50 protein-coding genes and 1 pseudogene (1 of these 51 running past the window's edge) are annotated in these 57,141 nt (G+C 64.8%); 23 read left to right on the forward strand and 28 right to left on the reverse strand.

Annotation, left to right across the window (positions count from 1 at the left end):
• Both IVA93_RS01090 and IVA93_RS01095 read right to left on the reverse strand, forming a co-directional pair.
• A protein-coding gene (locus IVA93_RS01090) for an EAL domain-containing response regulator (RefSeq protein WP_026233896.1) crosses the window boundary here: on the reverse strand, positions 1–199 show its start. It extends 1,010 nt beyond the left edge of the window; the window shows 199 of its 1,209 coding nt (coding positions 1–199); it begins with the start codon at positions 197–199; the stop codon falls past the left edge of the window.
• Between the two features lie 545 nt (positions 200–744).
• On the reverse strand, positions 745–1,908 hold the full coding sequence (locus IVA93_RS01095; protein WP_018459873.1) for a hypothetical protein: 1,164 nt from the start codon (positions 1,906–1,908) through the stop codon (positions 745–747).
• A 340-nt stretch (positions 1,909–2,248) separates the two neighbouring features.
• Between IVA93_RS01095 and IVA93_RS01100 the strand changes: the two genes are divergently transcribed.
• Complete coding sequence (locus tag IVA93_RS01100; protein ID WP_247789623.1) at positions 2,249–2,872, forward strand: helix-turn-helix domain-containing protein; 624 nt, start codon at positions 2,249–2,251, stop codon at positions 2,870–2,872.
• Positions 2,873–2,956: 84 nt separating this feature from the next.
• Here IVA93_RS01100 and IVA93_RS01105 read toward each other — a convergent pair whose 3' ends face one another.
• From IVA93_RS01105 to IVA93_RS01115, 3 genes are all read right to left on the reverse strand, one after another.
• Complete coding sequence (locus IVA93_RS01105) at positions 2,957–3,205, reverse strand: hypothetical protein (protein ID WP_018459875.1); 249 nt, start codon at positions 3,203–3,205, stop codon at positions 2,957–2,959.
• 122 nt (positions 3,206–3,327) lie between these two features.
• On the reverse strand, positions 3,328–3,705 hold the full coding sequence (locus IVA93_RS01110) for an Hpt domain-containing protein (RefSeq protein WP_018459876.1): 378 nt from the start codon (positions 3,703–3,705) through the stop codon (positions 3,328–3,330).
• Between the two features lie 153 nt (positions 3,706–3,858).
• Positions 3,859–4,557 (reverse strand): Crp/Fnr family transcriptional regulator, encoded by a 699-nt coding sequence (locus IVA93_RS01115; protein WP_018459877.1) that lies wholly within the window; start codon positions 4,555–4,557, stop codon positions 3,859–3,861.
• Between the two features lie 453 nt (positions 4,558–5,010).
• On the opposite strand from IVA93_RS01115, the pseudogene IVA93_RS01120 reads away from it, so the two are divergent.
• From IVA93_RS01120 to IVA93_RS01150, 7 genes and pseudogenes are all read left to right on the forward strand, one after another.
• Positions 5,011–5,432, forward strand: a pseudogene (locus IVA93_RS01120) (response regulator).
• Positions 5,433–5,855: 423 nt separating this feature from the next.
• Positions 5,856–8,648 carry a hybrid sensor histidine kinase/response regulator gene (locus IVA93_RS01125; protein ID WP_247789625.1) on the forward strand — a complete coding sequence of 931 codons (2,793 nt, stop codon included), beginning with the start codon at positions 5,856–5,858 and terminating at the stop codon, positions 8,646–8,648.
• A gap of 31 nt (positions 8,649–8,679) precedes the next feature.
• Positions 8,680–9,153 carry a chemotaxis protein CheW gene (locus IVA93_RS01130; RefSeq protein WP_007598954.1) on the forward strand — a complete coding sequence of 158 codons (474 nt, stop codon included), beginning with the start codon at positions 8,680–8,682 and terminating at the stop codon, positions 9,151–9,153.
• Positions 9,154–9,184: 31 nt separating this feature from the next.
• Entirely contained in the window at positions 9,185–9,571 is a 387-nt protein-coding gene (locus tag IVA93_RS01135) for a response regulator (protein WP_018456638.1), read from the forward strand.
• A 59-nt stretch (positions 9,572–9,630) separates the two neighbouring features.
• Entirely contained in the window at positions 9,631–10,512 is an 882-nt protein-coding gene (locus tag IVA93_RS01140; protein ID WP_018456637.1) for a CheR family methyltransferase, read from the forward strand.
• 2 nt (positions 10,513–10,514) lie between these two features.
• On the forward strand, positions 10,515–10,829 hold the full coding sequence (locus tag IVA93_RS01145) for a hypothetical protein (RefSeq protein ID WP_018456636.1): 315 nt from the start codon (positions 10,515–10,517) through the stop codon (positions 10,827–10,829).
• Positions 10,830–10,970: 141 nt separating this feature from the next.
• Positions 10,971–11,474, forward strand: a complete 504-nt coding sequence (locus tag IVA93_RS01150) for a response regulator (RefSeq protein WP_018456635.1) — start codon at positions 10,971–10,973, stop codon at positions 11,472–11,474.
• 56 nt (positions 11,475–11,530) lie between these two features.
• On the opposite strand, the gene IVA93_RS01155 is transcribed toward IVA93_RS01150, so the two are convergent.
• Positions 11,531–11,785: a hypothetical protein gene (locus IVA93_RS01155; RefSeq protein ID WP_018456634.1), complete on the reverse strand. Its 255-nt coding sequence runs from the start codon at positions 11,783–11,785 to the stop codon at positions 11,531–11,533.
• A gap of 184 nt (positions 11,786–11,969) precedes the next feature.
• On the opposite strand from IVA93_RS01155, the gene IVA93_RS01160 reads away from it, so the two are divergent.
• Positions 11,970–12,605, forward strand: a complete 636-nt coding sequence (locus IVA93_RS01160; protein ID WP_018456633.1) for a response regulator transcription factor — start codon at positions 11,970–11,972, stop codon at positions 12,603–12,605.
• A gap of 117 nt (positions 12,606–12,722) precedes the next feature.
• Here the strand turns inward: IVA93_RS01160 and IVA93_RS01165 are convergent, their stop codons facing one another.
• From IVA93_RS01165 to IVA93_RS01175, 3 genes are all read right to left on the reverse strand, one after another.
• Positions 12,723–16,319 (reverse strand): PAS domain S-box protein, encoded by a 3,597-nt coding sequence (locus tag IVA93_RS01165; protein WP_247789627.1) that lies wholly within the window; start codon positions 16,317–16,319, stop codon positions 12,723–12,725.
• Entirely contained in the window at positions 16,297–16,725 is a 429-nt protein-coding gene (locus IVA93_RS01170) for a response regulator (protein ID WP_018456631.1), read from the reverse strand. The genes IVA93_RS01165 and IVA93_RS01170 overlap by 23 nt, the downstream gene beginning before the upstream one ends.
• Before the next feature lie 201 nt (positions 16,726–16,926).
• Entirely contained in the window at positions 16,927–17,643 is a 717-nt protein-coding gene (locus tag IVA93_RS01175) for a GntR family transcriptional regulator (RefSeq protein WP_018456630.1), read from the reverse strand.
• A 94-nt stretch (positions 17,644–17,737) separates the two neighbouring features.
• Between IVA93_RS01175 and IVA93_RS01180 the strand changes: the two genes are divergently transcribed.
• The 6 genes from IVA93_RS01180 to IVA93_RS01205 all read left to right on the forward strand — a co-directional run bounded on the left by IVA93_RS01180 (position 17,738) and on the right by IVA93_RS01205 (position 24,027).
• Positions 17,738–18,757, forward strand: coding sequence for an ABC transporter substrate-binding protein (locus IVA93_RS01180; protein ID WP_018456629.1), 1,020 nt, complete (start codon positions 17,738–17,740; stop codon positions 18,755–18,757).
• A complete protein-coding gene (locus tag IVA93_RS01185) occupies positions 18,757–19,518 on the forward strand; it encodes an ABC transporter ATP-binding protein (protein WP_018456628.1) in 762 nt (253 codons plus the stop codon). Before IVA93_RS01180 ends, IVA93_RS01185 begins: the two co-directional genes overlap by 1 nt.
• 11 nt (positions 19,519–19,529) lie before the next feature.
• Positions 19,530–20,387, forward strand: a complete 858-nt coding sequence (locus tag IVA93_RS01190) for an ABC transporter permease (RefSeq protein WP_085348860.1) — start codon at positions 19,530–19,532, stop codon at positions 20,385–20,387.
• A complete protein-coding gene (gene araD, locus IVA93_RS01195; protein ID WP_018456626.1) occupies positions 20,384–22,123 on the forward strand; it encodes an L-arabinonate dehydratase in 1,740 nt (579 codons plus the stop codon). The genes IVA93_RS01190 and araD overlap by 4 nt, the downstream gene beginning before the upstream one ends.
• A gap of 10 nt (positions 22,124–22,133) precedes the next feature.
• Positions 22,134–22,853, forward strand: a complete 720-nt coding sequence (locus IVA93_RS01200) for a ribonuclease activity regulator RraA (protein ID WP_247789629.1) — start codon at positions 22,134–22,136, stop codon at positions 22,851–22,853.
• Between the two features lie 82 nt (positions 22,854–22,935).
• Positions 22,936–24,027 carry an SMP-30/gluconolactonase/LRE family protein gene (locus tag IVA93_RS01205; RefSeq protein ID WP_018456624.1) on the forward strand — a complete coding sequence of 364 codons (1,092 nt, stop codon included), beginning with the start codon at positions 22,936–22,938 and terminating at the stop codon, positions 24,025–24,027.
• 110 nt (positions 24,028–24,137) lie between these two features.
• On the opposite strand, the gene IVA93_RS01210 is transcribed toward IVA93_RS01205, so the two are convergent.
• Positions 24,138–26,237 (reverse strand): S9 family peptidase, encoded by a 2,100-nt coding sequence (locus IVA93_RS01210; RefSeq protein WP_247453400.1) that lies wholly within the window; start codon positions 26,235–26,237, stop codon positions 24,138–24,140.
• Between the two features lie 148 nt (positions 26,238–26,385).
• On the opposite strand from IVA93_RS01210, the gene IVA93_RS01215 reads away from it, so the two are divergent.
• Both IVA93_RS01215 and IVA93_RS01220 read left to right on the forward strand, forming a co-directional pair.
• Positions 26,386–27,822, forward strand: coding sequence for an MBOAT family O-acyltransferase (locus tag IVA93_RS01215; protein WP_018456622.1), 1,437 nt, complete (start codon positions 26,386–26,388; stop codon positions 27,820–27,822).
• Positions 27,822–28,928, forward strand: a complete 1,107-nt coding sequence (locus IVA93_RS01220) for a hypothetical protein (RefSeq protein WP_018456621.1) — start codon at positions 27,822–27,824, stop codon at positions 28,926–28,928. Before IVA93_RS01215 ends, IVA93_RS01220 begins: the two co-directional genes overlap by 1 nt.
• A 160-nt stretch (positions 28,929–29,088) precedes the next feature.
• On the opposite strand, the gene IVA93_RS01225 is transcribed toward IVA93_RS01220, so the two are convergent.
• The 3 genes from IVA93_RS01225 to IVA93_RS01235 form a co-directional block, all read right to left on the reverse strand.
• Positions 29,089–30,276, reverse strand: coding sequence for a pyridoxal-phosphate-dependent aminotransferase family protein (locus IVA93_RS01225; protein WP_018456620.1), 1,188 nt, complete (start codon positions 30,274–30,276; stop codon positions 29,089–29,091).
• 107 nt (positions 30,277–30,383) lie between these two features.
• A complete protein-coding gene (locus IVA93_RS01230; protein WP_026233211.1) occupies positions 30,384–31,124 on the reverse strand; it encodes a thermonuclease family protein in 741 nt (246 codons plus the stop codon).
• 214 nt (positions 31,125–31,338) lie between these two features.
• Positions 31,339–33,066, reverse strand: a complete 1,728-nt coding sequence (locus IVA93_RS01235; RefSeq protein WP_247298153.1) for a hypothetical protein — start codon at positions 33,064–33,066, stop codon at positions 31,339–31,341.
• Between the two features lie 424 nt (positions 33,067–33,490).
• Here IVA93_RS01235 and IVA93_RS01240 point away from each other — a divergent pair, with 424 nt between their 5' ends.
• Positions 33,491–34,339 carry a caspase family protein gene (locus tag IVA93_RS01240; RefSeq protein ID WP_018456617.1) on the forward strand — a complete coding sequence of 283 codons (849 nt, stop codon included), beginning with the start codon at positions 33,491–33,493 and terminating at the stop codon, positions 34,337–34,339.
• Between the two features lie 165 nt (positions 34,340–34,504).
• On the opposite strand, the gene IVA93_RS01245 is transcribed toward IVA93_RS01240, so the two are convergent.
• The 3 genes from IVA93_RS01245 to IVA93_RS01255 all read right to left on the reverse strand — a co-directional run bounded on the left by IVA93_RS01245 (position 34,505) and on the right by IVA93_RS01255 (position 37,072).
• Entirely contained in the window at positions 34,505–35,392 is an 888-nt protein-coding gene (locus IVA93_RS01245; protein WP_026233210.1) for an efflux RND transporter periplasmic adaptor subunit, read from the reverse strand.
• A 282-nt stretch (positions 35,393–35,674) separates the two neighbouring features.
• On the reverse strand, positions 35,675–36,799 hold the full coding sequence (locus tag IVA93_RS01250) for a lactonase family protein (RefSeq protein ID WP_026233209.1): 1,125 nt from the start codon (positions 36,797–36,799) through the stop codon (positions 35,675–35,677).
• 120 nt (positions 36,800–36,919) lie between these two features.
• Positions 36,920–37,072 (reverse strand): hypothetical protein, encoded by a 153-nt coding sequence (locus tag IVA93_RS01255; RefSeq protein WP_018456614.1) that lies wholly within the window; start codon positions 37,070–37,072, stop codon positions 36,920–36,922.
• A 117-nt stretch (positions 37,073–37,189) separates the two neighbouring features.
• On the opposite strand from IVA93_RS01255, the gene IVA93_RS01260 reads away from it, so the two are divergent.
• Positions 37,190–37,366: a hypothetical protein gene (locus IVA93_RS01260; RefSeq protein ID WP_157642977.1), complete on the forward strand. Its 177-nt coding sequence runs from the start codon at positions 37,190–37,192 to the stop codon at positions 37,364–37,366.
• 95 nt (positions 37,367–37,461) lie between these two features.
• Positions 37,462–37,584, forward strand: a complete 123-nt coding sequence (locus IVA93_RS40725; RefSeq protein ID WP_018456612.1) for a hypothetical protein — start codon at positions 37,462–37,464, stop codon at positions 37,582–37,584.
• A 67-nt stretch (positions 37,585–37,651) separates the two neighbouring features.
• Here the strand turns inward: IVA93_RS40725 and IVA93_RS01265 are convergent, their stop codons facing one another.
• The 10 genes from IVA93_RS01265 to IVA93_RS01310 all read right to left on the reverse strand — a co-directional run bounded on the left by IVA93_RS01265 (position 37,652) and on the right by IVA93_RS01310 (position 48,511).
• Entirely contained in the window at positions 37,652–38,011 is a 360-nt protein-coding gene (locus IVA93_RS01265; RefSeq protein WP_018456611.1) for a hypothetical protein, read from the reverse strand.
• A gap of 202 nt (positions 38,012–38,213) precedes the next feature.
• Positions 38,214–39,131 carry an MBL fold metallo-hydrolase gene (locus IVA93_RS01270; RefSeq protein ID WP_018456610.1) on the reverse strand — a complete coding sequence of 306 codons (918 nt, stop codon included), beginning with the start codon at positions 39,129–39,131 and terminating at the stop codon, positions 38,214–38,216.
• A 128-nt stretch (positions 39,132–39,259) separates the two neighbouring features.
• Positions 39,260–40,042, reverse strand: coding sequence for a 3-hydroxybutyrate dehydrogenase (locus IVA93_RS01275; protein ID WP_018456609.1), 783 nt, complete (start codon positions 40,040–40,042; stop codon positions 39,260–39,262).
• A gap of 34 nt (positions 40,043–40,076) precedes the next feature.
• On the reverse strand, positions 40,077–41,249 hold the full coding sequence (locus IVA93_RS01280; RefSeq protein WP_018456608.1) for a patatin-like phospholipase family protein: 1,173 nt from the start codon (positions 41,247–41,249) through the stop codon (positions 40,077–40,079).
• Positions 41,250–41,281: 32 nt separating this feature from the next.
• Positions 41,282–42,079, reverse strand: coding sequence for an acetoacetate decarboxylase (locus IVA93_RS01285; RefSeq protein ID WP_247789631.1), 798 nt, complete (start codon positions 42,077–42,079; stop codon positions 41,282–41,284).
• Between the two features lie 77 nt (positions 42,080–42,156).
• Complete coding sequence (locus tag IVA93_RS01290; protein ID WP_018456606.1) at positions 42,157–43,362, reverse strand: NAD(P)/FAD-dependent oxidoreductase; 1,206 nt, start codon at positions 43,360–43,362, stop codon at positions 42,157–42,159.
• 103 nt (positions 43,363–43,465) lie between these two features.
• Positions 43,466–43,753, reverse strand: coding sequence for a hypothetical protein (locus IVA93_RS01295; RefSeq protein ID WP_018456605.1), 288 nt, complete (start codon positions 43,751–43,753; stop codon positions 43,466–43,468).
• 98 nt (positions 43,754–43,851) lie between these two features.
• On the reverse strand, positions 43,852–44,811 hold the full coding sequence (locus IVA93_RS01300) for a helix-turn-helix domain-containing protein (protein WP_162496292.1): 960 nt from the start codon (positions 44,809–44,811) through the stop codon (positions 43,852–43,854).
• A 212-nt stretch (positions 44,812–45,023) separates the two neighbouring features.
• A complete protein-coding gene (locus IVA93_RS01305; RefSeq protein WP_085384019.1) occupies positions 45,024–47,687 on the reverse strand; it encodes a bifunctional diguanylate cyclase/phosphodiesterase in 2,664 nt (887 codons plus the stop codon).
• A gap of 137 nt (positions 47,688–47,824) precedes the next feature.
• Positions 47,825–48,511 (reverse strand): TolB-like translocation protein, encoded by a 687-nt coding sequence (locus IVA93_RS01310; RefSeq protein WP_026233205.1) that lies wholly within the window; start codon positions 48,509–48,511, stop codon positions 47,825–47,827.
• Positions 48,512–48,697: 186 nt separating this feature from the next.
• On the opposite strand from IVA93_RS01310, the gene IVA93_RS01315 reads away from it, so the two are divergent.
• A complete protein-coding gene (locus tag IVA93_RS01315) occupies positions 48,698–49,726 on the forward strand; it encodes a LysM peptidoglycan-binding domain-containing protein (protein ID WP_018456601.1) in 1,029 nt (342 codons plus the stop codon).
• Between the two features lie 142 nt (positions 49,727–49,868).
• Positions 49,869–51,158, forward strand: a complete 1,290-nt coding sequence (locus IVA93_RS01320; RefSeq protein WP_051113002.1) for a Spy/CpxP family protein refolding chaperone — start codon at positions 49,869–49,871, stop codon at positions 51,156–51,158.
• A 102-nt stretch (positions 51,159–51,260) separates the two neighbouring features.
• On the opposite strand, the gene IVA93_RS01325 is transcribed toward IVA93_RS01320, so the two are convergent.
• Together IVA93_RS01325 and IVA93_RS01330 are read right to left on the reverse strand one after the other, a co-directional pair.
• Positions 51,261–53,708 (reverse strand): adenylate/guanylate cyclase domain-containing protein, encoded by a 2,448-nt coding sequence (locus tag IVA93_RS01325; protein ID WP_018456599.1) that lies wholly within the window; start codon positions 53,706–53,708, stop codon positions 51,261–51,263.
• Between the two features lie 284 nt (positions 53,709–53,992).
• On the reverse strand, positions 53,993–56,062 hold the full coding sequence (locus IVA93_RS01330) for an AsmA family protein (protein ID WP_026233203.1): 2,070 nt from the start codon (positions 56,060–56,062) through the stop codon (positions 53,993–53,995).
• Between the two features lie 235 nt (positions 56,063–56,297).
• Between IVA93_RS01330 and IVA93_RS01335 the strand changes: the two genes are divergently transcribed.
• A complete protein-coding gene (locus IVA93_RS01335) occupies positions 56,298–56,972 on the forward strand; it encodes a Crp/Fnr family transcriptional regulator (RefSeq protein WP_018456597.1) in 675 nt (224 codons plus the stop codon).
• Positions 56,973–57,141 lie beyond the last annotated feature (169 nt).

Below are 57,141 nucleotides of genomic sequence, written 5' to 3' on the forward strand. Positions count from 1 at the left end.
GCAATTCGCTTGTCAGCACGCTCTGCAGCTCCTCGGCACTGGCGCATTCGGTGGTGACGAAGCCGAGATCCTCCAGCACTTCCGCGAGAAACGCGCGAAGATGGCGCTTGCCGTCGGCCACGCAGGCGCGCGGCTTCACCTTTCGCCGTCCGAAGGTTTTCGGCCTTCGTTCGGCGAGTTCTACAATTTCGTCGTTCATCGCAAGCACTCCCGTTCCGTGCCGGTGTGTTAGCGACGTGAGCAGTTTCAAATATGGAAGGCTTCAGTCGATTGTCGAATTATCTGAGTAACGTTAAAGCGCCCATCACGTCTAAAATTATCTGGATCTCGGTCGGGAAGTTTTTACGTCTACCCGCGCGCCGGGCGCAGGGTTGCGACAATCACTGGAGATCTCGCGACGTGCAGTGCGGCTGCATGTACGCGCGCTGTCCTGCAATTGGACCAAGCCACGCGCGCCTCGCCCAATTGAATAATGGAGCGCCTCAATTGCGCGCGACGCGCGCATTTTTCCCGGTTCGCTCGTGACGGTTCTGCGACAATGCGTCGGTGCGCGCTGGCGCCAATGTGAAGCACATCACAAGCGGATTGCTGCACGTGCGCTATTGCTCTGGGCAGCCGGTGGTGGGCTGTCGAGGATCGCAGCAATGACGTCGCGGCGAATAATGTATTGGTGGTTCAGGTTCGTGCTGTCAGGGCGATTTCTCGATCGTTTCCTGTGCCTGCCGCGCGCGCATTAGCGCGGGATCAGGTTTGGCCGATCAGCTTGCGCAACGCGGCCGCGCCGTCCTCAATCGCATCGCGTCCCTTCCAGGCCAGATAGGACAGCTTGCCACCGAGCGTGTCGTGGCTGCGCAGCCGGCGCGAACCGAGAATGTGGCCGACATTGGAGGGGAAGCGGCTCACCTCGGCGGACACCAGCGCCGCGATCGCGTCCATCAATTGCTGGAGCCGAATGCCCCATTCGCAATGCTCGATGCCGTCGATCCGCACCTTGAGCGCATATTCGGTCTCGTAGATCTCGGCGAGCAGGTCGCGCGCAATCAGCACCCGGTTGTGCCGGAGCGCGATGCGCAAGGCGAGGCGCCTGTCGTCGAGCTGGTCGAGCACCATGTGAACGACGCAGGCATAGGGCGCGGCGGCGACATCGGCGGCGCCCTTGCTCGCTGCGGCCTTGGTGGCAAGACGCACCAATTGCCAGAACGTCTTCAGCCGCCTCGCCACCAGCGTCAGCGCGAACGGCAGCGCCTCGGGATGGGCCTTCTTGAAGGCGTCCAATCGGGCGGTGATCTGATCAACCGTGCCGTCGTCGAACTTCGCGATCTTCTCGGGCAGCCTGTCGTTGAACTTCGGCAGCGCGGCGCCGGCGCGCAGCACATGTTGGATCTTCTTCACGTCCTCGAAGGCGGTGTGCGATGCCGTGTATTGCGCGAGCTTGCCGCGCGCGAACTCGGTGCTCTCCGCTGATGCGAGGGTGCTTTCGAGAACCTTGACGACCTTGGTCTGGAAGGTCGATGCGATCTTCAGCACTTCCTTCTGGTTGTTGGCGGCGACCTGGTCGTTGATCGCCTTGATGTAGTCGCGTGCCATGGTCGGCAGCAGGTCGCGGCAGATCCACTCCCAGATCGGGGTGAGGGTGTTGCGCGAGATCCGCCCCATGTTGGCATGCTCGGGCGCGCCGTCGATCAGAAGCAGCTCGAGCGGCGCAAAGAAATGGCGCGAGGGACTGGTGGCGCGCGCCTGGTTCGATCCGTCCTTGCGAAATTCGGCGCGCAACCGGGACTGCAGGTCGGACGAGCCCGGCATGTCGATGCCGCACAGCTCAAGCCGTTCGAGCTCGCTGAGCAGGCAGCTGCGCGACAGCGGCGTCAGCTTCTGCAGGAAGTTCGATAGCTGGTCGATCTCGTTCATGGCACGCAATCTTCCGCAACGTTTCCAGCAGGCCTACCGACCCCATGCATGGAGGCATTTGCGCGCTCTCAATTGCGACATAGAGAAGCAAGCCGCCGTTAATATATCCGTAAAATCCAAGGCCGCAGGTAATCGGCGCGGATCTGATCGTTAAGAAGGCGTCGAGCGACCCGTCTATCAATTGGGCAGGTTCAGCAACCTAAGAATGTTGAGGGACGTTGCCACTCAAGCATAAAGTGTGCCTGTGCCGGGGTTTCAGCACAAAACTGCCAAATTCACCGTAGTCTTACGGAGCAAAAAGTTAACTACAGACCGCGTTGGGTTCCGCTAAACGAGTGACATGGGGTCACAGAATGATACGGCCACTGATTCGCGGCCGTCGGAATGGTACGAAAGCAACGCCGCTCCAACTGAAGAGCTCGATGCCGTCCGTCTGAACGCCGCCCGTGCCAAGGCGGCCGACGAAATGGCAGCCGCCATCGCCCGCGAGCTCAACGGTCCCCTCACGGCGCTCCTGCTCTACATGGGCGAGATCAAGCATCACAGCGATCAGCTCGCGCCGGTGACGGGCGACCGTGCCTATTTGCAGCGGGTCGTGGAGAATGCGCTAGTGCAGACCGAGCGGTTTTGTGGCCTCGTCAAACAGCTTGCCGGTTCTCACACGGGTGGCCTGCCGATCGCGTCCAGGGCCGAGGGCGCCGAATCGAAGTTCGCGCGCGCGCCACAGCTGCAGCGCGTGCCGAGCGCCGAAATCCTCGGCCTGTCAGGCCAGAAGCGGCTGACCAAGCGCGAGCGCGAGGTGCTGAGGCTGATCAGCGAGGGTTATTCGAACAAGCAGGGTGCGCTTCGGATGCAGATCAGCCCGCGCACCTTCGAGAGCCATCGCGCCGAGGCGATGCGGAAGCTCGGTGCGCGCAACACGGCGGACCTCGTCCGTGCGGCGCTGCTGCATTCGATCGACTGAAGGGCCTTGCGTCGGGCCGCCCGGCAGCGGGCGAGGGCCAAGCGTGAGGCATTTCTCGAAAAAGACCCGCGGCTCCGACCGTGCTCAGAAATAATCTTCGGCGAAGGGACGCGCGCGCGACGAGGGCCGCAGCGGCTTGAGCTCGTCCTTCGGCACGTTGGGAATGATCGTGATGGTCCAGCGGGGCGGCATGCTCGATTCCTGCTCCAGCACCGAACGTACGAAGCCGGTCACCGTCGCCTCGCCAGCGGCCACCGTCGCCATCCGGCCGTTGAACTGTGCGATGCGGAAGCGGCGAACTTCTTTCTGGTCCGCGGTCTCGTAGGTGAACATGGAAACCCTCCTGGTTTCCGGCGACTATCGCTGCCTATGATTAGCCATCTGTGAAAATCCCAAGCCGTAGAAGTACGGCGGGCATGCACGCGTGAGTGGTTGGAGCGTTTCGAGCGAGCGCGTCAGCCCTCCGGCTCCTGCGCGCGCGCGGCAGCGTAGGCGGCGTCCATCAGGTCCAGGAGGTCGCAAAATCCGGCGTCGCCGAGCCTCTCCGCGGTCTTCTCCAGCCGCAGCGCCAGCACCGCGAGCCTGACATAGCCGAACGTTCCGGCCGCGCCCTTCAGCGAATGCGCTTCGCGGGCGATCCTGCCGTGGTGCTGCGCGAGCGAGAGCGTGCGGAACGATTGCAGACGCGCGCAGGTTTCGCTCCAGAACACGTCGCGCACTTCGCAAGCACCATCCTCGCCGATCTCGCGCACCAGCGCCTGGTACGCGCCCGGCTCGCGCGCGGGTTCGGCATCAAGCACTGTTTGCGCAGGCGCGACGGTGACTTCGAACATGGTTTGGCCTGCCTTGATCACGGTTTGCCGCCGGCCCGTACAGGCGCGCGCGGCACATCCGTGTCTACGGCATCTGGATTTCAGTTCCGGTAGCAGGACATTCCGTGTTTGCGGGCCGGAATTAGCGGCCGGTTTACCACGCCGCAGCGCCAGTCAGCGCGGGCCGAGCAGCCGGTCATACTGCGCCTTCACGGTGGCGTAGCATTCGCACGCCGTCTGGCGCAGGCCGTCCAGGTTGAGGATCTGGATGTGTCCGCGGCTGTAGTTAATGAAATTCGCCTGCTGCAAGGTGTTGGCGACCAGCGACACGCTGTTGCGCCGAGCGCCGATCATCTGCGCCATCGCCTCCTGGGTCAGCAGCAGCCGGTAGTCGCCGGAGAGGTCATGGGTGTGGAGCAGGCAGCGCGACAGCCGTGACTCCACCGGATGAGCGGCGTTGCAGCCCGCGGTCTGCTGCACCTGCGCGTAGACCGCCAGTCCGTGACGCGTGAGCAGCGTCCGCAGGGTGCAGCTCTGGTCGGCCGCGACGCGCAGCCGGTCGAGGTCCATCATCGAGGCGGAGCCTGGAACCAGCACGATGGCCGTGTTCAGCGCGCAGGCATCGCCCATGATCGAGAGCGTTCCGAGCAGGCTGTCGCGGCCGATCATGGCGACTTGCACGTGCTCGCCCCTGGCGAGCTCCACCACCAGCGAGATGACGCCGCGATGGGGAAAGTAGGCGCGCTTGAGCGTTTCGCCGGTCGCGACCAGCACCGCGTCGTGCGGCAGATCGCCCGTCCGCAGGTGGGGGCGGATCAATTCATAATCGTCCGCCGACAGCGCGGACAGGAAACCGTTGGAGGAACGTACCATTGTTTCCAAAGTAGCCTCCCGTCTCCCGGACCAGCACGGGAAACTGCTTGTCGTTCGGCCACGTTCCATCATGTTCCCGTCGGGATATATTGGCAATTGGGACAAGACGTCCGATCGCAGTCAGTGCCGCTGCACGTCGGCCTCGCCAAGACAGATTCCCTGACCCAATTCCTACCGAGCTGGGAACCAGCAGATCCAGATGGTGCGGCTGGAGAATCGGTTTGGAGCTTGTTCGCGGTCATGGTTGATCCGGCGCGTTTCAAGGTCATCCGCGCCGCGTCGTCGTCATGGAGTTGCCTTGGCGCCGCGTGGCCGCAGATTCCGCGTCAATCGTCTTTCCGGCTCCGCCAAGGACGCTCTCAACAGTCCATTTCTCGAGCAAAGGAGCATGGCGTGCGCCACGGTTCAATTATTGAATCGCCAAATCGGGAAGCTCAAACGGGGACAGAAGATCTGCGCGATATTCTCGTCGTCGATGACGACCCGATGGTCTGCATGGCCATCGAGGTCTATCTCCAGCGCAACAATTTTCGGGTGACGATCGCCGAAGGAGGGGAAGCCGGACTTCGTGCGCTCGAACACGAACAGTTCGATCTGATGATCATCGATATCTTCATGCCGCACATGCGCGGGTTCGAATCGGTCAGAATCTTTCACGAGCGCGCGCCGGCCGTTCCGCTGATAGCGATGTCCGGCTACGCGTTCGCAATCTGAATTCGCCGGCCCCGGATTTCCTCCGGATGGCGCTGGAGCTCGGTGCGGCGCGCTGTCTGCGCAAGCCGTTCACGCCGCACGCGCTGCTCGCCGCCATCAACGATTGCCTGGCGGAGCACCGTCCCCAGGGCGAGCTTGCCCCGGCCGCGCGCCTGGGTTAGCGCGGCACCGGCCGCAGCGGACGCGGGTAACGGTTCGTTTACCGCAAATGCGGGTGATGCATATCCCGGCAAAGCACCAGGCGACGTGGCGAGACCGGCCCGGGCTGCAGGCAGCTCGATACAATTTGCGCGAAGACCGCGCATATCTCCTTCACAAGCAGGGCTTTCCCGCGCGCCGGGTCTCGCTGTTATCGGCACGTTCACCTAACGCGTCTCGCCGCTGCGGCGTGGGGCCGGTCTTGCCGAAAAACGCTGTCCCATGCAGTCGAACGGCAAACTTGTCTTCAATATCCGTATTAGCACGGAGGATGAAATTAACGGGACCGTGAAAGGGGATGTCTAACGATCCAAGGTGGGGGCTTCCGTTCATGCCAGCGCGGCTCGGGCGTCGAGGTCCAGATCCAGGTCTGTAAGGCGTAGCTCATGGATGATCTGTTGCGGGAGTTTTTGACGGAAACCAGCGAGAGCCTGGACACCGTGGACAATCAGTTGGTGAAGTTCGAGCAGGAGCCGAACAACGCCAAGATCCTGGATAACATTTTCCGGCTGGTCCACACCATCAAGGGCACGTGCGGCTTCCTCGGATTGCCGCGACTGGAAGCGCTGGCGCATGCCGGCGAGACGCTGATGGGCAAATTCCGTGACGGCATGCCGGTGACGGGGCAGGCGGTGACGGTGATCCTGTCCTCGATCGACCGCATCAAGGAAATTCTGGCCTGGCTGGAGGCGACCGAAGCCGAGCCCGAGGGCACCGACCGCGATCTCATCGACAAGCTGGAAGCGATGGTCGAGCAGGGCATGGCCGCCATGGCGGCCGGCGCTGCTGCTGCTGCCGTTGCCGAAGCGCCGCCGCTGGTGCCGGACGCGCCTGTCGCCGTCGAAGCCGCGCCGACCTCCGGCGTGCTGGCCGACCAGAGCCTGGAGCGTCCGCTGCGTCCGGGCGAAGTCTCGCTCGACGAGCTCGAGCGTGCCTTCCGCGAGACCGCGATCGAAGTGCCGGTCCCGGTTGCCAGGGCCGAAGTCAAGGCGGAGCCTCCGCCTGCCGCTGAAGCCCCGGTGCCTGTTGCCAAGGAAGCCGCGAAGGAGACCAAGGCGAAGGACAAGGCCGCGCCGAAGAAGTCGATCGCCGACGAGGGCGCCGCCGAGGGAGCCAGCATCGCCAACCAGTCGATCCGCGTCAACGTGGATACGCTGGAGCATCTGATGACCATGGTCTCGGAGCTGGTGCTGACCCGCAACCAGCTGTTGGAGATCTCCCGCCGCAACGAGGACACCGAGTTCAAGGTGCCGTTGCAGCGGCTGTCCAACGTCACCGCCGAGCTGCAGGAAGGCGTCATGAAGACGCGCATGCAGCCGATCGGCAATGCCTGGCAGAAGCTGCCCCGCATCGTTCGCGACCTCTCGAGCGAACTCGGCAAGCAGATCGAGCTGGAGATGCACGGCGCCGACACCGAGCTCGACCGCCAGGTGCTCGACCTGATCAAGGACCCGCTCACCCACATGGTGCGCAACTCCGCCGACCATGGCCTGGAGACCCCGGCCGAGCGTCTCGCCGGCGGCAAGGGCGAGCAGGGCACCATTCGCCTGTCCGCCTATCACGAGGGCGGCCACATCATCATCTGCATCGCCGACAACGGCCGTGGCCTGAACACCGACAGGATCAAGGCCAAGGCGATCTCCTCAGGTCTGGTCACCGAGGCCGAGCTCGAGAAGATGAGCGAAGCCCAGATCCACAAGTTCATCTTCGCGCCGGGCTTCTCGACCGCGGCCGCCATCACCTCGGTGTCGGGACGCGGCGTCGGCATGGACGTGGTGCGCACCAATATCGACCAGATCGGCGGCACCATCGACATCAAGTCGGTCGCCGGTGAAGGCTCCTCCGTTACCATCAAGATCCCGCTGACGCTCGCCATCGTCTCCGCGCTGATCGTGGAAGCCGCCGGCGACCGCTTTGCGATCCCGCAGCTCTCCGTGGTCGAGCTGGTGCGGGCCCGCGCCAACTCGGAGCACCGCATCGAGCGCATCAAGGACACCGCGGTTCTCAGGCTGCGCAACAAGCTGCTGCCGCTGATCCATCTCAAGAAGCTGCTCAAGATCGACGACGGCGCCGTCTCCGATCCCGAGAACGGCTTCATCGTGGTGACGCAGGTCGGCAGCCAGACCTTCGGCATCGTCGTCGACGGCGTGTTCCACACCGAAGAAATCGTGGTCAAGCCGATGTCGACGAAGCTGCGCCACATCGACATGTTCTCGGGCAATACCATCCTGGGCGACGGCGCGGTCATCATGATCATCGACCCCAACGGCATTGCCAAGGCGCTCGGCGCCGCCGGCTCCTCGGCCCATGACATGAACAGCGAGAACGGGACGCACAGCATCGGATCGGGCGAGCAGACCACCTCGCTGCTGGTGTTCCGCGCCGGCTCGTCCCAGCCCAAGGCGGTCCCGCTCGGGCTCGTCACGCGCCTGGAAGAGCTCCCGGCCGACAAGATCGAGTTCTCGAACGGCCGCTACATGGTGCAGTACCGCGAGCAGCTGATGCCGCTCGTTGCCATGGAGAGCGTCACCATCGCGAGCCAGGGCGCCCAGCCGATCCTGGTGTTCTCCGACGCCGGCCGCTCCATGGGCCTCGTCGTCGACGAGATCATCGACATCGTCGAGGAACGGCTCAACATCGAGGTCGGCGGATCCTCCTCCGGCATTCTCGGCTCGGCCGTGATCAAGGGCCAGGCCACCGAAGTGATCGACGTCGGCCACTTCCTGCCGATGGCGTTCTCCGACTGGTTCACCCGCAAGGAGATGAAGCCGTCGCTGCACTCGCAATCGGTGCTGCTGGTCGACGATTCGGCGTTCTTCCGCAACATGCTGGCCCCGGTGCTCAAGGCCGCCGGCTACCGCGTCCGCACCGCGCCGACCGCGCAGGAGGGCCTGGCGGCGCTGCGCGCGCAGAGCTTCGACGTGGTCCTGACCGACATCGAGATGCCCGACATGAACGGGTTCGAGTTTGCCGAGACCATCCGCTCCGACAGCAATCTGGGCGCGATGCCGATCATCGGGCTCTCCGCGCTGGTGTCGCCGGCGGCGATCGAGCGCGGCCGTCAGGCCGGCTTCCACGACTATGTCGCCAAGTTCGACCGTCCCGGTCTGATCGCGGCGCTGAAGGAACAGACCGCGGGCGCCGCCGGTGCCTCCGAGCTGAGCCGCGCAGCCGCCTAAACCCCAGCGGGATGGATCAGGAGATACGCACATGACCAAGAAGACCCAGTCCGGCGAAGGCGCCATGGTCGAATACGTCACCGCGATGATCGGCGGCCAGCTGTTCGGCCTGCCGATCTCCCGCGTCCAGGACGTGTTCATGCCCGAGCGCGTCACCCGCGTGCCGCTGTCCTCGCGCGAGATTGCGGGCGTGCTGAACCTGCGCGGCCGCATCGTCACCGTGGTCGACATGCGCGCCCGGCTCGGCCTGCCCAAGCCCGAGGACGGCAAGATCCCGATGGCGGTCGGCGTCGATCTGCGCGGTGAATCCTACGGCCTCCTGATCGACCAGATCGGCGAAGTGCTGCGGCTCGCCGAGGACGGCATGGAAGAAAACCCCGTCAATCTCGACCCCCGCATGGCCAAGCTCGCCGGCGGTGTCCACCGTCTCGACGGCCAGCTCATGGTCGTCCTCGACGTCGATCGCGTCCTCGAACTCAAAACCGAAGTGCAAATGGCTGCGTGAGCCCCAAAAACATCGAAGCCGGAGAACCCAAATGAAGACGTGCTTGGTGGTCGATGATTCCAGCGTCGTGCGCAAGATCGCACGCCGGATCCTGGAAGGCCTGCAATTCGAAGTCACGGAGGCCGAGGACGGCTCCAAGGCGCTCGAGGTCTGTCAGCGCAAGCTGCCCGACGCGGTGCTGCTGGACTGGAACATGCCGGTGATGGACGGCTTCGAGTTCATGGGCCACATGCGCCGCCTGCCGGGCGGCGACCAGCCCAAGGTTGTATTCTGCACCACCGAAAATAACGTGGCTCATATCGCTCAGGCGCTCAGCGGCGGCGCCAACGAGTACATCATGAAGCCCTTCGATAAAGACATCATCGCCGACAAATTCGCAGAAGTCGGCTTGATTCCGGTCGGACAAGCCATGGTCTGAGTGTCTGGCGGAGTGTTCCAGCCAGAGTGTTCCCAGTACAGCTTCCGAGAGGCCTATCCGTGACCCCGACCGAGTATGATTATCTGCGTAAGTTCCTGAGGGATCATTCCGGGCTCGATCTGTCCGCAGACAAGCAATATCTGATTGAAAGCCGGCTGTTGCCGCTGGCGCGCAAGGCCGGGATCTCCGGCATCGGCGAGCTCGTGCAGAAGCTGCAAGGCGCTGGCTCGGGCGCGCTCGTCACCAGCGTGGTCGAGGCGATGACCACCAACGAGACCTTCTTCTTTCGCGACAAGGTCCCGTTCGATCATTTCCGCGACACCATCATGCCGGAGATCATCAAGGCCCGCGCCGGCCGCCGCAGCGTCCGCATCTGGTGCGCCGCCGGCTCCACGGGGCAGGAGCCCTATTCGCTCGCGATGAGCCTAAAGGAGATGGGTGCGGCCCTAACTGGCTGGCGCGTCGAGATCATCGCGACCGACCTGTCGCAGGAGGTGCTCGAGAAGGCCAAGGCCGGCATCTACAGCCAGTTCGAAGTGCAGCGCGGACTGCCGATCCAGATGCTGATGAAATATTTCAAGCAGATCGGCGAGACCTGGCAGATCAATCCCGAGCTGCGGGCGATGATCCAGCACCGGCAGCTCAATCTGCTGCACGATTTCGCTCAGCTCGGCACCTTCGACGTCATCTTCTGCCGCAACGTGCTGATCTATTTCGATCAGGACACCAAGATCAACATCTTCAACCGGCTGGCTCGCCAGATCGAGGGAGACGGCTTCCTGGTGCTGGGCGCGGCCGAAACGGTGGTCGGACTGACCGACACGTTCAGGCCGATTCCGGAGAAGCGCGGTCTCTACAAGCCGAACGACCCGCGCGCGGCGGCCGCCAAGCCGGTTCTTGCCGGCGCAGCGCCGCGCCTAGCGGTCATGGCGGGACGATAGGCATGGCCGAGGATGGCAAAGGCGCGGAACGCGTGACGTTCAGTCGCGGCTATGATGTCTGCATCATGGCCATCGACGGCACTTGGCGCCGCGACTGCAAGCTCAACGCGATCTCCGACACCGACGCCATCCTGACGGTGGAAGGCTCGATTCAGGGCCTGAACCTCAAAGAGTTCTTCCTGCTGCTGTCGTCCACCGGCCTTGCCTACCGCCGCTGCGAATTGGTGCGCGTCAACGGCGTCGAAATGGACATTCAATTCCTGCGGGGCAAGAACCGGAAGAAGCGGGCCGTCGGTGGCCGTGACGAGGCGGCGTGATCTTCACGTGCGTCGCGTCGCCGTTTTCCGCGACGTTGGTTCGCATTTGCTGAAACATCCGACTGAATTTGCCGTCGCGGCTTTACGTCGCCTAAGCGCGAACGGTGTATCCATTGCCGGTCTCAATCTCAGGATACGGCAATGCCCAGAAGCTCTTTCTCCTCTCTCCCGTCAAACCTGCCCGACGCCGCCGAGCGGCGCGCGCTTCAGCTTCTGGTGGTCGATGACGACGGCACACAGCGCAGCCTGATCACGATCGCGGCCAAGCAGGCCGGCCACGAGGTCACCGTGGCGCCGTCCGTGGCCGAAGCGATCGAGAAACTCCGCACCGCGCGCTTCGACTGCGTGACACTCGATCTCGTGCTAGAGGATGGCGACGGCATGGACGTGCTGGGCGAGATGGCCAAGGCGAAATTTGGCGGCGCCGTGATCGTCGTCAGCGGCATGGACGGCAAGCGCCGCAGCGCCGCCCGCAGCTTCGCCCGTTCCGTCGGGATCGAGCTCCAGAGCCTGCCCAAGCCGCTGGATCTGGCCGCGTTGCGCATCAGCCTCGCCAATCTCGGCAAGACCGCGATGGGCCTGCCGGCGATCCACACCTGGGGCGGTGTCGCCACCGACGCGATCGTGGAGCGGCACCGCGCCTGATCCGCGGCCGGCCATGCGATGAAAGAATGCGGTCGCCGCGTCGCAGCGATCGCGATCTACAGCGTACCGCTGGCCTCTGACAGGCATTCCAGGGCGTGGCCAAGGCCCGCCCGGCAGGCGTCGAGCGCGGCGATCGCCCTGGCATACCGGGGTGTGACATCGTCGAGCACGAAGACGTCGGCGGAACTTTCCGGATCGCTCCCGTGTTCTTGAGCCATGGCTGTGGCGGTCCGGCGCATGCTGCTCTCGATCTGCGAGATCAGCACGCGAAGGTCGGCCGCAATCAGCTCACGGCTCTCGACTTCGGGCATTGCCACGAAAGGCGGTAGCGGCCAAAATTAGCATGGATATTCTCCGTCCTCTGCAATTAGGCGCCTCGCCGCTACTTGTGCGTCAAGTTCATGTCCCGTACAAATACGGTGGGCCGAATCCGCGCCGAACGCCATAACGGTTGGGGCGGACGCGAGTCCTTCATGCCAACCGGATGTGTGGCACATGGCCGAACAAAGCTCTCGCGGTGAAATCTTCGTGGTCGACGACGACGCTGCCGTTCGCGACACCTTGTCGATGGTGTTGAAGGCGGCGGGCTATGAGGTGATCTGTTTTGCGGACGGCGCAGCATTGCTCTCCGTCGCGCGAAGCCGCACACCTGCAGCGGTCCTGCTCGACGTGCACATTCCCGGCAAGTCCGGGCTCGATATTCTCAATGAGCTGCACGGCGAGGACTATCCGGCACCGATCTTCATGATCTCCGGACAGGGCGATATCGCGATGGCGGTCGGGGCCATCAAGAGCGGCGCGCTCGACTTCATCGAGAAGCCGTTCCGCGGCAGTGAGATCGTCGGCCGGCTCGACGAGGCGATCGACGCCTATGCCCGCAGGCAGTCGGAGAACGCAGCGCCGAAGTTCGGCTCGCTGCATTTCCCCGGGCGCGAGCCGTTGACGCGCAGGGAGCGCGAGGTGCTTGAGCAGTTCGCCGCCGGCGCTTCCAACAAGGAGGCCGGCCGCACGCTCGGCATCAGCCCGCGCACCATCGAGGACCATCGCGCCAACATCATGAAGAAGCTCGGTGCGCGCAATGCCGCCGATCTGATCCGGATCGTGATGACCGCGGCGCAGCGCGCGTCGTAAATTCCGTGGGCGACATTTCGTAGCCCGGATGAGCGAAGCGACTTCCGGGACCTGGCTCGTGGTGTTCCCGGGTATCGCTTCGCTCACCCGGGCTGCGGGCTCTCACCCGACGCGCCATCAACTGTTCAACGCCGTGCGGATGGCCCGCGCCAGATCCGATTTGCGATAGGGCTTCGCTAGCAGCAGAACGCCCGAATCCAGCCGGCCGTGATGGATGATCGCGTTCTCGGTATAGCCGGACGTGTAGAGCACCCGGAGATCGGGACGCGTTCTCTGCAGTTCGTCGGCGAGCTGCCTTCCGTTCATCTTGCCGGGCATGATGACGTCGGTGAACAGGAGGTCGAACGGTTTTCCGGCGGCGACGATTGCGAGCGCCTCCGCGGCGTTCGCAGCCTGCAAGGTGACGTAGCCGAGCGAATGCAGCTGTGCCAGCACGTAGTCGCGCACCAGCCGGTCGTCCTCGACCACAAGGATCGTCTCGTGTCCGCCCTCGATGGTCGCCGGCGTCACGCCCTCGCCGACCGCCGTCGGCGTCTTGCCGGGCGGCAGGTACATCTTGATCGTGGTGCCGTGGCCTTCCTCGCTGTAGATCTTGATATGGCCCGCCGACTGCTTGATGAAGCCGTAGACCATCGAAAGCCCGAGTCCGGTGCCCTTGCCCGGTCCCTTCGAGGTGAAGAAGGGGTCGAACACCCTGGCCAGCATGTTGGCGGGAATTCCGCTGCCGGTGTCGCTCACGGCGATCAGCACGTAGTGTCCCGGCGGGACGTCGTTGACGCTGGCATAGACCTCGTCGAGATAGGCCGCGCCCGTCTCCACGATCAGCTTGCCGCCGCCCGGCATGGCATCGCGGGCATTGAGCGCGAGGTTGAGGATCGCGGTGGTGAGCTGGCTGGGATCGACGATCGCGACGCAGTTCTCGTCCTCGAACACCGATTCGATATGGATCTGCTCGCCCAGCGTCGGCCGCAATAATTTCGCCGTGTCGATGATCAGCGCGTTGACGTCGATCTCGCGCGGCTGGAGCGGCTGCTTGCGCGCAAACGCCAGCAGGTGCTGCGTCAGCTCGGCGCCACGCCCGGCGGCCTCGTCGATCATCTTCGTGATCGCCGCGAGCTCCGGCTCGTTGGCCACCGCGTCGGCCAGGATCTCGATCGTTCCGGTGATGACGGTGAGAATGTTGTTGAAGTCGTGCGCCACGCCGCCGGTGAGCTGGCCGACCGCCTCCATTTTCTCGGCCTGGCGGATGCGCTCGTCGGCCGCGATCTTGTCGGTCAGGTCGCGGTAGAACGAATTGAAGAGAACGCCTTCGCGTCGCTGGAGCGCCGTGACGCTGAGCTCGGCCCTGAACTCCTTACCGTCGCGTCGCCGCACCAAAAGTTCGCGCCGTGGATTAGCCAGCGATTGTTGCTCGGATTCGAGAAAGAGCTTCAGTCTGGCCCTGACGCTTTCGCGCTCACTGGGGGCGACGAAAAGCTCAATCGCATTCTTGCCGATCGCCTCCTCACGGGTCCATCCGAAGAGCTTCTCGGCCTGCGAGTTCCAACTCAGGATGGCCCCGGTGTGGTCCGTCTGGGTGAAAGCATCGAGCGAGGTCTCGACGATGTTGCGCGCAAGCTGTTCGCTCTCCCGCAAGGACTCCTGTGCAAGCCTCGCTTCTGTCATGTCGCGCCCGACAAAGAAGTAGCGCTGGGCGTGGTCGGACCAGCTGCCGAGCCAGGACAGCCAGACCTCACGACCGTCCTTGTGGAAGCAGCGGGTGTCCGCGAGCTTCAGCCGCTCGCCGCGCCTGAGCGCGCGCATCTCGTCGCGCGACTGGTCGAGATGGCCGGAATGAATGAAATCGGCGCCGCTGCGGCCGATCATCTCCTCCGGCCGGTAGCCGAGAATGGCCTCGCTGCTCGGACTGATCTGCGCGATGTGGCCGCGCGCGTCCATCACCATGATCAGATCCTGGGAGGTCTCGAAGATCTGTCGCCGTTCCTCGAGCTGCTGCTGCAGCGCCCGCTCGGCCCGTCGCGCCTCGGTCAGGCTGCGCGCGGTGCCGGAGGCGCCCACGATCTCGCCCGATGGGCCCCTGATCGGCGACAGGCTGAGTGAGATTTCGACCGGCGTGCCATCCTTGCGCAGGCGCACCGTCTCGAACCGTTTCATCGGTTCACCTCCGGCGATCCGCCGCAAATAGTCCTTGCCTTGCTCGCGTCGGTCGGGTGGGACGATGATCGAGGTGGATTTCCCGATCGCCTCATTCGCCGAATAGCCGTAGAGGCGCTCGGCGGCGGCATTCCAGCCGGTGATGATGGCGTCGAGCGATTGCATCACGATCGCTTCGTCGGAGGATTCGACGGCGGCGCTGAACAAGCGCTCGCGCGCTTCATGATGGCTTCGCGCGGCCTCGGTGCGGCGATGCTCCTCGATCTCGCGTTCAAGCGCGGTCGTCTTCGCTCTCGTTTCTTCGACCATTTGCGCGAATGCCCGCGCCAGCACGCCTGTCTCTCCGCTCGCATCGACGGGAATCTCGGCGCGCCGTCCGCTGCCGATCGCTTCCACCGCCGCGGTCAGACGCCCGATCGGCCGCGTCAATGAGCGCGCCAGCAGTACCGCAAGCAAAGCTGCGGCAAGGACAGCAAGCAGGCCGACCAGTGAGGAGGCTTTTTGAATGGCCGCCGGAACGCTACTGAACACGGATGGTGGGGCCGTCTCGATGACTGCCAACCACTCCTTGCCGGCCAGCAGTGCCGGTGCGAGCGCCGCTCCACTCGGCCGGCCCGCTTGGTCGCTCGTAAGCTGCGTGGATCCTTGCGGCAGGCCGGCCCGGGCTGCAAAGAAAGGAAAGTCCCGGCGCCAATCGTTGGCGTTGCCAAGCAATGCACCGAATTCCCGCGCACGATCAGGGTGGACAAGATAGTCGCCACGCGAATTCACGACATAGATTTCTCCTCCTGCGCTCGTGGTCGAGCGGACGCGGTCGAGCGCAGGACGCATGTCGATATTGGCGATGACGATGCCGAACGGCTTGCTATCAGGCGTGAACAGCGGAGTCGCGACGCGCAACGTCGGAATGTGAGGGTCCGTGGTTCCTCCCTGCCGCGTGGCGAGATCGACGGGCGAAACATAGATGTCGCCCGGCGCCAATCGAATCGTCTCCTGGAAGTAGGTTCGGTCGCTCTTGCGTTCCAGTTCGCCGTCGGGGACGATCCGTGCTGTTCCGTTCGGGCCGGCGCGATCGACGCGGACCAACTCGCGCTGGTCGTCGTCAAGGCCGATGATTCGAAATTGCCCGTAGCTCGGTTTCGCGTCGATCTCGGCTGCGAGCCGGGCTGCGATGCGCTCGCGCCAGGTTTGCTCGGAAACGCCGTCGACATCGTCGAGGCCTCCACCGATGTGGGCACGGATCAGGCCGTTGATGGCCGCGGCGGAGCGATAACCGAGCAGATCGCCGCGCGCGCCGGCAACGTAGGATTCAAGATGGGTGGCCAGCAGGCTCGACTGGGCTTCAATCCGTTCCAGGACCCGCGGAATGACGGCCTGGGTGATATTGCGATAGCCGAGCCAGCCGACTGCGGCCACGGTGACCGCCACCAGCAGGATCATCGCGATGGCGAGCCGCGTAGCGAGTGTCATGGGGAAATCTGCACCGCTTCCTGAATGGCCGTGCCCGCGCTCGGTTGGAACAGAATGAAGGTTCTTGTCATCGGCGGCCGGTGCTGACATCCGGATTCCTCACCGATGCCGTCCGCGCCGCGTCCAGGCAGCCAGCGACCGCGGCGAGCAGCGCGTCGGCCCGGAACGGCTTCTGCAAGCTCGCCACCGCGCCGAGCTTGGTCGCCATCTTGAGGAAGTCCGGCTCCGCATGGGCGTCCGGCGTGAACGAACGGCCGGAAATGACGACGATCGGAATCGCCGGCTGCAGCGCCCGGATGTGGCGCATCGTCTCCAGGCCGTCCATGCCGGGCATGAAGATGTCGAGAAAGAGAAGGTCGAACTGGCCGGCCTCGAACAGCGCAAGTCCCTTGCGGCCGTCTCCGGCGACGGTGATTTGATGACCGGCCCTCTCCAGGAGCAGCCGAATCGTCATCTGCACGGCCGGATCGTCATCCACGATCAGGATGTTGGCCACGTCTGGTATCCTCCCGGGCCGGATGGGGTGTCCCAGCGACCGCAAATCAAACCATCAACTCTGAAATTGTTGCGCGGATTGCATCTGGCCTGCAAGCACTTCGCCATCGATCCCAAGATTGCTCGCAAAAGGCGAACTCGGTTGCGTCAATTTATGCACGGTGACGTGCACAAGCGCTCGCGACAACCGCGCGCCATATGCCTAGTCGGTCAAATATTCCGGATAGTGGCTTCGGATCGTGTCGAGCTCGCTCAACGTGCCCGACAGGTGCTTGCGCAGATGCTGTTGCGCAGCATCGGCGTCGCCGGCCTCGATCGCGCGCGTGATCAGCTTGTGGTGGCGGACGATGTTCTGGGCCTTGCCGGGTGAGGGCAGATGCATCCGGCGCAGCCGGTCGATATGTCCGCTACGGCTGCGCACCAGCGTCCAGAGTTCCTGCTTGCCGGCCGCGGCATAAAGCTGCGCGTGAAAATCATTGTCGCCAGCGATGAAGCTCTCGAAGTCTCCGGCCTTGGCGAATTGCTGCTGGAGCGCGATCGTGTGGTCGAGGCGTATGACCAGGGCTTCGCCGTGCTGCTGCGCGAGCAGCCGGACGATTTCGAGCTCCAGCGCCTGGCGCAGGAAATGGGCCTGCTCGGCCCGACCGACGTCGACGCGGCTGACGACGGTGGCGTGCTGCGGAAACACGTCGACCAGCCCTTCTTCCTCGAGCCGCATCAAGGCGTCGCGGATCGGCGTCGAGCTGACGCCGAATTGTGCGGCGAGATCCGTGCGCGACAGCGGCGAGCCCGGCGGCAATTCGAGCGCGAGAATGGCATTGCGCAGCCGCTCGAATACTTGCGGTGCGGCCTGCCGGGCCCGGTCGAGCCGCGCGCCGGGGCGGGGGGCTACGCGGGGCGCGGGTTCGGCTGGTTCCATGCGAAGCGCTCCGGCCAGCTTGCCTTTGATACACTAATGCATTAGTGCATTAGCAAGATCGCTCGTCAATGGCGGCCGGAGGAAACGAACAACAATGATCAAGCAATTTCAGTGTGGCCTCACGGCCGTCGCCCTGATCGCCGCAGCGGCGCTGACGGCTTCGCCAGCAAAGGCGCAGCAGAAGTCCGAGATCTCGCTGTCTCGCCAGCCCGGCATTTTCTACATGCCGAGCCACATCATGGAAAAGCAGAAGCTGATCGAGAAGCACGCCGCTCAGCTCGGGGTGGCCGGCGTCACCACCAAATGGGTCACCTTCTCCGGCGGCGGTGCGCAGACCGATGCGCTGCTCGCGGGCGGGGTCGACATCCTCAACACCGGCACCGGCAATCTGCTGCTGCTGTGGGACCGCACCCGCGGCGGCGTCAAGGGCATCGTCGCGACCTCGGCGCAGCCGATGACGCTGATCAGCCGCGACGCCAACATCAAGTCGATCAAGGATTTCGGCCCCAACGACAAGATCGCCGTGCCGACCGTAAAAGTCTCGACCCAGGCCATCGTGCTCCAGATCGCCGCCGCCGAAGCCTTTGGTCCCGACCAATGGTCGAAGCTGGACGTCAACACGGTGCAGCTCGGTCATCCCGACGCCTATGCGGCGCTGTCCAACGCCAAGCACGAGGTGCACACCCATTTTTCGATTCCGCCGTTCACCTTCCTCGAGCTGAAGAACGTGCCGGGCGCGCATGTCGTGCTGTCGTCGCCTGACGTGATGGGCGGCCCGCTCAGCCAGGCGCAGTTCTTCACCACCACGAAGTTCGCTGATGCCAACCCGAAAATCATCCAGGCCGTGCGCGATGCGACCAAGGAAGCTCAGGATCTGATCCGCAGCGACACCAGACAGGCGGTCGAGATCTACAAGGAGATCACCGGCGACAAGACCTCGGTGGAAGAGCTGCTCGATCTCCTCCAGGAGCCCGGCATGATGGAGTGGAATCTCGAACCGCAGGGCACGATGAAATTCGCCGCCCATCTGTTCAAGACCGGCACGCTGAAGACTCAGCCCAAGGCCTGGACTGATTATTATCTGCCCGTCGCCCACGATCTGAAGGGCAACTGATGGCGCTGCTCGACGTCAGCTCCGTGACGCTGCGCTACAAGACCTCCAGCGCCGTCGTCACGGCGACCGAACGGGTCAGCTTCACAGTCGACAGGTCCGACCGCTTCGTGCTGCTCGGGCCGTCCGGCTGCGGCAAGTCGACCCTGCTCAAGGCCGTCGGCGGCTACATGGCGCCGAGCGAAGGCCGCATGACCATCAACGACCGCGAGATTCGCGGTCCCGGCGCCGATCGCATGATGATCTTCCAAGAGTTCGACCAGCTGCTGCCTTGGAAAAGCGTGCTGGCCAACGTGATGTTTCCGCTGCTGACCGCGCGAAAATTGTCGCGCAAGGATGCCGATGCGCGGGCGCGGGCCTATATCGAGAAAGTGGGCCTCACCCGCGTGGTCGACGCTTATCCGCACACGCTCTCCGGCGGCATGAAGCAGCGCGTCGCGATCGCGCGCGGCATGGCAATGGAGCCCGACATCCTACTGATGGACGAGCCGTTCGCCGCGCTCGACGCGCTGACGCGGCGAACCTGCCAGGACGAGCTGCTCCAGCTCTGGAGCGAGACCAAATTCACCGTGCTGTTCGTGACCCACTCGATCGCGGAAGCGATCCGCATCGGCAACCGCATCCTGCTGTTGTCGCCGCATCCCGGCCGCGTCAAGGCCGAGGTGGTCGACGTCGACAAGGTCTCCAATGACGATGGCAGTGCCGGCCGGCTGGAGAAGGAGATTCACGATCTCCTGTTCGCCTCCGAAGCAACGGCGCATTGAGGGAGCCTCTCATGGGCGAAGCGAGAATAATGCTGCGTGACGCGCCGGTCGTCGGCAGCGCAGCCGAGGTCGAGCGCAAGCTGAGCGTGCCCGAGCTGTTGTGGAACGACGGCTTTGTCCGCAAGACCGTCATCATCCTGTTCCTCGCGGCGGTCTGGGAGGCCTACGGCCTCGCCCTCGACAATCCCCTGCTGTTTCCGACGCTGCACGACACGATCCTCACGCTCTACGATCGCGTCAAGGACGGCACGATTCCCATGCGGGCCTGGGCTTCGCTAAAAGTGCTGTTCATGGGCTATTCAGCCGGCATCGCGCTCGCCGCGATCTTCACCGTGCTCGCGATCTCCACCCGCATCGGCACCGATTTCCTTGAGACGGTCACGGCGATGTTCAATCCGCTGCCGGCGATCGCGCTGTTGCCGCTCGCTTTGATCTGGTTCGGTCTCGGCAACGGCAGTCTGGTGTTTGTGCTGATCCATTCGGTGCTGTGGCCGGTCGCGCTCAACACCCATTCGGGCTTCAAGAGCGTGTCCAACACGCTGCGCATGGTCGGCCGCAATTACGGCCTTCGGGGATTGCCGTACGTGGCGAAAATCCTCATCCCCGCCGCGTTCGGCTCGATCCTGACCGGCCTCAAGATCGGCTGGGCCTTTGCCTGGCGCACGCTGATCGCGGCCGAGCTGGTGTTCGGCGTGTCGTCGGGGCAGGGCGGGCTCGGCTGGTTCATCTTCGAAAACCGCAACCTGCTCGACATACCTGCGGTCTTCGCCGGCCTCTTGACGGTGATCATCATCGGGCTTTTTGTCGAAAACCTGATCTTCCGCGCCATCGAGCGGAACACCGTGCAGAAATGGGGCACCCAATCATGACCAAGAAGAAACTAACGCCCGACCAGCTCCGCAGCGCGCGCTGGTTCGCACCCGACGATCTCCGCTCGTTCGGCCATCGCTCCCGCACCATGCAGATGGGCTACGCGCCGGAGGAGTGGAAGGACCGCCCGATCATCGCGATCCTCAACACCTGGTCGGACGCGCAGCCCTGCCACATGCACTTCAAGTCGCGCGTTGACGACGTCAAGCGCGGCATCCTGATGGCCGGCGGCCTGCCGCTGGAGCTGCCGGCACTGTCGCTGTCGGAATCGCTGCTCAAGCCGACCACCATGCTCTATCGCAATCTGCTGGCGATGGACGCCGAGGAGCTGTTGCGCAGCCATCCCGTCGACGGCGTGGTGCTGATGGGCGGCTGCGACAAGACCACGCCGGCGCTGCTGCTGGGTGCGACCTCGATGAACATCCCGGCGATCTATCTGCCGGCAGGTCCGATGCTGCGCGGCAATTGGAAGGGCAAGACGCTCGGCTCGGGCTCGGACGGCTGGAAATACTGGGACGAGCGGCGCGCCGGAAAAATCTCCGACAAGGACTGGCTCGACATCGAGGCCGGCATTGCGCGCAGCTACGGCACCTGCATGACCATGGGCACGGCTTCCACCATGACCGCGATTGCAGAGGCGATCGGCATGACGCTGCCGGGCGCGTCCTCGATTCCCGCCGCTGATGCCAACCATATCCGCATGGCCTCGGAATGCGGGCGCCGTATCGTCGAGATGGTCTGGGAAGATCTGACGCCGAAGACAATCCAGACCCGCAAGGCGTTCGAGAACGCGATTGCAGTGGCGATGGCGATGGGCTGTTCGACCAACGCCATCATCCATCTGATCGCGCAGGCCCGCCGCGCCGGTCTCGACATCGGCCTCGACGATTTCGAGATTGCGAGCCGCAAGGTGCCCGTCATCGCCAATGTGCGGCCGAGCGGCGATGCCTATCTGATGGAGGACTTCTTCTATGCCGGCGGCCTGCCGGCGCTGATGGGGCAGATCAAGCCGCATCTGCATCTCGACTGCATCACCGTCACCGGCCTGACGCTGGGCGAGAATATCGCGCATGCCGAGGTCCACAATGACGATGTGATCCGCTCGATCGACAATCCCATCTACAAGGAAGGCGCCCTCGCGGTGCTCAAGGGCAATCTCGCACCCGACGGCTGCGTCATCAAGCCGTCGGCCTGCGCGCCGCGCTTCCTCAAGCACACCGGGCCGGCGCTGGTGTTCGACGACTACCCTTCGATGAAGAAGGCGGTCGACGATCCCGATCTCGACGTCACCGAAGACCACATCCTCATCCTTCGCAACGCCGGGCCGCAGGGCGGGCCGGGCATGCCGGAATGGGGCATGCTGCCGATCCCGACAAAACTCGTGAAGCAGGGCGTGCGCGACATGGTGCGAATCTCGGATGCGCGCATGAGCGGCACCAGCTACGGCGCCTGCATTCTGCACGTCGCCCCCGAATCCTATGTCGGCGGACCGCTCGCGCTGGTGCGGAACGGCGACCGCATCACGCTCGACGTCGCCACCCGCACCATCAATCTCGACGTGTCGGAAGCCGAGCTCGACAAGCGTCGCGCCGCCTGGAAGCAGCCCGAGCGCCGCTTCGAGCGCGGCTATGGCTGGATGTTCACCAAGCACATCAAGCAGGCCAATGACGGCTGCGACTTCGACTTCCTCGAGACCGATTTCGGCGCGCCGATCGGCGAGCCCTCGATTTACTAGAGAGCGTGACATGACCAAACTTGCCGAGGCCACCCGCAACAAGCTCAAATCCGTCTCCACCGCCACCGTCGCAACCGCGTTGTTCAAGCGGGGCCTGCGCATCCAGATGATCCAGGATGTGCACCCGCTCAGTGCCGACCAGCCGACCATGGTCGGTGAAGCCTTCACGCTGCGTTATATGCCGGCGCGCGAGGATCTCAACACCATCGAGGTTTTCAAGGACCGCTCCCATCCGCAGCGCAAGGCAGTCGAGGATTGCCCGGCGGGCCACGTGCTGGTGATGGACAGCCGCAAGGACGCGCGCGCCGCGTCCGCCGGTGCAATCCTGGTCACGCGCTTGATGAAGCGCGGCGTCGCCGGGGTCGTCACCGATGGCGGTTTTCGCGACTCGGCCGAGATCGCCAAGCTCGGTATCCCCGCCTACCACCACCGCCCAACCGCGCCGACCAATCTGACGCTGCATCACGCCATCGAGATCAACGTGCCGATCGGCTGCGGGGATGCGCCGGTGTTTCCCGGCGACGTCATTCTCGGCGACAGGGACGGCGTGATCGTGATCCCTGCGCATCTCGCTGAGGAGATCGCCAACGAGACCTTCGAGATGACCGCGTTCGAGGACTTCGTCACCGAGGAAGTCAACAAGGGCCGCGGCATTTTCGGTCTCTATCCGGCAACGGACCCACAGACGCTGACCGACTTCGCCGCATGGCGGAAGGCGAACGGAAGGTAAAGGCCGCGCGCCGACACCAAGCATATCAAGAAACAGGCCGGCCGCAGCAAGCGCCGGCCTTAAATCACCCAGGGAGGACTCCATGAATTTCACGCGACGCAACCTCTTGGCCGGCGCCGGCGCTGCGGCCACCTCCGCGCTCCTCGCCCACGCCGCCGGTGCCCAGTCGTTTCCGTTCGCGCCGAACCAGCGCTACCCCGATCCCGCCGTTCAAATCCTCGATCCCAGTTTTGGAAAGTACCGGCTCTATTCCTCGACGCTCGAGCAGGTCGCAACCGGCATGCGCTGGGCGGAAGGCCCCGCCTATTTTCCCGAAGGCGGCTATCTGCTGTTCTCGGACATTCCCAACAACCGGATCATGAAGTTCGACGAGAAGACCGGGCAGACCAGCGTGTTCCGCGCCAACGCGAACTACGCCAACGGCAACGCGCGCGACCGCCAGGGTCGCCTCGTCAGCTGCGAGCACTCGGTGACCCGCCGCATCACCCGCACCGAGAAGGACGGCAAGATCACCGTGCTGGCCGAGAAGTTCGAGGGCAAGCGGCTGAACGCGCCGAACGACATCGTGGTGAAGTCCGACGACAGCATCTGGTTCACCGACCCGCTGTTCGGCATCAACGGCGAGTGGGAGGGCAAGAAGGAAAAGGCCGAGCAAGCCACCACCAACGTCTACCGCATCGCTAAGGACGGCAAGCTCAGCGCTATGCTGACCGACCTCGTCAATCCGAACGGCCTCGCCTTTTCGCCTGACGAGAAGAAGCTCTACGTGGTCGAGTGGAAAGGTACGCCCAACCGCAGCATCTGGAGCTATAGTGTCGGTGACGACGGTTCGCTCAGCGGCAAGACCAAGCTGATCGACGCGGCTGACCAGGCCTCGCTCGACGGTTTTCGCGTCGACCGCGACGGCAATCTCTGGTGCGGCTGGGGCTCCAACGGTGCGCTGCAATCCGAGCCGACCGACATCGCCGGCCGCAAGGTTTATCAGCTCAAGGCCAAGTCGGAGGATCTCGACGGCGTGATGGTGTTCAACGCAGAGGGCAAGCCGCTCGCCTTCATCAAGCTGCCCGAACGCTGCGCCAATCTCTGCTTCGGCGGGCCGAAGAACAATCGCCTGTATATGGCAAGCAGCCACTCGGTGTATGCGCTGTATGTGGAGGCGCATGGGGCCGTGTGAGGCTTCGCCTCTCTCGAGGCCGTAGCCCGGATGGAGCGCAGCGCAATCCGGGGCTGTGATGTCGTCTGCACTAATCCCGGATTTCGCTGCGCTCCATCCGGGCTACGAAGTCACGCCTCCGCCATCCCCGCCGCCCACAGCGCGAACGCATAGACGATCGCGACTTCATCGAGCCGGTTGAAGCGTCCCGATGCGCCGCCGTGGCCGGCGCCCATGTTGGTGCGGAGCAGGACCGGGCCGCCGCCGCTCATGGTCGCGCGCAGGCGCGCGATCCATTTGGCGGGCTCCCAATAGGTGACGCGCGGATCGGTCAACCCGCCCATCGCCAGGATCGCGGGATAGTCTTTCGCCGCGACATTGTCGTAGGGCGAATAGGACAGGATGGTGCGGAAATCCTTCTCGCTCTCGATCGGGTTGCCCCATTCCGGCCATTCCGGCGGCGTCAGCGGCAGCGTGTCGTCGAGCATCGTGTTGAGCACGTCGACGAACGGCACTTCGGCGACGACGCCGGCGAACAATTCGCCGGCGCGGTTCGCCACCGCGCCCATCAGCATGCCGCCGGCCGAACCGCCGTGGCCGACAATGCGCTTTGCACTGGTGTACTTCGCATCGATCAGCGCGCGTGCGCTGGCGGCAAAATCGTCGAACGAATTGGTCTTCTTCTCGCGCTTGCCGTCGAGGTACCAGCCCCAGCCCTTGTCGGCGCCGCCGCGGATATGGGCGATGGCATAGACGAAGCCACGGTCGACCAGCGACAGGCGGTTGGCGCTGAACGAAGCCGGCATCGCCATGCCGTAGGAGCCGTAGCCGTAGAGCAGCAGCGGCGCCGCGCCGTCGAGCGTGAGTCCGCGGCGATGGAGGATCGAGACCGGCACCTCGGCGCCGTCATGCGCTTTCGCCATGATGCGGGTGGTGACGTAGTCGCTCGCATTGTGGCCGGACGGGATCTCCTGCCGCTTGCGAAGGGTGCGCGTGCGCTTGACCATGTCGTAATCGTAGACTTCCGACGGCGTCGTCATCGACGAATAGGCGAAGCGCAAATTGGTCGTCTCGAATTCGTAGGAGCCCATCGTATCCAGCGAATAGGCCGCTTCGTCGAACGCGATCGCGTGCTCCTCGTTCGAGGCGAGGTCGCGGATCACGATGGACGGCAGCGCGTTGGCGCGCTCCAGCCGCACCATGTGGCCGGCATAGAGATCGAGGTCGATGATGTAGATGCCCGGGCGATACGGGATCAGATCGCGCCAGTTCTTGCGCTCGGGTGAGGCGAGCGGCGCGGTGACGATCTTGAAGTCGATGGCATGGTCGGCGTTGGTTAGGATGAAGAGTTCGTCGCCACGGTCGGCCAGCGAATATTGCACGCCTTCCTTGCGTGCCGCGACCAGGCGCGGCGGTGCGTCGGGGTGGGCGAGGTCGATCAGCCGCTGCTCGCAGGTCTCGTGGTCGCCGCCCGCGATCACGCAGAAGCGGCCACTGGTGCTCTCTTGCAGATGGGTGAACCAGCCGGAATCCTGCTCCTCGTAGACCAGCGTGTCGTCGGCTTGCCCAGTGCCGAGCTTATGCCGCCACACCTGCATCGGGCGGTGGTTGTCGTCGAGCTTCACGTAGAAGAACGACGTCGCATCCTTGCTCCAGACCACGCCGCCGTCGGTCTCCTCGACGACGTCGTCGAGGTCCTTGCCGGTCGCCCAGTCGCGCACGCGGATGGAGAAATACTCCGAGCCCTTGGTGTCGGCGCTCCAGGCCTGCAGCCTGTGGTCGTTCGAGTGCCGGCTGCCGCCGAACTTGAAGTATTCATGGTCCTTGGCGAGCGCATCGCCGTCGAGCACGATGTGGCCCTCGCCGCCGTCGCGCGGCATACGGCCGAACAGCTCGTGCTGACCGCCCTCGCGGAATTTGCGGAAATAGGCGAAAGGACCATCCGGCGACGGCACGCTGGAATCGTCCTCCTTGATCCGCCCCCGCATCTCGCGCACCAGCGTTTTCTGGAGCGCCGCGGTATGGCCGAGCAGGCTCTCGGTGTAGCCATTTTCTGCGTCGAGATATTTGCGGATGTCGGGATCGAGCACCGCGGGGTCGCGCAGCACCTCCTGCCATTTCTCGTCCTTCAACCAGGCATATTCATCCGTCACGGTGATCCCGTGTCGCGTGAAGGAATGCGGCCGGCGCGGCGCGAGGGGGGGCAGGGAAGGTGTTTTGGCTTGTGTCACTCGATCCTCATTCAGATGCGTGTTTCACCTTATATCGTCCCGCTTCCGTGAATTGCCAGCGTCGCTGCGGGCGTCGTCGCCGGGTTGTTGACGGGCCGCTTGTATGCTTTAGGGGCCGGGTCTTTAGTCCTGCCGCCGGTCCAGCCTGATGTTGTTCAATTCCTACCCGTTCATCCTGCTGTTCCTGCCGGCCGCGCTGGCTGGCTATTTCTGGCTCGGGCGGCGCAGCAATCTGGCCCCGGTGATCTGGCTGGCGGCGGCCTCGCTCACCTTCTATGCCATTGGCAACTGGCAGTTCGTGGCCCTGTTGCTGCTATCGATCGCCTTCAACTACGGCATAGGCCACCTCCTCATCGTGGCCAAGCTTACTTCGTCGCAACGAAAGGTGGCACTGGCCCTCGGCGTCGCCGGCGATCTTCTCGTACTTGGCATCTTCAAATATGCCGGCTTCGTCACCGAGAACGTCAACGCGCTGGCCGGCACGCACTTTGCGGTCCACATCCTGCTGCCGGTCGGCATCTCCTTCTACACGTTCACCCAGATCGCGTTCCTGGTTGACGCCTGGCGCGGGCAGGTCGCGGCCTACGCGCTGCCACACTATGCGCTGTTCGTGACCTACTTTCCGCATCTGATCGCGGGGCCAATCCTTCACCACAAGGACATGATCCCGCAATTCGAGCGGGAGGAAACCAAGCATCCGCATGCGCATCTGATCCTGTGCGGCCTCATCATCTTCGCAATCGGCCTGTTCAAGAAGACCTGCCTTGCCGACGGCATCCAGCCGCTGGTCGCGCTCGCCTTCGATGCGCGCGCGCCGAGTTTTGATCAGGCCTGGCTCGGTGCACTCGCCTACACGTTCCAGCTCTATTTCGACTTTTCCGGCTATTCCGACATGGCGATCGGGATATCGCTGATGTTCGGCATCTTCCTGCCGGTCAATTTCAACTCGCCCTACAAGGCCACCAGCATCGTCGAGTTCTGGCGCCGCTGGCACATGACGCTGTCGCACTTCCTGCGCGACTATCTCTACATCCCGCTCGGGGGCAACAGGCGCGGGCGCGTGCTGCGCTACATCAACTTGCTGCTCACGATGCTGCTCGGCGGGCTCTGGCATGGCGCGGCCTGGACTTTTGTCATTTGGGGCGCCCTGCATGGCGCCTATCTCTGTATCAATCACGCTTTCAACGCGCTGGTGCCGAATGTTCCGAAGTGGCTCGCGCACCCGACGCGTGTCGCCGGAGCCGTGCTGACATTCCTCGCCGTCGTTGTCGCCTGGGTCTTCTTCCGTGCCGAACGGGTCGATTGGGCAATGCGGATTGTGAATGCGATGGCCGATCCCTCCAACATCGTGTTCGGCCGCGAGGAGATTGCGGCGTCGGTGATGGTCACGATCTATGCCGCGCTGGTGTGGCTGGCGCCGAACACGCAAGGACTCATGGGGTACGACCACGCCAATCGCAGGGTCGGCGACGGCCTGATGTCCGGACGGATGCGGCCGCTGGTCCTCTATGGTGCGTCGCTGGTGCTTGCGTTCGGGATTTTGGGTATCCAGAGCCACAGCGAATTCATCTATTTCCGGTTCTGATGCGCGGCGCGTTCACAAATCCAGGGCGTCTTCTCCTCGCGAGCATCGCGTGCGTGCTGGGCGCGGCTGCGCTCACCTATGTCATCGATCCCCTGCAACTGTTTCGGCCTTCGCGTCTCGTCGCGCCGTTCTATTCCGATGACACGCGCGTGCAGAATGCCGGGCTGATCCGCAGCCAGTCGTTCGATACCGCGTTCATGGGCACCTCGCTCGCGATCCATTTCCGCCAGAGCGACATCGACCATGCCCTCGGCGTGCACTCGCTCAAGCTGGCGATGACCGGCTCCAATTCGTGTCAGCAGGGCTTTGTGCTCGAGCAGGCCATCGACCGCGGCGCGAAGCGCGTGATCTGGGCGATGGACGACTTTATCTTTGTCGATGCTGCCGACATCGAGACCGATCCTTATCTCGCTGCCGATCTCTATCGCGGGACGGCAAAGGGGATCGCGTCCTATCTGTTCAGTGCGGCGATGGCGAAGGAATCCCTGTTCGCATTGCTGCGGTCGGTTCCGCCGCTGCGGGAGCCGCTGACCCGGGCGGCGCCTTTTCTGCCCGTCAAGTTTGCGCTTGAAGACGTCGACGACATTTATGCGTTGCCGCGCGATATCGACGTCGCGCGCGCCTATAATGCGAAAAGGACGCTCGCGGCTTTCGCCTATATCACCGATCCCGTGCGCAGCCGTTTTCTCGGCGAAGGCTATCGTTACGACGCGATGGTCCGGCATTTCGAGCGTGACGCCGTCGGCCTGATCGCGCGCCATCCGGACGTGACCTTCGACATCTACTTCCCGCCCTATTCGATCCTGCAATTCGTCGCGATGCGCGACGCTTCGCCTGCGACGCTGAAAATCGTCACGGACCTCACGGCCGTCATTGCGCAGCGCCTGACGCAGCTTCCCAATGTGCATCTGTACGATTTCCGGGCGATCAAGGACGTGACGCACGACCTCGACAATTACGGCGACGTCATCCACCATTCGCCGGTGATCGATGCGAAGGTGCTGTCGTGGCTGGCGCGTGGGGAGTATCGGGTCGATCCGACGGCGCCACTTGCCTCGCTGGACGCGTTGAAGGCGCAGGTCGCGGCGTATCGGTTCCCGCGCTGACTTCCCCTCTCCCCTTGTGGGAGAGGGTGGCTCGCCGCGTTAGCGGCGAGACGGGTGAGGGGTATCTATCCGCGAGTCCGGCAGTTGCGATTGCGGAGACAACCCCTCATCCGGCGCTTCGCGCCACCTTCTCCCACAAGGGGAGAAGGAAAAAAGAGGCTTACACCGCCACCTCTTCGCCGAGATAGGCAACCGCCGCTTCGAGCCCGCCTTTGCCGTGCGGGATCTTCAGCGCGTTCAGCCCGATCTCGATCACGCCCAACGTGCCGAGCAGCATCGGGGCGTTGACGTGGCCCATATGGGCGATGCGGAAGGCTTGTCCCGAGAGATCGCCGATGCCGGTGCCGAGCACGACGCCGCACTTCTCCTTGCAATAGCGTTGCAGGATTGCCGGATCGTGGCCGTTGCTCATGGTCACCGTGGTCACGGTGTTGGAGCGTTCGCTGGCTTCGGCGACGTTGAAGCCGAGCACCTGGCCTTCCGACCACGCGCCGACCGCGCGGCGTGCGGCCTCGCCGAGCAGGCTGTGACGTCGGAAGGCGTTCTCCAGTCCTTCCTCGTGCAGCAGGTCAATGGCCTGGCGCAGCGCGAACAGCAGATGCACCGGCGCGGTGCCGGCATATTTGCGATAGTGCTCGCTGCCCTCGCGCTCGCTCCAGCTCCAATAGGGCGTGCTCATGTTGGCGGTCTTCTGCACCTCGCGCGCGCGCGCGTTGGCCGCGACGAAGCCGAGGCCGGGCGGCGTCATCAGGCCCTTTTGCGAGCCCGACATCGCGACGTCGATGCCCCATTTGTCCATCTCGAACGGCATGCAGCCGAGCGAGGCCACAGTGTCGACCATGTACAGCGCCGGATGGCCGCTGGCCTTGATCGCCTTGCCGATCGCCTCGATGTCGTTCTGCACGCCTGAGGCGGTGTCGACCTGGACGACGACGACGGCCTTGATGGTGTGCTCCTTGTCGCGGCGCAGGCGCTCCTCGACCTCGTGCGGCCGCACCGCGCGGCGCCAGTCGCCCTTGAGCACCTCGACCTCGGCACCCATCAGCGCCGCGGCATGGCCCCAGCCGATCGCGAACCGTCCGCTTTCGAGCACCAGCACCTTGTCGCCGCGCGACAGCACGTTGCTCAATGCTGCTTCCCAGGCGCCGTGACCGTTGGCGATGTAGATGTAGGACTTGCCCTTGGTGGCAAACAGTTTCGAGATGTCACTGAGCAGGCTCTCGGTCAGATCGGTCATCTGTTTGGAGTAGATGTCGATCGCCGGACGATGCATCGCCCGCAGCACCTCGTCGGGCATATTGGTGGGCCCGGGGATGGCCAGAAATTCCCGGCCCGCGCGAACGGTCATTGCTGTTGGTCCTTGTTGCCTGAGAATAGGATGGTGGGTCGCTGATTCACACTTTTACGCGGCGCCGCGGTGCAAGAAAAGGCCGGAAAACGCAGGTCTGACGTGGGTTATCTCTTAGTCTCGCGGCAGCCCGCATCCTCGGCTTCCTCCACCGAGCAGAACCAGCGCGTGCCCTTGCTGATCTTCATCTTGATCTGCGCATACCAGCGGCTGGTCGGCCGGTGATAGATGCACTCGCCGGCGCTGTTGACGTTGCCCTTGATGGTGCAGTCCGGCGAGGGCGCGACCGGGCCCGAAGCCGAAGCGAGCAGGATCGCATGTGCGCCATCGGGCGGCTTGGTGGCGCCGAGGATGGTGGTCTTCTTGTTGCGCTCGCGCCAGTCCCAGGGCGCGATGAAGGCGCCTTGCCACATGCCGGCTTTTGCCTCCCGCGCGGCGGCATCATCGGCTTCGTAGTCGCGCGAGACGCGGGTGTAGGCCAGCGCCCAGCCTGCGCGCACCAGCCATTTCTGGATATCCTCGCCGCCGACGTCGCAGCGCGCCACGGTGCGGCCGCGCCGGTCGATCGACCGCGCATGGCAGACCCAGGTCTTGCCGTCGGCGTATTTGGCGAGCTCGTCGCGGGCCGCGATGCCGCAGGTCCAGCGCTCGCCCTTGTTGTTGAGGCAGAGCTGGTCGACCGCGGGGGCGTCGATGCCGCCGAGCCTGATCCGCGTGTTGCCGATCACCACCGCGTCGCCGGCGCGGACCTTCGCTGTGCCGGTGATGTCGGCGGCCCGCGCCGGCGATGGCAAGCCGGACAAGGAGAAGCCAAGCAATGACAGCGCAATCAGGGGTTTTCGCAACATGCCGGCCCGCGTGTGATGAAAACTGCGATAGACCTCGCAATTGTGGTCGGCTTTTGTCCGCTCGGCCAGCATATGCCTGGCAATTGGGCTTTCAACTTCCTGTCATCGGGCGAAGTTTAGTAGGGGTGGGTTAGCCGAAGGCGTAACCCACCTCTTTCGTCTCCACGGCGGCAGAAGTGGTGGGTTACGCTTCGCTAACCCACCCTGCGCGACCTCATCCCCGCGCCATCGCCCGCTCGGCCACCGCCAGCGCCATCAGCACGAACGCCGACGTGACCTCCGGACCGCCCACCAGGATCCGCGTCGGCGTCTTCATCTTGTTCCACTCATAGGCGCGGAACGGGCCGCGGCGGCCGCCTTCGCCGACGCTCGCGACGATCACGTTCAGCGCCGGCGCAAAGGCGCGCGGGTCGGCGCCGAGATGGCCGAGCGCGATCAGGGCGAGCGCTGCGTCGAACACGTTCATTTCGGCGGCCATCAACTCGCCCTTGACGTAGGAGAGCACGCGGTGGCGGATGAAATCGAAATCGCCGTCGGGATCGATGATCGCCTGCGCCGCCAGCGGCAGCGCCAGGAAGGCAGCATAGCAGCGACCGAAATAGGCGCTGTAAAGCTCAGGCAAATAGTAGATATGCGAGCGCGGATTGGCGAAGGCGCCGCTCGCCGCCAGCCGCTTCTGGAAGCCGAGGATGCGATGCACGGTGGCGAGCCGCGCCGGCGTCTCCAATACTTTCCAGCGCGCGAGGTTGCGAAAGCTGACCTCGAGAATGTCGAGATTGAGCGTCGGATCGAGATCATTGCCATAGGGCCGCTCGCCCTTGAGATTGTCGATCCAGGTCGCAACCCCGCCCTCGTAATCGATATTGTCGTTGATCGGCACGGTCACGCGCGGCTCGTTGACGCCGGCGCGCACCTGATAGCCGGCATAGAAATCCAGCAGCGGCTGGTCGAGGATCGGATCGGTGCAGCCGGCCTGCGTCGCCGCGGAGATCGAGCACGCCGTGGTGTCGCAATCCGGCACGTAGACGCCGAAGCCGAGGTCCTGCTTGATCTGGGCGAAGTAGCGTGAGAAGCGCGGATGCGGTGCCGGCGCGAGCGCGGTGATGACGTTGAACCGCGCCCCGTCGATGCCCTCGACCTCTTCGCGGCTGATGTTGACGCAGAAATCGACCATATCGGCAACCGCGCGCTCCGCCGCCATCTTGTCGGAGAGCGAGGCGAGACCGGTCTCAACGTAGCTCAACAGCGCCTCGATGAAGAACGCGTCGTAATAGGCCGAGCGGTGGCGGATCTGCACCGGCTCCCACATCGGTTCGGCAACCCCTCGCCAGGGCGGATTGACGACTGCGCGCGCCGGAGATCGCGCGATGAAGACACGGGCGAGGTTGAACAGCAGCGAGGAGTTCTTGTAGCCGCGCGCGTTGAGACCCGTGAGCGCCATGGTCAGCTCTCGGCCGCGGAAATCGGGATCGCCGATCAGGTTGAACGCGGCGTAGGTCGGCAGAAAGCCATTTTTGCGGTACGAGCCCAGCAGATGCTGCGCGCAGTCGCGGATCACGCCGTCGATCTGCGATTGTTGCGGCATGGCGCCGGTGAACATGGCCGGCGGCGGCTTGGGATGATCCAGCGCGATGCTGTCGACGAGATCGGCGACGGGCTGGCCGACCGCCGCCCAATTGGGCTCGGCCTCGTCGCGGGCGCGCACTAGGGCCTGGCGCAGCCGGGCCAGTTTGCCTTCGTCGCGCAGCTCGGGCAGCCCGGCCCGGCGGAGCAGCACCCGCAATGCGGGATTGCCGAGCGCGGTCTTGTAGAACTTAGGCAGATGCGGATCGCCGCTGGCCGCAACAGACAGTACGGGATCGCAGACGTCGTAAAGCGAGGGGCCGTCCTTCCGCGCCGTCAGCGCCCGGCAGGCGGCGCCGGCAAAATATTGAAAGCTCATGAAATAACCTGGTCGCGGGAATTGGCCGGGGGGCCGGCCGGCGCGCTCCCAGCCGCGCGCCACCCCCTGCAAGTCGTTGAAAAGCTACCCGGATTCGCAGGAAATACAAATGTGATGAGGGTCACAGAAAAAGCCGGCACGAAGCCTGCATAATCAGGCTCCGGAAGGCTACGGGGACGCAAAAAAATCACACATTGGGCAGTAAAAATTAGCTCATGTTTCCAGAGACTTAGCTCAAATTTTCGGCGATCTATTGCGGGGGAGGCGATATCCGGTTAAGGCTTTGTTTGGTGCGGCGCCGCAAATTGCGCGCAATTCGGGGGCACACCCCCGGCCAATCCCTCAAACCCAAAGACGCTATCGCGCTACTCAAACAGTGTGCGCGTGTTTGGCTGGTCTTTGGCACTGACAGGAATGACGCGAGATGAATGTAACGCAGCTCGACATTTCCCGACGCACGATCGCGGTGGCCGCAGCCCTCATCGGCACGGTCTCGCTCGTGATCGGCGCCCATGCTGCCCTCAACATGCGGGCGCTCGATGCCGCCAAGGCCGTCTCGACCGACCAGGTCACCGGCTCGATCGGCCAAGCCTCGCGTCTCGCCCTCGTCATCGGCAATGGACATTACCCCGACGCCAGCGCGCCGCTGACGCAGTCGATCAACGACGCCCGCGCGCTGTCCTCGTCGCTGCGCAAGAACGGTTTTGACGTCGACATGGTGGAAGACGCGACCAAGGACGACATGGTCCGCGCCGTCAATCGCCTGAAGTCCCGGATCAAGCCCGACACCGTCGTCATGCTGTTCTTCGGCGGCTACGGCGTGCAGGCCGGCCGCGAGAGCTACATGCTGCCGGTCGATGCCGTGATCTGGAAGGAAAGCGACGTCCGCCGTCACGGCGTCTCCATCGAGGGCGTGCTCGACATGATGAAGGAGCAGGGCGCCAAGGCCAAGCTCGTCGTGGTCGACGCCTCCCGCCGCAATCCCTATGAGCGCCGCTTCCGCTCCTACAGCCACGGCCTCGCGCCGATCAGCGCGACGGACAATGCGCTGATCCTCTCCTCGGCTTCGCCGGGCAAGGTCGTCGACGACGGCAAGGGCGAGCACAGCGTGCTGGTCAGCGAGTTCCTCAACAACCTCAATACGCAGGGCAGCGCCGAGAGCGTCTTCAACAAGACCCGCCTTGCCATCTCCCGCGCCAGCGAAGGCGACCAGGTCCCGACCGTCTCCTCCTCGCTGCTCGAGGACGTCCATTTCGGCGAAGCCGGCGGCTAGTTTTTCTTAGGTTCTGCGAAGTCTCGTGCCCCGGACGCGGCGCATCATGCAATGATGCGACGCAGAGCCGGGGCCTAGTTTTTAAGCTTATCGCTTGGACGAGAGATGGGTCCGGCTCTGCGCGGCAGCGTCACACGCTGCAGCGCGTCCGGGACACGAGCAATCCTACTTCGCCGCTTCCGTGGCCATCACCGTGCGCACCGGATCTCCTTCGCGCAGCAGCGCGCCGGCGCGGGCGACGACGATATCGCCCTCGTTGAGGCCGTCGCGAATCTCGATATTGCCGCCCGACATCAGTCCGACCTCGACGCGCTTGGTCTCGACGCGGTTGCGGCGGATCACCTGCACGACGGTGCCGGCGGAGGAATACTGCACCGAGGTCAGCGGCACCGCGACGTTGCAGCTCTGGCCCGACTTGATCAGTGCGCGCCCGCTCGCATTCAGCAACAGCCGCTTCTGCGAGGAGATGCCGATATAGACCATGCCCTGCTGGATGTTCGGCTCGACCGTCGGGCCGATGCGGCGCACCTTGCCGTCGATATCGCCGGCGCCGGCGATGCGCACGGTCGCCACCTGGTTGACCGCGAGCTTGCGCATATCGCTGGTCGCGACGAGGGCGACGAGATCGTACTCGCTGCGCGCCACGATCGTGAACAGCGCCTCGCCCTTGGCGGAGGCGAGGTTGCCGATCTGCGCGGTCGACGTCGCGATCACGCCTGCCACGGGGGCGGTGACCTGAAGCGTGCCGCCCTCGGGCAGTGCCAGCCGCGCCAGCACCTGGCCTGCGGTGGTGGTGTCGCCGGCTTCCGCCAGCACCTCTGTCACCTTCAGGCCGGGCCGCTCCGGCCGCACCGAGCTTGCCTCGCGCGCGATGATGGTGCCGGTGCCCTCGACGATGTCGGAGAAACAGGATTTTGCGACCTTCAGCACCGTGACCGCCGGCCCCTTGGGCGCGTCGTCATCGGCGGCGGCAGCGGGCTGGGCCGACAGCAACAGCAGTCCGGCGAGCGCAACGAGATGTCTGGAAACAGAACGCGCAGGCAATGATCGCATGGGTCATTCCGGTTGGGGCCTTGACGGCCTCATCGTTAGCAGAAGCGATCGCTGCGAGCCAAGGGCACGTCAGGGCCGGCCGGATCAGAATGCCGCAGCAGCACGGGCGGCGCGATGCCGCCCGTTGAATTAGTCGCCGCACAAGCAAAGAGGTTCGTCGGCCGCCCAACAAACGCGTCATGCCCGGGCTTGTCCGGGCATCCACGTTCTTTGTGCCGCGTAGCTAGGCGTGGATGGCCGGGACAAGCCCGGCCATGACGACGAGGAGGTACCAGCGCCCGCTCACGGCAGGCTCAAAAACTCCACCCAGTTCGGCTTCTTGCCGGTGGCGTAGGATTTCAGCTTGGTCAGCACCCCGCTGCTCTGGTCGATGGCATAGACCGTCATGCTGTCGGAGAGCTCGCCCACGGCGGCAAGGTAGCGCCCGCCGGGATCGATATGGAAGCCGCGTGGCTGCTTCTCGGTCGGCACGCTGCCGATGGTGGTCAGCTTGCCGGTGGTTGCATCGACCTTGTAGGCGGTGAGCGTGCTGGTGGTGCGCTCGGAGGCGTAGAGGAAACGGCCGTCGGGGGTGATTTGGATGTCGGCTGCCCAGGGCTTTCCGGTAAATCCTTCGGGCAGCGCGCTGGTGCGCTGGATCTCGTCCCATGCGCCGCCCTTGGCCTCATAGGCGAACGCCGCGACGTCGCCGTTTAGCTCGTGCAGGAGATAGACGAACTTGCCGTTGGGGTGGAACACGAAATGCCGGGGTCCCGATTTCTCCGGCACCTTGTGGGCCGGCGGATCGCTCGGCGTGAGCGTGCCGGTCGTGGCATCGAACGTGAAGGCCAGGATCTGGTCGGAGCCGAGATTGGTCGCGAACGCGAAGCGGTTGTCGGGCGAGGGCAGGAAGGCGTGCGCGTTCAGCCCGGTCGGGATCACCTGCTTCGGTTCGCCTGCGACGCCGTTGGCGAGCAGCGGATTCAGCGCGACCTTGTTGCCGCCATAGGAGGCGCTGAACAGGAATTTGCCGCCGCGGTCGATGGCGATGTAGGCCATGCTGTCGGCGAGCGGGCCGTTGCCGATATGGCTGAGCTGGCCGGTCTTCGGATCGATCGCAAAGCTCACCGCGAGAAACGGCTGCGAGCGGACACCGGCGATCAGCACGCGATGGTCGGGCGTGATCGCGAGCGGCGTCGAGGAGCCGGGCTTTTCGACGCCGGTGAAGCCGGCCGTCTGCACGGGCGTCATCTCGCCGCTCTCGGCCATCTTGAACACGCTGATGTCGTTACTGTCGGCATTGCCGACATAGGCGAACGTCTCGGCCATGCCGGCGCGGACTCCAGAAATGAGAGTGAGGAAAGCAAGCGTGGTGGCGATCGCGGCGCGGGGTACGCCGGATCTGATGCGTCGGGTCGATCTCAACATGGGGTCCTCCTGGATGCCGGTGCGGCATTTGTCGTTTTGCCGGCGAGGATAGCGGCAGCCGCCCCGCCGCGCCAAACTCCAATGGGGATCGATCGATGCCGAAATGGTATCGGTGGAGGTCTACCGTATGGCCGCTGTGCGCGAGGGCAGATGGAGCCCGGGCCGGGTGTGGGGCGGCCCGAGCACGGTCCACACGGTGACCGCGAGCAGCGCGCAGGTCAGGATCGTCCAGGCGACGAGTCGTTTCCGCATCAGGCCGAATCCGTCAGTCATATGAAGAGAATGCTCCCGGGGAGCGGGCCTGGCGATCGTGCACTGCAAATCGCGGCGATCCTATGAACTCGTTCACAGGCGAACCGAACCAATGCCGCGCGAGCGCATTGAACCGGCATGCCCCGTGAAAACGATCTCGAAGGTAAGCCCGACATGGGCGGCAAGCATGGCGGTCAGGCCGGCCAGCCCAAGTCGCCGCCGCGCCCGCGTCAGGGCGAGCGCGATGAGGACGTCGTGGCAAAGCGCCACACCGGCCAAACCGATCCCAACTCCGCGCCGACCAAACCAAAATAGCATCTCGCCCGCGCTGCACTCGCACCGGGAACGGCAGCCTCGTCTTGCCGTTACCCTGATCCCGCGGCGGAGCAGATCGAAACGGAGGCTGGCACGTGTTTTGGATTTATTGGGACACCGCCTGGTCGCTCATCATCAGCGGCATCATGTTCGCCACCATCGTCGCCCATCCCGACTCCGAGTTCGTCGAGATCCACGCGGCCAAGCAGGTCAAGTGAGCCCGCGCCGGCCGGTTTGACGGCGCATCATCGCATGCTGCGCCGAGACGGGACGAAGGTTGAGACCTCAAATCATGCTGCCGGGCATGAAGCAGCGGATCATGGCGCGGCCGTTGACGTAATACGGCCAGACCATGGTGCGGCCGACGCGGTTTGGCTCGGTGATCACGGCGTCGTCGGGCACCTCGATCCAGTCGCCCAGGAGTCTCACGCGATAATGTCCGTTGCTGGTGTCCCAGTCGACATCGTCCAGCGCCGTGCCATCGGCATCGGCACAGCAGGGACCGCCGCCCTTGCTGCGCAGGCTCTCGAACCAGCCCTTGAGGGGCGAGTTCGCGTAGCGACCGTCGTCGCGGGCCTGCACGGATGGGCCGATCATGGCGGCAACCGCCACGAGAGTGATCATCCTGAATGCCGCGATCGCCATGTCGCCTCGCTCGATCTCGCGCGCGCACGAACGCAGACGAGGAGCCGCCTGCGCTGCACGCGACGCAATGCTGGCTGGCGCCGCCGACCGGTTCCAGCCGTCTCAGCGGGGCGATAACCGCGAGGGTCGATGTTTGATCCTATTTTCAAGGGCGCGGACTTGTCGAGTCCGCGCCCTGCTTCAGCTCCAACCCGGCAAGCGGTCAGTAGTCCCAGAACACCGGCACCCAACGGAAGGCGTCGCCGTCGGCTGCCACCCGGCCCACGGACGGGAACGGCAGGTGCGTGGCCACCAGCATTTCCCCGGTCTCGGCAAGCTGTCGCAACAGACGGATGCGAACGCGCGCGGCCTCCTCGGGGTCGTGTTCGAACCCGTTAAACCAGTCGGGTTGCTCGAACCCGACGGCAAACACGGCGTCGCCGGCGAATGTCAGCGCATCATCGCCGGACGCCATGCGAACCACGCTATGTCCGGGGGTGTGACCGCCGGTGCGACGGGCGATGACGCCAGGTGCAATCTCGTGCTCGTCATCGAACAGCCTCAGCTGACTGCCGTACTCCTTCAGGAAATGCTTGGCGGTCGATCGAAGCGCGTCCGGAAAGCCTTCCGGCATGGCAGTGCGGGAGAAATCCGGCTTTTCCCAGAACTTGACCTCGGCGGCCGCGACGTGGATCCGCAGGTCCTTGCGCAGCTGCTGCTTCACCCCCTCGACCAGCAGGCCGCCAATGTGGTCCATGTGCAGATGAGTCAGCACCAGATCGGTCACCGCCGAAAGATCGATGCCGGCGGCCGCCAGTCGCCTGATCAACTGCCCGGCGCGCGGCAAGTTCAGGTTCGGATCCGAACCCAGTCCGGCGTCGATGAGGATGGTCTTGCCGCCGCTGCGAACCATGACGGCGTTCAGCGCCCAGTCGAAAGCGTCCTGCGGCAGGAACATGTCGTGCAGCCAGGTCGCCCGCACCGCCGGGTCGGCGTTGTGCGCGAGCATCTTGGTCGGCAGCGGCAGCACGCCGTCGCTGACCACCAGCACGTCGATCTCGCCGATCTTCAGTGCGTAGCGCGACGGAACGAGCTCTTCAGGTCCCGATGACACGGGATATGAGGTGTTGTGCAGATTCATGTTGGTCTCCTGTTTCAAGGTTGAGGCACTTGGTTGGTGTTGACTCTGGCCGGTCCTGGTTGAGCAGGCCGCGCCGCCAGCGAGAGCGCGGCCGTCATCGCTTGGTGAGTTAGAGGCTCGTCACGCGCTCATTGCGCGGTCCAGCCGCCATCGACGGAGATCGTCGTCCCCGTGATCTGGTCGGCCGCGGCCGAGCACAAGAAGGCGACGGTGCCACCGATCTGCTTAGGGGAGGCGAAGTCCAGCGATGGCTGTTTTTCGGAGAGAAGCTCTTCGGCCGCTTGCTTCTGGCTGATGCCTTTCTCCGCCGCGATGTCGCTAATCTGTTTCTCCACGAGCGGCGTGCGCACCCAGCCGGGACAGACCGCGTTGCAAGTGACGCCGCTGCCGGCGGTTTCGAGGCCTACCACCTTGGTGAGGCCGACGAGGCCATGCTTGGCCGCGACATAGGCTGCCTTGTGGGTGGATGCGACGAGACCATGCGTGGAAGCGATGTTGACGATGCGACCCCATCGCTGCTTTTTCATCTGGGGCACGGCCGAAGCGATGCCGTGAAATGCGGCCGACAGGTTGATGTCGAGAATGGCCTTCCACTTGGCGGGCGGAAACTCCTCGACCGGTGCGGTGAACTGGATGCCGGCATTGTTGACGAGGATGTCGAGCCGTCCGAAGTTCTCGATGGCTGCCGCGATCATTCCGCGCACGGCATTGCCATCCGACATGTCGGCGCCGTCATACGCGACGCGGACGCCGTCCTCGTGTTCGATGCCGCTGCGGATCTTCTCGATCTCTCCCGGATCTCCAAAACCGTTCAGGACGATATCGGCGCCGAGCCTGGTCAGCTCTCTTGCGATCCCGAGGCCAATGCCGCTGGTCGATCCGGTGACGATCGCTACTTTGCCTTTCAACATGAAAAACTCCTTTCGATGATGGTTGCCGGCGAGGTCAATCGCGGCGGTGAATGTCGTAGGTGACGATGCCGAGTTCGGAAGGCGGCGGCTCGAGGCGCCGTCCGTCGGCCAACGTGCGGCGGATGTCGTCCCGTCCACTTTGCCAGTGCGCGCGCATCGCTTTCGGTCCGAACTCGTAATCCTTGGAGTGACCTTCGTGGAGCTTGGACTGGTAGATCAGGTGGATGATGTTGTGGGAGCGGTGACGGGCGAGCTCGGCGATGGCGCGCATTTCGGGATCGTTTCTTGCGGCGTCCGGCAATCTGTCGATCGTCCGCTGCAGCGCCTGCCGCATCTCCTGCATCCGTAGCGCCTGGTCGGTGACGGCGCGGGTACGACTGGAATACTGAATGTCCTTCTGCCGGCTCGACACCTCCATCATGTCGTGCGGCACGCGGCCCCGCGCCGACCAGAGATCGATCTGGAACGTCAGCGTGTCTTTCGCATCGCCCGACAGGACGCGAGAGAGAGGCGTGTTGGAGACCACGCCACCATCCCAGTAGTGCTCGGAGTCGATTTCGACGGCGGGAAATCCGGGCGGCAGCGCGCCCGAAGCCATGAAGTGTTTCGGACCGAGCCGCCGCTCGGCTGTGTCGAAATAGGTGAGATTGCCGGTGCGGACGTTGACCGCGCCGACGCTGACACGCACTTCGCCCGAGTTCAGCCGGTCGAAATCGACGAGCTGTTCCAGCGTCCGTTGCAACGGCGCCGTGTCATAGAAGCTGGTCGACGCGTCGCCCGAGAAGGGCGACCACAGGGGCGAGGGGAAGCGCGGCCTGAAGAAGCCGGGCTGGCCTTGGAACAGCGCGCGCATTGCGGCAAGCGTGTTGTGCAGGGAGTTGAAGTCGAACGCGAACGGTAGCGCACCGGCCAGTCCCTCGCCGGCAGGCCATTCCACCGGGGTTGCGCAGATCGTCTCCCAGAACTCGCGCAGCCGTGCCACGCGCTCGTCTTCCGGGGAGCCCGCGATGATCGCGGCGTTGAGCGCGCCGATCGAGATGCCGGCCAGCCAGTTCGGCCGGATCCCGGCCTCGTGCAAGCCTTCGTAGACGCCGGCCTGGTAGGCCCCGAGCGCGCCGCCGCCCTGCAGCACCAGCGCAACGACATCGTAGGGCAGCGGATTGATCGGTCGTGCGGAATCGATTTGTTCGCGTGTCACGTTGAACATGGTGACTACTCCTTGCAATGCGACCTGTTCGGTCAGCCCGCGTGTGTTTCGGTCAGGATTTCAGATCCGGCTCCACGCGATCGCGCCGCCGCGGACCGCTCCAGATAGTCGTGCACCACGGTGCCGAATCCGAGCGTCAGATCGGCAACGATATGCTTGGCCGAGAGCACCTGAAGAACCGGCAGCTCGGCGACCGGTGCGAGCGCGTGGGAGAAGAGATCGAGCGCGGCGGGCCCCGTCCATGCGCCCTTCACCGTCACGTCCTCGAGATGGAAGCGCACCAGTTCGCAAATGCGCGCGGTGCCGTCGACATGCGGAATGATCTTCAACAGAAAATTGGGAGCGATGAGCTTTCGTGCTTCGGTGGAAAGATCGAGGGCGCGATGCTTGTAGCCCATGGTGCCGGTGGCGATGCGCACCGAGCCGTAGTCGAGCGTGCCGACCAGGGTATCGGTCTCGACGGCCAGCTTCGGCTGGGCCAGCTTCTTGGGAAAGCCCCACAGCTCGCGGCCGCCGGCGATCGGCGGATGATCGTTGAGGAACATCTGGTGGACGAAGCTGCCGGTCTGGCCGCGGAACGACACCGGGATGATCTGGCCGCTTTCCGTGTAGTCTCCGAAGCCGGTGGAATCAGGCATGCGAATGAATTCGTAATTCACCACAGGCTCGGTCAGCTCCAGCGGCTCCGGCACGATCCGGCGCAACGCCTCCGGGTCGGTCCGGTACTGGATGATGAAATATTCGCGGTTGATGAAGCGATACGGGCCGGGCGGGAAAGCCGGATTCGTCAGCGGCATCGCGAAGGCGACGTTGCGGATCTGCTGGTTCATGCTGTGGGTTCCTGAATGGTCGGTGCTGTGGCGGGCCGCGCGCCCCGCGGGAGCGCGGCCATCATCACGTGAGGCGTCTAGACTTCGGTCACGCGTTCCGGATCGGCCGACGCGAGCGCCAGGGCGCGCTCCGCCTTCGGCGGATAGATCCAGACGGTGTTGATCTCACGCTTGGTCTTCTTGGCGACATCGCCGACCAGCTCGACCTTGCGCTCCCAGCCGCGTGTGAACAGCGCGCCGGCTTCGCCGAGGTCGAGGCAGGTGACGTAGGCCTTCTGGTGGTAGGGCCTGGTCGGAACGCCGAGCAATTCGGCCGCGGCATTGTTGCCGGCAAAGGCGCCCATCCGCGTGGCGTGCTGGCACGACATCAGTGCGTAATTGCCCTCGTCGTCGCAGGCGGCGCGTGCCGCGTCGCCGGCCGCGAAGACACCCTGCACGCTTGGCACCTGCAAGCAGCGATCGACCAGCAACCGTCCGAAATTGTCGCGCTCGGCGGGAATCTGCGCGGTCAGCGGCGCTGCACGAATGCCCGCCGCCCAAATCACCGTCTCGGTTTCAATGTGCTCACCGCTGGACAAGGTGACGCCGGTGTCGTCAAGCGCGGCGACGCCGGCGCCGAGCCGTGTCTCTACGCCAACCTTGCGCAAGGCTTCCTCGATGACGGGGCGGGCGCCTGCACCCATGTCGGGTGCGATCGCAGTGTTGCGATCGACGATGACGACGCGAGTCTTGGCATCGGGGCCCAGGATTTCGCGCAGCCGCGTCGGCATTTCGGTGGCCGCCTCGATCCCGGTGAAGCCGCCGCCAGCGACGACGACCGTGTCGCGTCCGTTCGCGGCGGGCCGCTCCGCGAGGCCATGCAGATGCTTGTCGAGCGCTACGGCATCGTCGAGCGAATCGACGCTGAAGCCGTGCTCGGCGAGGCCCGGAATGTTCGGACGGAATAGCCGGCTGCCGGTGGTCACGACGAGGCGGTCGTAGGACAGCGTCTTTCGCGGGCCCTTCGCGGGCGTGATCTGCACCGTTCTGGCCTCGGTGTTGATCGTCTCGGCGCTGCCCTGGATGTAGTCGACGTCGATCGCCTCGAGGACGTCGACCAGCGGGGCCGTCACGGTTTCCGGCTTCGACTCGTAGAGCCGCGGACGGACCACCAGCGTCGGCTCCGGTGAAACGAGCGCGATCTGCAGATCTTGCGGCGAGGCGCCCCGGATGTCGCGCAGCCGGGCTGCGGAAAGCGCGGCGTACATGCCGGCGAAGCCGGCCCCGATGATGACGAGTCGCATGGGTTTTCTCCTTGGTTGCTGTTCGAAAGACCGCGCGCGACCGCGCTGCTGCGTTGAGAACAGCGTCCGGCGTCGGCGCGTGGGGTGGGTTGGATCGCTGGCCTCAGGGCGCGATGCAGCGTGCCTGCAGATTCGGCGGCCGGCCGTAACCTAAGACGACGGGCTGAAGCTCACTTCGACTCCAGTCCTGATAGGGAAGGCCGGCGCCATTTCGGATCATGATGGAAACGGGCGGTTGTGCCGGGTGCATGGTGTAAGCCGGAATTTCCACTTCCTCGCCCGTCGCCGACGTGAAGCGAACGGCCAGCGAGAGTCCGTACAGGGTTGCGGTCGCGAGGCTTCGGCGGCGTGAGGCAATCAGCCGTCGGCTGACGAAGTTTTTCCAGGTCATCTTTGGTCTCCCTCGATTGGTCTGGACATGGAGATGATGTAGCTGACCCGATTTGCCGTTGCCCCAGCGCGATTGCCGTCGCTGTCGAGAGATTGCTGCTAACGCATACGCCTGCGCCAATCGCTCGGCGTCTCGCCCGTCAGCTTCTTGAATGCTGCGGCGAAGGCCGTTTGCGAGGAGTAACCAAGCGCCGCGGCGACCGAGACGATCGATTCGTCGCTCTCCCGCAAGATGTTCATGGCCTGCTCGAGCCGGTGCTGACGCAGCCAGGCATGCGGCGATAGCCCGGTGCTCTCCTTGAAGGACCGGCAGAAATGGAAGCGCGACAGTCCGGCATCGGACGCCAGCGCATCGAGCGAGACATCCGCTTCGCTATCGCAGCGCAATCGTTCGATCGCACGGAGCAGGACCTTCGGCGCCAGCCCGCCCATGGTCGGCTGGAACGTGGTTGGCGAGCCTGCATGCGCAGCCAAAAGGCGCGTGGCCAGAAGATCCGTGAGCTGATGCCGGAACAGCGCATCAAGGACGCCATGGCCCCCCAGCGAATCCGCGGCGCTCAGGAGCAGTCGGGACGTGATGGTGTCGGGATGCGCCGTTCGCTCAATCAATTCGGCGGTCCCGGCGGTCCCGGCCTCGCCAGCGACGCGCTGCAGCGTTGCGTCGGGAAGGTAAAGCTGCACGACGTCGACGGGCTTCGGAATGTCCCATCGGGAGCTCGACCCTTCCGGAACGATGTTCACGACCCCCGGACGAAACGTGCCGATCGCGATCGATTTTCCCGAGCGCCGCTCCATGCGCTGCATCACGCCTTTATGCGCCATGATCACGTGGTGGCGCATGGGCTCGACGACGTCGTGCAGCGCATCATGTTTCCAATGCGCGATCCCCGCGCCGGAGGAGTCCAAGGCCATGCGAAACGGCTCGGTTCTGAGCACGCGCGCCATCTCCGCGTCGGCGGCGCGCCGCTCGGACGTCGAGCGATCGTCAGGCTGTACGTCGGGTGCGGGCGGCAAGCCCTTGTGCGAGGGATTGCGCATGAGTGCAGTGTTCCCGGTCATGATGTGGCTCCTGCTGATCAGCTCGGGCTTTCGATCAGTCGTCCGTATTTGTACGGAACGGCGCGTGTTCTAGGCGCCGTGGCTGCCGGGCGTATTTCCTGAACCCGCCATGTTTTGTCCGATCCTGCTCCAAGCCGGCCGGCGCTTTCGCGAACGCACGGCGGGCGGGAGTGGACAGAGATGTTGATGACAAAGCGTGCGGCAGTGCGCCGCTAGGCCGCGGCCGCCTGCGCCGACAACAGCTGCTTCAGTTTCGCGGCCGGCACGGCCGGGCTGAACAGCCAGCCCTGCATCTGGCTGCATCCGAGCTGGAGCAGCACCGCGCGCTGCGCTTCGGTCTCGACGCCTTCCGCGGTCGTCGCCATGTGACGGGCGGCGGCCATGTGCACCACCGCCTGCACGATCGGCGAGGAATCTTCCGACTGACCGATGTCGCTGATGAAGCTGCGGTCGATCTTGATCTTGTCGAACGGGAAACGATGCAAATAGCTCAGCGACGAATAACCAGTGCCGAAATCGTCGAGCGCGATGCGCACGCCGAGCTCGCGCAGCTGCTGCAGGATCGTCAGCGCCTCCTGGTCGTCGCGGATCAGGACCGTCTCGGTGATCTCGAGCTCGAGCCGTCCGGGCGCGAGACCCGACTCGGCGAGTGCGGCTGCGACCTTCAGCGCCAGCGTCCGCGAGCGGAACTGCACCGGTGAGACGTTGACCGCGATGTGGATGTCGCCGGGCCAGGAGGCCGCCTCGAGGCAGGCCTGCCTCAGCACCCATTCGCCGATCTCGCCGATCAATCCGGTCTCTTCCGCAACCGGGATGAAGTCGGCGGGCGAGACCATGCCGCGTTCCGGATGGTGCCAGCGCAGCAGCGCTTCGCAGCCGGTGACGACATTGGCCGCGAGATCGACCAGCGGCTGGTAGTGCACCTCGAACTCGCCGCGGGCCAGCGCCTGCCGCAGATCGAACTCGAGCTGGCGGCGCAGCCGCGCCTTGGCGTCGTGTTCGGGCGCGAAGATACGGAACGTGCGGCGGCCCTCGGATTTCGCCGCATACATCGCGAGATCGGCGCGCTTGAGCAGATCGTCGAGATTGTCGCCGTGGTCGGGGGCGATCGCGATGCCGATGCTGGCATCGGTCGGGATTTCCTGGCCGTTGCAGTCCACGGGGGCGCGCAGCGCCTTCAGGATCTGCTCGGCGAGGGCGGTCAGTTCGGCCTCGTCGCGGCTGCCGGCCTTGACGATGGCGAATTCGTCGCCGCCCAGCCGTGCGACCATGTCGCTGCCGCTGACGCAGGCGCGCAGGCGGTTCGCGACCTGGCGCAGCAGCTCGTCGCCGACCTCGTGGCCCAGCGAATCGTTGACGCCCTTGAACTCGTCGACGTCGATATAGAGGATCGCGAACGGCTTGCCCTGGGCAAGCTCGGCGACGCGCCGCTCCAGATGGCCGCGCATCAGCACGCGGTTGGGCAGGTCGGTGAGGGCGTCGTAATGCGCCATATGCGCGATGCGCTCGTCGGCGCGGATGCGCTCGGTGACGTCGTCATGGGTCGCGAGCCAGCCGCCGCCGGCGCCGGGCTGGTTCTTGATCTCGATCAGGCGGCCATCGGAGGTCTCGACTATCGCGCTGTGGGTCTGGCCGACGCTGCCCAGAATGCCGTCGCAATAGGAATCGACGTCGCCGTCGAACGAGCCGGTGTCATGGCGATGCTGAATCACGTCGCGGAAATACGCGCCGGGCTTCACCAATTCGGCCGACAGCCCGTACATCTCGATGTAGCGGCGGTTGCAGACGATCAGCCGCTGGTCCTGGTCGAACATCAGCAAGCCCTGCGTCATCGTGTTCATCGCGGTGTCGAGCTGCTGCTTCTCCACGGCGAGCCGGCGCGTCATCTGGCGGAAGATGGAATAAAGCGTCAGCACGAGCAGGCCGATCGACAGCACGGCGACGGTCACGAAGAATTTGGTCTGCGTGTGCCATGTTGCCAGCGTCGCATCCAGCGACTTGGTCGCAACCACCACCAGCGGCTCGCCGGTCAGGAGGCGTGCGGCGACGATGCGATCCTTGCCGTCGATCGGGCTTGCGAGCTGGGTCGTGACGAAGGTGCGCTCGAACACCGCCATCTGCTCGCGCGTGCCGTTGCGGAAATTCTGCCCGATCATCGCCTCCACATGCGGAATGCGCGCCAGCAGCTGGCCGTTCTGGTGGTGCATCGCGATCGAGGAATCCTCGCCGAGCCCGCTCGAGGCGAAGAAGGATTCGAGCTGGTCGGGCGTGATCGCGCGCGAGACCAGCCCAAGGAATTCGCCGTGGGGACCGGAGACGCGGCGCGCGAACACGATCGCCGGTCCGCTGCCCAACCGTCCCGGCACGACCTCGATCTCTTCCTGCGACGCCGGATCGTTCTTGAGGCGATTGAAATAGCCGCGGTCGGCAACTGAAACATCGGCGACCGGCCAGCGCCGCGACGAGTTGATCAGCACGCCCTTGGCGTCGAACACGTTGGCGCCGGCGACGTCCGACCAGCCGCTGGCTTTGGCGCGCAGCGCCTCGTGCACAGCGAGCGTGCCCATCTCGCTGCGGAAGACGTCGGCGGAGTCGATACCATGGCTTTCGAGCTCGGCGATGATGCTCTTCTGCAGCACCGCGAAGTCCTCGAACTCGCGGTCGAAATGGCGCGCGAGCAACCGGACCGCGCTCTCCACGCTGTCGCGGCCGCTTTCGATCGCATTCTGCCGGAAGCGGTCGACGGTGAGCGCGGTGCCGATCGCCATTGCGGCCATCAGCACGAAGCCCCCTGCGATCAGCCATGTCAGCGGCGCGCCGCGCCAACGGCGCAGCAACGCGCGCATGCGCGCGCTCCATCGGATCGATGTGCCCATGCAGCCCTCCCGTGGGATGCAAGATGCGGCAAAACCGACAAGACCACGTTACCAGTGAGGGTTAGGAAAACATGAATCGGAATGGAATCAGAGGGTTGGTTCCATCGCTTGTCTGAAGGTGCGGGGCCATGGTTCCCTCAGCGTCGGATTTCCCATCGCAACGCTTCCGCATTGGTCTTGGCGAACATCGCCGGCACGTCGAAGGTCCCGGTCTTGAGATCATAGCGGCAGCGCCAGTCGGCCAATCCCTTCACGGCGACGTTCTTCGGGTGCTTGTCCATTTCGCCCGAGATCACAAGGTAACGGTTGTCCGGCCAGTGCACGCCAAGCCCGCGATAGGCCTCTTCGGTGCCTTTCACGAGATTGGCCGAGATGTGGTAGTCGAGCTTCATCTTCCCCGTGTCCGGCCGGCTGTGGAAATAGGCCCAGGCCAGATCGCTGAACGAGGTCTTCGTCACGCTGACGAAGGCGCCTTTGTCGACATGGTAGAGATAGAGGTCCTGCTCGCCGGAGCCGGTCTTCTGCATCCGCACCAGCCATTGCGAGTCGGGGGTGAAGCGGAAGCCGGCGCCGTAGCCCTGCTCGGGCTTCAGCTCCGTCATCTGGTCGCCACGCCTCGCCCAGGCCTGCCATTTGACGTCGAAATCTCCGCTGTCCTTCATGTACTGCTCGATCTTGGTGGCTTTGTCGGGCGAGGTGAAGGCTAGATCGGCATCGTCAGTGAGAGCGAAGCCAGACGGCGGGCCGGAAGCGGCGAGCGCCGGAGTTGCGGCCAGGATGAGGGCAACCACCAGCCATTGTGCGGGACGGCAAAATGCGGTCACGGAAAAAATTCCTCAAGAAAAATGCCGCGATGCGGCCTCGATCATTTGACGCCGGCGGGGGTGCGCCGGTTCATCCCGGCGTGCCGGCGCATCATCCCATCGACCGTCTTGCTGCCGTGGCCAAAACGGCGCACCTTGCCGGCTCGATTGATTTGCTAGGTTCTTCCTGATCAAGGTTCGTTTCCGATGGTGACCGCGACCAAGGCCTTCATTGCATTCTGTCTGCTCGCGGTGGGCGGCACCGTGCTGGTGATCGGCCCCACCGAGCTGCGTCGCATGCTGCCGATCGGGGCCAAGACCGATTCCGTGGTCGCCGCCAAGCCGGAGGCCAAGGTCGAACAGAAGGTCGAACCCAAGCCGGAACTCAAGCCGGAACTCAAGCCGGAAGAGCCCAAGCTGGCCGCAAGCGCGCCGCCGGTGCCGGCCGCGTCCCCCGCTGAAACGAAGGCGGGTGCGCTGGCCGAGACGCAAAAGCAGGTCACGGCCGCGCTTGCCGATCTTGCACCGGTCAAGCCGCCGCCGGCGATTGCGGATACCGGCCCCCGCTTCGACGTTGCACGCGTCGACGATCACGGCGAGGCGGCGGTGATCGCGGGCCGGGCGACGCCGGGTGCCAAGGTCGAGCTGCTGCGCGACGGCAAGCCGATCGACACAGTCGTGGCGGATGCGTCGGGCCAATTCGTGATGACGCCGCCGCAGCTTCCCGCCGGTTCCTACGAGCTGACCTTGCGGGCGAAATCGCCTGACGGCACCGTCACGCAATCCGGCCGCAGCATGCCGGTCGTCATCGCCGAAGCCGCACCGCCGCCCGCTCGCCCTGCACCGGTCGCGCGGCAAGAGGCGAAACAAGAGGCGAAGGCCGAGAAGCCCGACGACAAGTCGGATGTCGTGGCATCGGTGTCGGACAGGCCCGCAGCCCGGCCGAGATTGATGGGCGCACCGAAACCGAAGGGCGGATCGGGGGTCATGGCGCGGGCGCCCGCGGCCACGACCGTTGCATCGGCCTCGCCGGCGGACGCCGTCAGCGGAGCAGCGGCGGAAACAGGCGGCAGCCGGGTGATCTCTCGCGGCGACAGCCTGTGGGCGCTCAGCCGGCTCGCTTACGGCGACGGCGCCCGCTTTGCGGTGATCTACAACGCCAACCGCGCCAAGATCCACAATCCCAATTTGATCTATCCCGGCCAAACCTTCGTGCTGCCGCAAAAGGCGGAGTAACACCGCATCGGCTCTGCCGGGGCGCGTTGCGACGCTTTGCCCTGTACGCTTCCGGAACATTTGGTTCCCTCGCGCGTCATGGTGATGCGACGCGATGTGCGCTTGGCGCCGGAGGAGGGCCAAGGTGGACAGGTCAGTGGTCATGTCGAGATCACGCTTGGCACTCAGGCCAAGGCTGGGGCTGGCGCTATCAGGCGTAACCCTCGTGATTCTGGCCGTGCTGTTGCCAGGTCGCGCCGAGGCGCAGTTCGGCTTCCGCGGCGGCCCGCTCGGTGTTGCGCGCTTTGCCGTCGGCCACATGATCGGCATGTCTCGCTTGCGCCATGCCCGCATGGCGGTGCGGGGCAGCCGATACCGCTCCGCAGCGTTGAGGTCGCAAGATCCTCGCGGCGCAGAGCGCGGCCAGCCTGCGAATCCATACGTGCTCCGTGCGGCGATGACCGCGCAAGCTGCGCTGTCGGGCTGGCGTGGCGGCCGTCGTCCGCAGGGCTGGTGGCGCCATCCCGACGGCAGCTACGGCTGGGTCGGCCCGGTGTTCTGGCCATTCGCGCATGACGATCTCACCACCGCGATCATCCTCGGCGATACGACCAGCCTCTCGCTCTACGGCTATGGCGACATCTATGCCGCGATCTTCGCGCCCTATGCGGCCACCGAGCTTGCGGCCTACACCACGCCGCAGGGCCGGCGCGGACGGCGGGTCCCGACCGCAGAGACTGTCTGCGATGCCAGCGACACCGGCGGCCTGCCGGTCGATCGCATCGCCGCTGCCGTGCAGCCGAATGAATTGCAGCGCACAGCGCTCGACGAGCTCGCCACCGCGTGGGCATCCGCGCGCGACACCATCCGCGCCGCCTGTCCGACGCAGGTCCCCGCGATGGCCATCGAGCGCCTCGGCCTGATGCGCGAGCGCATCGAGGCCATGATCAAGGCAACGGACGCCGTCGCACCTTCGCTCGCAAAATTCCTCGACCTCCTCGACGACGACCAGAAGGCCAAGCTCGATGGCCTGGCCAAGGAGCGCCGCGCCGCGCTCGCGTCGATCCAGCAAAAGAATCCCGAGGCGGCGTCGGCCTGCCAGGCGGACAGCGATCCCCGCTACGACGAGAAGCTGCAGCGCCAATACGAGCAGCTCGTGCAGCAGCAATGGCCCGCGGCCGAGATCGCCTCCACGCTCAAGCTCGACGACACCGCCCGCGCCCGCCTCGACGTGCTCCAGGACACCACACTGCGCACCATGGAAACGCTCAGCGCCTGTCCGTCACAGGCCCCACCGACACCACAGGCACGCCTCACCGCCGTGAAGGCGCGGCTGCAGACGATGCTGCAAGCGGTGAACGGCGTCAGTGACGCGCTCGACGATTTCGAAGCTGACTTAAGCGACGAGCAGAAGGCCGGCTTCGAGGCGATCGGGCCGAAGCGCGGGGTGTGATCAACCGCACCGCCTCCAGCCAATTCCGTGCCCGCGTAAGTCATTGATCTTGCAGGCCCCTGCTACTGTGCATGGGGTTGTTTTCGCAGTTTTTTGTTGTGGCTACCCTCTTCGCCTTGCCGCGGCGGCATCCACCACGCTCTCCACCTCCTCGCGCCACGACAGGATCTCCATCGCGAGCACGGGGTGGTTGAAGCCCTTGAGCACGAGATCGTCGAGCGCGCGGGCTTCGACCCAGGGCTCGACCATGCCGTAGACGCGGCGGCTGACGACGACCTGGCCGGCCTTGGCTTCGTCGCAGAGGCGGGAGGAGAGATTGGTGACGCTGCCGATCGCGGCATATTCCAGCCGCTGCTCGAAGCCGATCTGGCCGAGCGTGGCGTAGCCCATGGCGACGCCGACGCCGAAGCCGAGCGAGTGGCCGCGGTTCTTCCATTTCTCGGTCAGCTTGCCGATCGTGTCGCGCATCTCGACCGCCATCTTCACGGCGCGCTTGGTATGGTCGGCGAACTGAATCGGCGCATTGAACAGGATCATCACGCCGTCGCCGGCAAAGCGGTCGAGCGTGCCTTCATAGCGGTGGATCAGCTCGCCGAGCGCGGCGTGATATTCGCGCAGCACGTTCATCGCCTCTTCCGGCTCGGTCGCCTCGGTGAACGAGGTGAAGCCGCGCAAATCGCAGAACACGACGGTGACCTCGCGGCGATGGCTGTCGAGCAGCGCATCGTGGCCGTCGGACGAGGCGATCAGTTGCGCGACTTGCGGCGCGAGGAAACGTTCGAGCCGCTTGATGCGGCCGATCTCCCCCAACTGCTTCTCGACCCGCTCTTCCAGCGAGCGATTCCAGTTGCGCAGCTGCTCGGTCTGCTCCTGGAGCTTTGCGGCCTGCTGCTGCACGGTTTCGTGCGCAGCCGCGAGTTCGCGGCCCTTGTGGTCGACCTCGGTGAACAGCCGCGCATTGCGCATCGCCAGCACGGCCTGGTTGGCGAACGTGCGCATCAGGCCGATGATGCTGGCGGCGAACTCGCCGCTGGCGCGGCGCAGCACCACCAGCGAGCCGAGCGTGCCCTGCTGGTCCACCAGCGGCACCACCAGCACCGAATGGAAGCCGGCCTCGACCGCGACGTCGCGCAGCGGCTGCTCGGAGGCCTGGTCGAGATCGGCGATCGCGATCGGTTCGCCGCTCCCGGCCGCATCGCTCAGGATATCCTGGCCTTCGTCGATGGTGACATGGGCGCCGTCGGCGGATTTGTCGATGCCGTTGGCCTCGACCAGATTGAAGCGGCGCATCTCAGCGTCATAGCCGTAGATCAGCACCGCATCGGCATGGGTGATCTCGATCGCGCGCGCCGCGATCGTCGGCAGCACGGCGTTGAGATCGAGCGAGGCGGCGACCGCGCGGCCGACCTCTTCCAGCACCTTGAGCTCGTTGATCGACTGCGCGAGATCGCGGGTGCGCTCCTCGACCTTGGTCTCCAGGTCCGAATAGGTCTCCTGGATCTGGTCGGCCATGCGGTTGAACTGGCCGGCGAGATCTTCCAGCTCGTCCGCGGTGTGCACCTCGATGCGATGGCTGAAATCGCCTTCGCCGAGCTTGTGCGCGCCGTCGCGCAGCGCCGTGATCGGAATGATCATGCGGCGCGCCAGAAGCGTGCCGGCAAGGATTGCGACCAGCAGGCCCATGCCGATCAAAAGCGCAATGCGCACCAGCTGGTCGCGGATCGGCATCAAGGCCTGCGTGGCCGGCTGCTCGAACATCACGCTCCAGCCGAGCTTCGGCACGGTGCTCGCGGCGCTCATCACCGCATGGCCGTTGAAGTCGGTGCCCGAATTGTCGGGCTCGTGGCCCGGTGCGACCGCGGCCGCAACCTGCGGCAGCTTCGACAAATCCTTACCGATCTCGGGGCCTTTCGAGGACGTCGCCAGCACGCGGCCGCGCGGATCAACCACATAGGCGAAGGCGGCTTTGCCGACCTGGGCGTCGATGAGGTACTCGGAGAGAAAGCTGAGGTCGAGCTCGGCCACGGTGACGCCGGCGTTGAAACCGGAATGCGCCACCGAGATCGACATGAACGGCGTCCGGTCGGAGAACCAGGCCGGCGCGTAGCTGACGCCGCGGGCGACGGTGTCGGTGAAGCGCATGTCGCGGGAGAGGTCGGCATTGCTGCCGGTCGTGGTCGACTGGCGCGAGACGCGCAGCACCTCGCGGCCGTCGCCGTTGAGCTGGAACAGCTGAGTGACGACCGAGACCTGGTGCAGCAGTTGGGCGTAGTCGGCGCGGCGCTTCTCGAGTGTGTCCTGGCTCGCCCGCGTCACCCAGCTGATCTGGCGCTCGAGTTCCGAGATCGACTGCTCGATCCGCCGCGCGGCAGCCTGCGCCTTGTCCTCGAGACCGTCGGTCAGCTGTGTCTTGGTGGCGCGGTAGGAGATCCAGCTCTCCATCGCGCCGTTGACGGCAAGCACGAACACGACGAGGCCGACGAGAGAGACGACGTATTTGGCGAACAGGCCCTCGCGCAGAAACCGTGTCTTGTCGTTCGCTCCTGCCATCCCGATCCTCTCGCGCCGCCATCGGCGCCGGCGCTACGGGCCGCACGGACCCTGCGAGCCTTCTAGCACAATTTGGTCCCAGGGGACTGTGAAGGGACTGGTCAAGGGACGGCCGAGCACCCGGCGTGGTTACCGGCCTCGGTTACTCCCTTGGATGCTGGCAGGCGGAAGCATGGTGAATTGTCGCAGTCTCATCCGTTTGGAGGAAGCCGCGGCCGGGGACGCCGATGTAAGGGGATCGCCTTGGCAAGGGAGGGCTGGAGTCCAGCGCTTTGGTCCTGCAATCATCGATTAAAGAGCTGCCGCAGCACGTCGTTCATCGGCTGGCTGTCCTGCTGCGCCGCCGGCGGGTCCTCCAGGGCGGGGGACGCCGGCGAGGCTTGCGGCATCAGTGCGGATGGCGCTGCAGGCAGGCTGCGACTGCGGCCGGTGGCAGTCCCGGTCCCGGTGCCGTTTCCCGCGCCACCGGAAAGTCCCTGCTGGATCAGATTGCCGAGCGCCTCCCCCAGGGGGCCGCCGAGCAAATTGTTCTGTCCGGCGGGCTGCTGGCTTTGCGGATTGGCAGTGCCGGCGGCATTACCGCCACCCGGCGCGGTGGCTCCCCCGAGACCAAGGCTGCCCAAAATATTGCCGAGCCCGGCCCCATCAGCGCCGAACAGCCCCCTGCCCATCTCGCGCAGCTTGGCATAGGCGGCGTCCGGATTGTCCAGCATGCCGGCCATGTCGGGATAGATTCGCGGCTGCGACCAGGTGCCCTGGATCATCACGGGAATGCCGAAGCCGACCGGCTCGGCGGCGCGGCCCTGGCCTTCGGTCGTCATCACCAGTTTCGGCTCGACGCGAAAGCCCATCATCTTGGTGTCGAGTGCGATCGTGCCGGCACCGGTCACGCGGACGAGCGGTCCGGTCAAGTTGAGATCGGTGGTCACCGCCTGGCCCTTGTCGATCCGGAACGACGCCGAGAGCTGCGACAAATCCGTGCTCTGCTCCCGACTGCTGTCTCCGTTTTCCTGCCAGCCGGACAGCGTGCCCGATGTCAGCGAGCGGATCATCTGTGCGACGTTGATGCCGCGAATGGCGCCGTCCTGGAAATTGACGAAGGCCGTGCCCTGCATGTTCGCCATCAGCGCGCGCTGGCTGCTGCCGGCGCTGCGCAGCGCGAGCTTGGCCTGCAGCTTGCCGTCGATCCGGTCGAATTCGGCGAGGCCCTGCAGCAGCGGCAGCGCGCGCACGCCGGCGAGGTCGGAATGCATGGCAAAGCTCGGCGCGCCGCTGGTCGCATCCAGGATCAATTCGCCCGTAACCTGGCCGCCATAGGCGCCGAGATTGGCGGTGCCGGCCTTCAGCACGCCGCCGGCGAGTTTTGCATCGACCGCCAGCGGCGCGAGGCGTGCCTCGCCGATCACCGCCTCATGCGCGGAGATCCTGATCTGCGCATCGACATAGTTGAGCCCGGAGACGTCGATCGGCGCATCGCTCCAGGGCTGCCCGGACGCGCCTTCCGGCGATTTCGCCAGCGGGATCGCGAGCCGCTGGAAGTCGAGATCGAGCTTGACGAGAGGCTTGCTCGCGATATCGACCGAGGCCCAGCCATTGAACGCGCCATCGCCGAGCGTGCCATTCAGGCCGTTGATCATCACGACATCGCCGCTCAGCCGCATCTCGGCATGGCCCGCGAGCCGGGACTTCAGCACGTCCGGCATGTCGATGGCGAAATCCACCGGAATGGTCGGTCGGTCGGCCGGCGGCGCTGGCGTGGTCGCCTTGATGTCGAATTTGGTCGGATGCTCGCCGACCCGTGCGGTGCCGGTGATGTTGAACTTGCGGTCGCGGCCGACGATCGCATCGGCATTGACGGCGCTGATGCGGCTCTCGACGCGATCGCGCACGCGCGCGAATGCGATCTCGCCATCGGTGACCTTGATGCGATCGATGGCGGCGCCGTCGAGATCGAGCGCGACCGGCTTCGACGTGCCGCCGGCATTCGGCAGGCGCTCACGCAGCAGCGGCTGGTAGAGCACGGGATGGGTGACGACGAGCTCGCTGATCTTCGGGCGGCCCGACCAGACGCTTGAGAGCGACATGTCGGCCCGCACGCTGTCGATGGACAGGCGCGTGATGCCGCTGCGGTCCTTGGGGTCGGCAAGCGTGAGGTCGTTCAGCGTCACGTTCAGCGTCGGCCACAAACTGATTCTAGTGGTGCCGTCGACCGACAGGCGATAGCCGGTCGCGCTCTCGACACGCGAGGCAATCGTCGAACTCAGGAAGCCCGAGGGGATCCCGACCACCAGCAGGAGTGCGATCACGATGACGATTGCGGCCACCGCCGCGCCGGCGAATTTCACGGCTCTCATATCGACTTTCCAGCGGCGGACGATCGGCGTCGAATCCGGCACATGACCGTCATTTGCACCCGTCCTTGGCTCCTGAGTTTATCCCGGGACGGGAAGCGGCTCCAAGCACGTAAAAATAGTCTGGGGGTGCTGCAAAGTTATGTGACTTATGGCACACTTCCCGGGCGCGGTTTTACGCGATCTTGATGTTGATGGTTCCAAGCGATTTGCCAACGAAATTCACAAGGATATTGAAATGAGCAAGCAGGCCGAATTTGCGGTCATCCTCAAGATGAATGCGATGTTCGCCGATCTCGGCGCAGACGAACTCCAGCGGCTGGCGAATCTCTGCCACACCCAGCATCTGGGGAATGGCGAGGTGCTGTTCCAGAAGGGCGACCCAGGCGATGCGCTGTTCGGCGTGCGCCGAGGCCAGGTCCGTATCGAGACCGGCGCCTCCGACGGCAGCCGCCTGACGCTGAACTTCATGGGGCCCGGCGACCTGTTCGGCGAGGTTGCGGTGCTGGATGGCCAGAGCCGCACTGCGGACGCCACCGCGGGCGAAGCCAGCGAGCTGTTCGTGCTGCGGCGCGAAGACTTTCTCGCCTTCCTCGAACGCGAGCCGAAAGTCGGGATCAAGATCATCGCGCTGCTCTGCCAGCGCATCCGCTGGCAGAGCGAGCGCATGGAAGAGTCCATGCTCCAGCCGCTGCCGGTTCGCCTCGCGCGGCGCCTCTGCGCGCTCGCCGCCGATTTCGGCTCGGAGGTGCACATCTCGCAGGAGCAACTCGGCGTCTTCGTCGGCGCCGCCCGCGAGAGCGTCAACCGCCAGCTTCAGGCCTGGCGCAAGGAAGCGATCCTCGATCTCCAGCGCGGCCGCATCCTGCTGCGGAACATGACCAAGCTGACGGCGATCGCGCGCAACGAGTAGGGGGGCCGTTAGGCTGGGTCGCTATCGGGGCGAAGGAGTTCGTCAGAAGAGTCTCAACTCGCGACCCACGCTTTAACGACCTCGATCGGCACAGCACGACCGGTACGTCTGAATGCCTGGTAGCGAAGACGATCCTCCGCTATGTCGGGTTCTCGGATGGCGCTCGCTG

The organism is Bradyrhizobium sp. 155 (genome assembly GCF_023101105.1).
In the GTDB taxonomy this organism is placed as follows: Bacteria; Pseudomonadota; Alphaproteobacteria; order Rhizobiales; family Xanthobacteraceae; genus Bradyrhizobium; species Bradyrhizobium canariense_D.

Coding starts and splice junctions, on each gene's coding strand:
- IVA93_RS01160 (WP_018456633.1), top strand. CDS start 11,970: ATGGCCGAACAAAGCTCTCGCGGTGAAATCTTCGTGGTCGACGACGAC.
- IVA93_RS01325 (WP_018456599.1), bottom strand. CDS start 53,708: ATGGCAGGAGCGAACGACAAGACACGGTTTCTGCGCGAGGGCCTGTTC.
- IVA93_RS01200 (WP_247789629.1), top strand. CDS start 22,134: ATGACCAAACTTGCCGAGGCCACCCGCAACAAGCTCAAATCCGTCTCC.
- IVA93_RS01125 (WP_247789625.1), top strand. CDS start 5,856: ATGGATGATCTGTTGCGGGAGTTTTTGACGGAAACCAGCGAGAGCCTG.
- IVA93_RS01295 (WP_018456605.1), bottom strand. CDS start 43,753: ATGACCTGGAAAAACTTCGTCAGCCGACGGCTGATTGCCTCACGCCGC.
- IVA93_RS01100 (WP_247789623.1), top strand. CDS start 2,249: ATGGGGTCACAGAATGATACGGCCACTGATTCGCGGCCGTCGGAATGG.
- IVA93_RS01250 (WP_026233209.1), bottom strand. CDS start 36,799: ATGTTGAGATCGACCCGACGCATCAGATCCGGCGTACCCCGCGCCGCG.
- IVA93_RS01145 (WP_018456636.1), top strand. CDS start 10,515: ATGGCCGAGGATGGCAAAGGCGCGGAACGCGTGACGTTCAGTCGCGGC.
- IVA93_RS01275 (WP_018456609.1), bottom strand. CDS start 40,042: ATGTTGAAAGGCAAAGTAGCGATCGTCACCGGATCGACCAGCGGCATT.
- IVA93_RS01330 (WP_026233203.1), bottom strand. CDS start 56,062: ATGAGAGCCGTGAAATTCGCCGGCGCGGCGGTGGCCGCAATCGTCATC.
- IVA93_RS01175 (WP_018456630.1), bottom strand. CDS start 17,643: ATGGAACCAGCCGAACCCGCGCCCCGCGTAGCCCCCCGCCCCGGCGCG.
- IVA93_RS01110 (WP_018459876.1), bottom strand. CDS start 3,705: ATGTTCGAAGTCACCGTCGCGCCTGCGCAAACAGTGCTTGATGCCGAA.
- IVA93_RS01300 (WP_162496292.1), bottom strand. CDS start 44,811: ATGACCGGGAACACTGCACTCATGCGCAATCCCTCGCACAAGGGCTTG.
- IVA93_RS01215 (WP_018456622.1), top strand. CDS start 26,386: ATGTTGTTCAATTCCTACCCGTTCATCCTGCTGTTCCTGCCGGCCGCG.
- IVA93_RS01130 (WP_007598954.1), top strand. CDS start 8,680: ATGACCAAGAAGACCCAGTCCGGCGAAGGCGCCATGGTCGAATACGTC.
- IVA93_RS01255 (WP_018456614.1), bottom strand. CDS start 37,072: ATGACTGACGGATTCGGCCTGATGCGGAAACGACTCGTCGCCTGGACG.
- IVA93_RS01190 (WP_085348860.1), top strand. CDS start 19,530: ATGGGCGAAGCGAGAATAATGCTGCGTGACGCGCCGGTCGTCGGCAGC.
- IVA93_RS01155 (WP_018456634.1), bottom strand. CDS start 11,785: ATGCCCGAAGTCGAGAGCCGTGAGCTGATTGCGGCCGACCTTCGCGTG.
- IVA93_RS01205 (WP_018456624.1), top strand. CDS start 22,936: ATGAATTTCACGCGACGCAACCTCTTGGCCGGCGCCGGCGCTGCGGCC.
- IVA93_RS01150 (WP_018456635.1), top strand. CDS start 10,971: ATGCCCAGAAGCTCTTTCTCCTCTCTCCCGTCAAACCTGCCCGACGCC.
- IVA93_RS01335 (WP_018456597.1), top strand. CDS start 56,298: ATGAGCAAGCAGGCCGAATTTGCGGTCATCCTCAAGATGAATGCGATG.
- IVA93_RS01230 (WP_026233211.1), bottom strand. CDS start 31,124: ATGTTGCGAAAACCCCTGATTGCGCTGTCATTGCTTGGCTTCTCCTTG.
- IVA93_RS01285 (WP_247789631.1), bottom strand. CDS start 42,079: ATGAACCAGCAGATCCGCAACGTCGCCTTCGCGATGCCGCTGACGAAT.
- IVA93_RS01280 (WP_018456608.1), bottom strand. CDS start 41,249: ATGTTCAACGTGACACGCGAACAAATCGATTCCGCACGACCGATCAAT.
- IVA93_RS01220 (WP_018456621.1), top strand. CDS start 27,822: ATGCGCGGCGCGTTCACAAATCCAGGGCGTCTTCTCCTCGCGAGCATC.
- IVA93_RS01235 (WP_247298153.1), bottom strand. CDS start 33,066: ATGAGCTTTCAATATTTTGCCGGCGCCGCCTGCCGGGCGCTGACGGCG.
- IVA93_RS01245 (WP_026233210.1), bottom strand. CDS start 35,392: ATGCGATCATTGCCTGCGCGTTCTGTTTCCAGACATCTCGTTGCGCTC.
- araD (WP_018456626.1), top strand. CDS start 20,384: ATGACCAAGAAGAAACTAACGCCCGACCAGCTCCGCAGCGCGCGCTGG.
- IVA93_RS01265 (WP_018456611.1), bottom strand. CDS start 38,011: ATGGCGATCGCGGCATTCAGGATGATCACTCTCGTGGCGGTTGCCGCC.
- IVA93_RS01095 (WP_018459873.1), bottom strand. CDS start 1,908: ATGAACGAGATCGACCAGCTATCGAACTTCCTGCAGAAGCTGACGCCG.
- IVA93_RS01115 (WP_018459877.1), bottom strand. CDS start 4,557: ATGGTACGTTCCTCCAACGGTTTCCTGTCCGCGCTGTCGGCGGACGAT.
- IVA93_RS01225 (WP_018456620.1), bottom strand. CDS start 30,276: ATGACCGTTCGCGCGGGCCGGGAATTTCTGGCCATCCCCGGGCCCACC.
- IVA93_RS01135 (WP_018456638.1), top strand. CDS start 9,185: ATGAAGACGTGCTTGGTGGTCGATGATTCCAGCGTCGTGCGCAAGATC.
- IVA93_RS01105 (WP_018459875.1), bottom strand. CDS start 3,205: ATGTTCACCTACGAGACCGCGGACCAGAAAGAAGTTCGCCGCTTCCGC.
- IVA93_RS01315 (WP_018456601.1), top strand. CDS start 48,698: ATGGTGACCGCGACCAAGGCCTTCATTGCATTCTGTCTGCTCGCGGTG.
- IVA93_RS01270 (WP_018456610.1), bottom strand. CDS start 39,131: ATGAATCTGCACAACACCTCATATCCCGTGTCATCGGGACCTGAAGAG.
- IVA93_RS01240 (WP_018456617.1), top strand. CDS start 33,491: ATGAATGTAACGCAGCTCGACATTTCCCGACGCACGATCGCGGTGGCC.
- IVA93_RS01305 (WP_085384019.1), bottom strand. CDS start 47,687: ATGGGCACATCGATCCGATGGAGCGCGCGCATGCGCGCGTTGCTGCGC.
- IVA93_RS01260 (WP_157642977.1), top strand. CDS start 37,190: ATGCCCCGTGAAAACGATCTCGAAGGTAAGCCCGACATGGGCGGCAAG.
- IVA93_RS01165 (WP_247789627.1), bottom strand. CDS start 16,319: ATGTCAGCACCGGCCGCCGATGACAAGAACCTTCATTCTGTTCCAACC.
- IVA93_RS01185 (WP_018456628.1), top strand. CDS start 18,757: ATGGCGCTGCTCGACGTCAGCTCCGTGACGCTGCGCTACAAGACCTCC.
- IVA93_RS01320 (WP_051113002.1), top strand. CDS start 49,869: ATGTCGAGATCACGCTTGGCACTCAGGCCAAGGCTGGGGCTGGCGCTA.
- IVA93_RS01180 (WP_018456629.1), top strand. CDS start 17,738: ATGATCAAGCAATTTCAGTGTGGCCTCACGGCCGTCGCCCTGATCGCC.
- IVA93_RS01290 (WP_018456606.1), bottom strand. CDS start 43,362: ATGCGACTCGTCATCATCGGGGCCGGCTTCGCCGGCATGTACGCCGCG.